General features: G+C 56.6%; 52 protein-coding genes and 3 pseudogenes (2 of these 55 running past the window's edge). 26 read left to right on the top strand and 29 right to left on the bottom strand.

Translation table 11 applies throughout. From position 1 onward, the window contains the following. Both Q3H59_RS08795 and Q3H59_RS08790 read left to right on the top strand, forming a co-directional pair. A protein-coding gene (locus Q3H59_RS08795) for a GMC family oxidoreductase (RefSeq protein ID WP_192411670.1) crosses the window boundary here: on the top strand, window positions 1-385 show its end. It extends 1,217 nt beyond the left edge of the window; the window shows 385 of its 1,602 coding nt (coding positions 1,218-1,602); its start codon lies off the left edge, out of view; its stop codon occupies window positions 383-385. 10 nt (window positions 386-395) lie between these two features. After that, window positions 396-1,709: a cytochrome c gene (locus Q3H59_RS08790; protein WP_309834324.1), complete on the top strand. Its 1,314-nt coding sequence runs from the start codon at window positions 396-398 to the stop codon at window positions 1,707-1,709. Window positions 1,710-1,754: 45 nt separating this feature from the next. On the opposite strand, the gene Q3H59_RS08785 is transcribed toward Q3H59_RS08790, so the two are convergent. From Q3H59_RS08785 to Q3H59_RS08740, 10 genes are all read right to left on the bottom strand, one after another. Next, the gene (locus tag Q3H59_RS08785; RefSeq protein ID WP_192411668.1) at window positions 1,755-2,162 is read right to left on the bottom strand and encodes a flagellar protein FlhE; all 408 of its coding nucleotides are present in this window, start codon (window positions 2,160-2,162) and stop codon (window positions 1,755-1,757) included. After that, window positions 2,162-4,249, bottom strand: a complete 2,088-nt coding sequence (gene flhA, locus Q3H59_RS08780; protein ID WP_008110540.1) for a flagellar biosynthesis protein FlhA — start codon at window positions 4,247-4,249, stop codon at window positions 2,162-2,164. The genes Q3H59_RS08785 and flhA overlap by 1 nt, the downstream gene beginning before the upstream one ends. Next, window positions 4,242-5,393, bottom strand: a complete 1,152-nt coding sequence (gene flhB / locus Q3H59_RS08775) for a flagellar biosynthesis protein FlhB (protein ID WP_101764132.1) — start codon at window positions 5,391-5,393, stop codon at window positions 4,242-4,244. Before flhB ends, flhA begins: the two co-directional genes overlap by 8 nt. An 87-nt stretch (window positions 5,394-5,480) precedes the next feature. Beyond that, complete coding sequence (cobA, locus tag Q3H59_RS08770) at window positions 5,481-6,344, bottom strand: uroporphyrinogen-III C-methyltransferase (RefSeq protein WP_137385963.1); 864 nt, start codon at window positions 6,342-6,344, stop codon at window positions 5,481-5,483. A gap of 11 nt (window positions 6,345-6,355) precedes the next feature. Then, the gene (locus Q3H59_RS08765; RefSeq protein ID WP_101764130.1) at window positions 6,356-8,959 is read right to left on the bottom strand and encodes a nitrate reductase; all 2,604 of its coding nucleotides are present in this window, start codon (window positions 8,957-8,959) and stop codon (window positions 6,356-6,358) included. Then, window positions 8,956-13,023 carry a nitrite reductase large subunit NirB gene (nirB, locus tag Q3H59_RS08760; RefSeq protein WP_309834318.1) on the bottom strand — a complete coding sequence of 1,356 codons (4,068 nt, stop codon included), beginning with the start codon at window positions 13,021-13,023 and terminating at the stop codon, window positions 8,956-8,958. Before nirB ends, Q3H59_RS08765 begins: the two co-directional genes overlap by 4 nt. Window positions 13,024-13,033: 10 nt before the next feature. Then, the gene (locus Q3H59_RS08755; protein WP_101764128.1) at window positions 13,034-13,822 is read right to left on the bottom strand and encodes an ABC transporter ATP-binding protein; all 789 of its coding nucleotides are present in this window, start codon (window positions 13,820-13,822) and stop codon (window positions 13,034-13,036) included. 10 nt (window positions 13,823-13,832) lie between these two features. Further along, complete coding sequence (gene ntrB, locus Q3H59_RS08750) at window positions 13,833-14,705, bottom strand: nitrate ABC transporter permease (protein ID WP_101764127.1); 873 nt, start codon at window positions 14,703-14,705, stop codon at window positions 13,833-13,835. Window positions 14,706-14,712: 7 nt separating this feature from the next. Next, entirely contained in the window at window positions 14,713-15,969 is a 1,257-nt protein-coding gene (locus Q3H59_RS08745; protein ID WP_309836664.1) for a CmpA/NrtA family ABC transporter substrate-binding protein, read from the bottom strand. Between the two features lie 264 nt (window positions 15,970-16,233). After that, window positions 16,234-17,454 carry a nitrate regulatory protein gene (locus Q3H59_RS08740; protein WP_101764125.1) on the bottom strand — a complete coding sequence of 407 codons (1,221 nt, stop codon included), beginning with the start codon at window positions 17,452-17,454 and terminating at the stop codon, window positions 16,234-16,236. 484 nt (window positions 17,455-17,938) lie between these two features. Here Q3H59_RS08740 and Q3H59_RS08735 point away from each other — a divergent pair, with 484 nt between their 5' ends. The 8 genes from Q3H59_RS08735 to Q3H59_RS08700 all read left to right on the top strand — a co-directional run bounded on the left by Q3H59_RS08735 (window position 17,939) and on the right by Q3H59_RS08700 (window position 26,926). Further along, window positions 17,939-18,433: an SH3 domain-containing protein gene (locus Q3H59_RS08735; RefSeq protein ID WP_192234148.1), complete on the top strand. Its 495-nt coding sequence runs from the start codon at window positions 17,939-17,941 to the stop codon at window positions 18,431-18,433. Window positions 18,434-18,517: 84 nt separating this feature from the next. Continuing rightward, window positions 18,518-19,732: a type IVB secretion system protein IcmH/DotU gene (gene icmH / locus Q3H59_RS08730; protein ID WP_101764124.1), complete on the top strand. Its 1,215-nt coding sequence runs from the start codon at window positions 18,518-18,520 to the stop codon at window positions 19,730-19,732. Then, window positions 19,732-21,846, top strand: coding sequence for a type VI secretion system membrane subunit TssM (gene tssM, locus Q3H59_RS08725; protein WP_101764123.1), 2,115 nt, complete (start codon window positions 19,732-19,734; stop codon window positions 21,844-21,846). The genes icmH and tssM overlap by 1 nt, the downstream gene beginning before the upstream one ends. Before the next feature lie 13 nt (window positions 21,847-21,859). Next, on the top strand, window positions 21,860-22,558 hold the full coding sequence (tagF, locus tag Q3H59_RS08720; RefSeq protein WP_110866339.1) for a type VI secretion system-associated protein TagF: 699 nt from the start codon (window positions 21,860-21,862) through the stop codon (window positions 22,556-22,558). Window positions 22,559-22,591: 33 nt separating this feature from the next. Then, window positions 22,592-23,704 (top strand): type VI secretion system-associated FHA domain protein TagH, encoded by a 1,113-nt coding sequence (tagH, locus tag Q3H59_RS08715; protein ID WP_309834313.1) that lies wholly within the window; start codon window positions 22,592-22,594, stop codon window positions 23,702-23,704. Then, entirely contained in the window at window positions 23,701-24,477 is a 777-nt protein-coding gene (locus Q3H59_RS08710) for a PP2C family serine/threonine-protein phosphatase (RefSeq protein WP_137385968.1), read from the top strand. The genes tagH and Q3H59_RS08710 overlap by 4 nt, the downstream gene beginning before the upstream one ends. Window positions 24,478-24,490: 13 nt before the next feature. Then, window positions 24,491-25,441 carry a hypothetical protein gene (locus Q3H59_RS08705; RefSeq protein ID WP_110866342.1) on the top strand — a complete coding sequence of 317 codons (951 nt, stop codon included), beginning with the start codon at window positions 24,491-24,493 and terminating at the stop codon, window positions 25,439-25,441. 66 nt (window positions 25,442-25,507) lie between these two features. Beyond that, a complete protein-coding gene (locus Q3H59_RS08700) occupies window positions 25,508-26,926 on the top strand; it encodes a serine/threonine-protein kinase (RefSeq protein WP_309834310.1) in 1,419 nt (472 codons plus the stop codon). Between the two features lie 6 nt (window positions 26,927-26,932). Here Q3H59_RS08700 and Q3H59_RS08695 read toward each other — a convergent pair whose 3' ends face one another. Both Q3H59_RS08695 and chaB read right to left on the bottom strand, forming a co-directional pair. Continuing rightward, window positions 26,933-27,604 (bottom strand): gamma-glutamylcyclotransferase, encoded by a 672-nt coding sequence (locus tag Q3H59_RS08695; protein ID WP_309834308.1) that lies wholly within the window; start codon window positions 27,602-27,604, stop codon window positions 26,933-26,935. 237 nt (window positions 27,605-27,841) lie between these two features. Then, window positions 27,842-28,073, bottom strand: a pseudogene (chaB, locus tag Q3H59_RS08690) (putative cation transport regulator ChaB). 367 nt (window positions 28,074-28,440) lie between these two features. On the opposite strand from chaB, the gene chaA reads away from it, so the two are divergent. Beyond that, window positions 28,441-29,526 carry a sodium-potassium/proton antiporter ChaA gene (gene chaA, locus Q3H59_RS08685; protein ID WP_101764115.1) on the top strand — a complete coding sequence of 362 codons (1,086 nt, stop codon included), beginning with the start codon at window positions 28,441-28,443 and terminating at the stop codon, window positions 29,524-29,526. A 119-nt stretch (window positions 29,527-29,645) separates the two neighbouring features. Here the strand turns inward: chaA and kdsA are convergent, their stop codons facing one another. From kdsA to hemA, 6 genes are read right to left on the bottom strand one after another with little or no spacing between them, the layout of a single operon-like run. After that, a complete protein-coding gene (gene kdsA, locus Q3H59_RS08680; RefSeq protein WP_101764114.1) occupies window positions 29,646-30,500 on the bottom strand; it encodes a 3-deoxy-8-phosphooctulonate synthase in 855 nt (284 codons plus the stop codon). A gap of 30 nt (window positions 30,501-30,530) precedes the next feature. Continuing rightward, window positions 30,531-31,340, bottom strand: a complete 810-nt coding sequence (sirB1, locus tag Q3H59_RS08675) for an invasion regulator SirB1 (protein WP_110866346.1) — start codon at window positions 31,338-31,340, stop codon at window positions 30,531-30,533. Beyond that, a complete protein-coding gene (locus tag Q3H59_RS08670; protein WP_101764112.1) occupies window positions 31,337-31,735 on the bottom strand; it encodes a SirB2 family protein in 399 nt (132 codons plus the stop codon). Before Q3H59_RS08670 ends, sirB1 begins: the two co-directional genes overlap by 4 nt. A gap of 2 nt (window positions 31,736-31,737) precedes the next feature. Further along, window positions 31,738-32,577, bottom strand: a complete 840-nt coding sequence (gene prmC / locus Q3H59_RS08665; RefSeq protein WP_222233307.1) for a peptide chain release factor N(5)-glutamine methyltransferase — start codon at window positions 32,575-32,577, stop codon at window positions 31,738-31,740. Then, window positions 32,577-33,659, bottom strand: coding sequence for a peptide chain release factor 1 (prfA, locus tag Q3H59_RS08660; RefSeq protein WP_101764110.1), 1,083 nt, complete (start codon window positions 33,657-33,659; stop codon window positions 32,577-32,579). The genes prmC and prfA overlap by 1 nt, the downstream gene beginning before the upstream one ends. A 41-nt stretch (window positions 33,660-33,700) precedes the next feature. After that, window positions 33,701-34,957, bottom strand: a complete 1,257-nt coding sequence (gene hemA, locus Q3H59_RS08655; RefSeq protein ID WP_061718543.1) for a glutamyl-tRNA reductase — start codon at window positions 34,955-34,957, stop codon at window positions 33,701-33,703. A gap of 216 nt (window positions 34,958-35,173) precedes the next feature. On the opposite strand from hemA, the gene lolB reads away from it, so the two are divergent. The 4 genes and pseudogenes from lolB (at window position 35,174) to Q3H59_RS08635 (ending at window position 39,139) form a co-directional block, all read left to right on the top strand. Beyond that, complete coding sequence (gene lolB / locus Q3H59_RS08650; RefSeq protein WP_137386885.1) at window positions 35,174-35,797, top strand: lipoprotein insertase outer membrane protein LolB; 624 nt, start codon at window positions 35,174-35,176, stop codon at window positions 35,795-35,797. After that, complete coding sequence (gene ispE / locus Q3H59_RS08645) at window positions 35,794-36,663, top strand: 4-(cytidine 5'-diphospho)-2-C-methyl-D-erythritol kinase (protein ID WP_137385973.1); 870 nt, start codon at window positions 35,794-35,796, stop codon at window positions 36,661-36,663. The genes lolB and ispE overlap by 4 nt, the downstream gene beginning before the upstream one ends. Window positions 36,664-36,787: 124 nt before the next feature. Then, window positions 36,788-37,736: pseudogene (gene prs / locus Q3H59_RS08640) on the top strand (ribose-phosphate diphosphokinase). A gap of 227 nt (window positions 37,737-37,963) precedes the next feature. After that, window positions 37,964-39,139: a GGDEF domain-containing protein gene (locus Q3H59_RS08635; protein WP_309834302.1), complete on the top strand. Its 1,176-nt coding sequence runs from the start codon at window positions 37,964-37,966 to the stop codon at window positions 39,137-39,139. Here Q3H59_RS08635 and ychH read toward each other — a convergent pair. Then, complete coding sequence (ychH, locus tag Q3H59_RS08630) at window positions 39,136-39,411, bottom strand: stress-induced protein YchH (RefSeq protein ID WP_061723496.1); 276 nt, start codon at window positions 39,409-39,411, stop codon at window positions 39,136-39,138. The two genes, Q3H59_RS08635 and ychH, sit on opposite strands and share 4 nt — an antisense overlap. A 257-nt stretch (window positions 39,412-39,668) precedes the next feature. Here ychH and pth point away from each other — a divergent pair, with 257 nt between their 5' ends. Together pth and ychF are read left to right on the top strand one after the other, a co-directional pair. Then, window positions 39,669-40,256 carry an aminoacyl-tRNA hydrolase gene (pth, locus tag Q3H59_RS08625; RefSeq protein ID WP_008107639.1) on the top strand — a complete coding sequence of 196 codons (588 nt, stop codon included), beginning with the start codon at window positions 39,669-39,671 and terminating at the stop codon, window positions 40,254-40,256. Between the two features lie 111 nt (window positions 40,257-40,367). After that, window positions 40,368-41,459, top strand: coding sequence for a redox-regulated ATPase YchF (gene ychF, locus Q3H59_RS08620; RefSeq protein ID WP_008107633.1), 1,092 nt, complete (start codon window positions 40,368-40,370; stop codon window positions 41,457-41,459). 69 nt (window positions 41,460-41,528) lie between these two features. On the opposite strand, the gene Q3H59_RS08615 is transcribed toward ychF, so the two are convergent. Then, on the bottom strand, window positions 41,529-42,764 hold the full coding sequence (locus tag Q3H59_RS08615; RefSeq protein WP_309834296.1) for an MFS transporter: 1,236 nt from the start codon (window positions 42,762-42,764) through the stop codon (window positions 41,529-41,531). A 62-nt stretch (window positions 42,765-42,826) separates the two neighbouring features. Continuing rightward, complete coding sequence (locus Q3H59_RS08610) at window positions 42,827-43,780, bottom strand: sugar phosphate isomerase/epimerase (protein ID WP_101764104.1); 954 nt, start codon at window positions 43,778-43,780, stop codon at window positions 42,827-42,829. 324 nt (window positions 43,781-44,104) lie between these two features. Between Q3H59_RS08610 and Q3H59_RS08605 the strand changes: the two genes are divergently transcribed. Both Q3H59_RS08605 and Q3H59_RS08600 read left to right on the top strand, forming a co-directional pair. After that, window positions 44,105-44,986: an SIS domain-containing protein gene (locus Q3H59_RS08605; RefSeq protein WP_137385979.1), complete on the top strand. Its 882-nt coding sequence runs from the start codon at window positions 44,105-44,107 to the stop codon at window positions 44,984-44,986. A gap of 11 nt (window positions 44,987-44,997) precedes the next feature. Further along, on the top strand, window positions 44,998-45,945 hold the full coding sequence (locus Q3H59_RS08600; RefSeq protein ID WP_309836660.1) for a ribokinase: 948 nt from the start codon (window positions 44,998-45,000) through the stop codon (window positions 45,943-45,945). A 61-nt stretch (window positions 45,946-46,006) separates the two neighbouring features. Here Q3H59_RS08600 and Q3H59_RS08595 read toward each other — a convergent pair whose 3' ends face one another. From Q3H59_RS08595 to Q3H59_RS08585, 3 genes are read right to left on the bottom strand one after another with little or no spacing between them, the layout of a single operon-like run. Further along, entirely contained in the window at window positions 46,007-46,987 is a 981-nt protein-coding gene (locus Q3H59_RS08595) for a LacI family DNA-binding transcriptional regulator (RefSeq protein WP_110866355.1), read from the bottom strand. Between the two features lie 57 nt (window positions 46,988-47,044). Next, window positions 47,045-48,118, bottom strand: a complete 1,074-nt coding sequence (locus Q3H59_RS08590; protein ID WP_309834293.1) for a sugar phosphate isomerase/epimerase family protein — start codon at window positions 48,116-48,118, stop codon at window positions 47,045-47,047. A 16-nt stretch (window positions 48,119-48,134) separates the two neighbouring features. Beyond that, window positions 48,135-49,373, bottom strand: a complete 1,239-nt coding sequence (locus Q3H59_RS08585; RefSeq protein ID WP_277973708.1) for an MFS transporter — start codon at window positions 49,371-49,373, stop codon at window positions 48,135-48,137. 214 nt (window positions 49,374-49,587) lie between these two features. Between Q3H59_RS08585 and Q3H59_RS08580 the strand changes: the two genes are divergently transcribed. Continuing rightward, window positions 49,588-49,974, top strand: a complete 387-nt coding sequence (locus Q3H59_RS08580; RefSeq protein WP_167391207.1) for a cupin domain-containing protein — start codon at window positions 49,588-49,590, stop codon at window positions 49,972-49,974. On the opposite strand, the gene Q3H59_RS08575 is transcribed toward Q3H59_RS08580, so the two are convergent. After that, the gene (locus tag Q3H59_RS08575) at window positions 49,971-50,645 is read right to left on the bottom strand and encodes a GntR family transcriptional regulator (protein WP_137385984.1); all 675 of its coding nucleotides are present in this window, start codon (window positions 50,643-50,645) and stop codon (window positions 49,971-49,973) included. The genes Q3H59_RS08580 and Q3H59_RS08575 overlap by 4 nt on opposite strands. A gap of 115 nt (window positions 50,646-50,760) precedes the next feature. Here Q3H59_RS08575 and Q3H59_RS08570 point away from each other — a divergent pair, with 115 nt between their 5' ends. Genes Q3H59_RS08570 through Q3H59_RS08555 form a run of 4 tightly spaced genes read left to right on the top strand, consistent with a single transcriptional unit; the run spans window position 50,761 to window position 54,737 of the window. After that, window positions 50,761-51,441, top strand: a complete 681-nt coding sequence (locus Q3H59_RS08570; protein WP_277973709.1) for a DUF2848 domain-containing protein — start codon at window positions 50,761-50,763, stop codon at window positions 51,439-51,441. An 8-nt stretch (window positions 51,442-51,449) separates the two neighbouring features. Continuing rightward, the gene (locus Q3H59_RS08565) at window positions 51,450-52,793 is read left to right on the top strand and encodes an amidase (RefSeq protein WP_309834290.1); all 1,344 of its coding nucleotides are present in this window, start codon (window positions 51,450-51,452) and stop codon (window positions 52,791-52,793) included. Window positions 52,794-52,795: 2 nt separating this feature from the next. After that, window positions 52,796-53,431, top strand: a complete 636-nt coding sequence (locus tag Q3H59_RS08560; RefSeq protein WP_309834288.1) for a DUF4286 family protein — start codon at window positions 52,796-52,798, stop codon at window positions 53,429-53,431. Further along, on the top strand, window positions 53,424-54,737 hold the full coding sequence (locus Q3H59_RS08555) for an MFS transporter (protein WP_137385988.1): 1,314 nt from the start codon (window positions 53,424-53,426) through the stop codon (window positions 54,735-54,737). The genes Q3H59_RS08560 and Q3H59_RS08555 overlap by 8 nt, the downstream gene beginning before the upstream one ends. A gap of 74 nt (window positions 54,738-54,811) precedes the next feature. On the opposite strand, the gene Q3H59_RS08550 is transcribed toward Q3H59_RS08555, so the two are convergent. Both Q3H59_RS08550 and Q3H59_RS08545 read right to left on the bottom strand, forming a co-directional pair. After that, window positions 54,812-55,015, bottom strand: a complete 204-nt coding sequence (locus Q3H59_RS08550) for a hypothetical protein (RefSeq protein WP_101764092.1) — start codon at window positions 55,013-55,015, stop codon at window positions 54,812-54,814. Between the two features lie 61 nt (window positions 55,016-55,076). Beyond that, window positions 55,077-55,694: a TetR/AcrR family transcriptional regulator gene (locus Q3H59_RS08545; protein ID WP_137385989.1), complete on the bottom strand. Its 618-nt coding sequence runs from the start codon at window positions 55,692-55,694 to the stop codon at window positions 55,077-55,079. A 307-nt stretch (window positions 55,695-56,001) separates the two neighbouring features. On the opposite strand from Q3H59_RS08545, the gene Q3H59_RS08540 reads away from it, so the two are divergent. After that, window positions 56,002-56,211: a CsbD family protein gene (locus Q3H59_RS08540; protein WP_007892931.1), complete on the top strand. Its 210-nt coding sequence runs from the start codon at window positions 56,002-56,004 to the stop codon at window positions 56,209-56,211. A 43-nt stretch (window positions 56,212-56,254) separates the two neighbouring features. Here the strand turns inward: Q3H59_RS08540 and Q3H59_RS08535 are convergent, their stop codons facing one another. Both Q3H59_RS08535 and Q3H59_RS08530 read right to left on the bottom strand, forming a co-directional pair. Further along, window positions 56,255-56,533, bottom strand: a complete 279-nt coding sequence (locus Q3H59_RS08535; RefSeq protein ID WP_101764090.1) for a hypothetical protein — start codon at window positions 56,531-56,533, stop codon at window positions 56,255-56,257. Between the two features lie 222 nt (window positions 56,534-56,755). Next, window positions 56,756-56,872: pseudogene (locus Q3H59_RS08530) on the bottom strand (Bcr/CflA family drug resistance efflux transporter); the annotation flags it as partial. A gap of 244 nt (window positions 56,873-57,116) precedes the next feature. Between Q3H59_RS08530 and Q3H59_RS08525 the strand changes: the two are divergent. Continuing rightward, window positions 57,117-57,671, top strand: partial view of a GlxA family transcriptional regulator gene (locus Q3H59_RS08525; protein ID WP_277973712.1) — the 5' portion only. 426 nt of this gene lie beyond the right edge of the window; only the first 555 of its 981 coding nucleotides appear in the window; it begins with the start codon at window positions 57,117-57,119; the stop codon falls past the right edge of the window.

Genomic DNA, 57,671 nt, shown 5'->3' with positions numbered 1-57,671 from the left:
GAACCGCGTCACGCTGAGCAAAACCGAGAAGGATGCCTGGGGCATTCCCCGCCTCGAGGTTTACTACCGCTTCCCGGAATATGTGCATCGCGGCTATGACCAGTCGATGATCGACTTCCAGCGCATGGTGAAAGAGATGGGCGGCACCGAGGCGGTCTACAGCAAACGCGGCGTCTACGACAATAACCAGCACATCACCGGCACCATGATCATGGGCAGCAATCCACAGGATTCGGTGGTGGATGGTCACTGTCGCACCCACGATCACCCAAACCTGTTTATCGCCGGCACCGGCATTATGCCGTCGGCCTCGACGGTCAACTCAACGCTAACCGGAACCGCGCTGGCGCTGCGTATGGCCGATAGCGTTCTGGCAAGCTTGTAAGGAGCACCCGATGAAACCTGTATTGATTCAGGCCGCTATCGCGGTGGTCCTGATGCAGTGCGCCGTGGCGCAGGCGGCAGACAATGCCGCTCAGATTAAGCGCGGCGAATATCTGGCGCGCGCCGGTGACTGTACCGCCTGTCATACCGCCACCAACGGCCCGCTGTTTGGCGGCGGCTTTGCGGTCAGTACGCCTTTCGGCCAGATCTGGGGCAGCAATATCTCCTCTGATAAGCAGTACGGTATCGGCAGCTGGAGTGACGATCAGTTCGTTGCTGCGGTGCGCGACGGCATTGGCAAAAATGGCGAGCAGCTCTATCCGGCGATGCCGTATGACTCCTTTACCAAAATGAAGCGCGATGATGTGCTGGCAATCAAAGCCTATCTCATGTCGATGCCGCCGGTGCATCAGGCTTCACCGCAAACCGACCTGCCGTTCCCATTCAACCAACGCTGGGGCATGCGCTTCTGGAAGTGGTTTAACTTCGATAAAGGCGAATTGCAGAATGATACGCAGCAGAGCGCGCAGTGGAATAACGGCCGCTATCTGGTTGAAGCGCTGGCGCACTGCGGCACCTGCCATACGCCGCGTAATCTGACCATGGGCATGGACAACGATAAAGCATTGGCTGGCGGCGATCTCGGCGGCTGGATGGCGTACAACATCACACCCGATAAGCAGGCAGGCATCGGTGACTGGAGCCAGCAGCAGCTGGTGACCTACCTGAAAACCGGCTTTGTCGCCAACAAAGCCAGCGCCTCCGGACCGATGGCCGAAGCGATTGAGCACAGCCTGCAATATCTGCCCGAGAGTGATCTGCAGGACATCGCCACCTATCTGCGCAGCGTTAAGCCGCAGCCGGACGCGCAGCAAACCCGTGCGCGCGACAGCTGGGGACAACCTTCCACCGCGCTGATTGCACTGCGCGGTGCCGATGAGGCGACCCGCCATGCTCAGCCCGGTGCGGTGCTGTTTGCCGGTAACTGTGCCAGCTGTCACGGCGCGGAAGGTGCTGGATCGGGCAGCGGTTTCCATGCCTATCCATCGCTGTTCCACCACACCAGCACCGGCGCGGCAGATGCGCTGAACGTGGTATCGGTGGTCCTCAACGGTGTGCATCGCCATATGCGCGAAGGCGAAGTCTTTATGCCGCCTTTTGCGCCTGAGCTGAGTGACCAGCAGGTGGCGGATGTCAGTAACTTTGTTACCCAGCAGTTTGGTAATCCGGCGGCGGCCAAAGTGGATGCGAAGCAGGTAAAAGGGTTAAGAGAGGATGCAAAACTGGCTTCACCCCCGATTTACGGTCAGGGAGATAAGCCTTAATTACTGCACTCGGCGGCGCAGGGCGCGTCGCCGAGGTAGCACGCGTTACTGATAATTCACCGTCACTTCACTGCTCACCACGCGTAAGCCGGGCGGCAAAGCGCCCTTCCCCTGGAAGCCAAATGCCAGATGCAGCGTCTCTTCCGCCGCCACGTTGGCTAAGCCGCGCGTACTGCCGCTGGCGCCTTCAATCTCGACACAACGATCGCCCGCACACAAGCGCACCACCAAACCCGAGGGCGCAGGACGGCTGAGCTGATAACGCCAGTACACCAGCGAAATATTGCCCGGCGCGCTGGAAGGAGCACGCAGCGCAGGCGTCATCAGCCAGTTACCGCGCACGCCAAGGCTTGGGCCGCTGGCGTTGGCTGTCCAGGCACCGCTGGACGCATCAACAGCCAGCGGCAGCGCCATCAACGGCATCAGCATTACTGCCCAGCACCAGCGACGCATTACTTGCCTCCAATGGTGGCGGTCATGCGGATTTGACGGTTGTCGGTCAGCTCCATATTCGACAGCACAATCAGCTGCGGCAGATTGCGCCGCAGGAAGCGTGCCAGCAACGCACGCAGCGGATGATTGACCAGCAGCACCGGCGGCGCGCCTGCCATCTCTTGCTGCTGCAGTGCGCCTTGCGCCTGCACCAGTAAGCGATCTGCCAGACCTGGCTCGAGTCCACCGCCACCTTGCAGCGCCTGCAGCAGCAGGCGTTCCAGCGTGGCATCGAGGCCGATCACCTGCACTTCGCCGTTGCCCGGGAACCACTGTTGGGTAATTGCCCGTCCCAGCGCCACACGCACAACGCTGGTGAGCTCTTGCGGATCGTTCTGCACCGGCGCATGTTCCGCCAATGTTTCAATAATGGTGCGCATATCGCGAATCGAGACGCGCTCGGTCAGCAGGTTTTGCAGCACTTTGTGCAGCGTCGTCAGCGTGATGACGCCCGGCACCAGATCTTCGGTCAGCTTCGGCATCTCTTGCGTGACGCGATCCAACAGCTGCTGCGCTTCCTGACGGCCAAACAGCTCGCTGGCGTATTGGCCAATCAGGTGATTGAGGTGCGTCGCCACCACGGTGCTGGCTTCCACCACGGTAAAGCCCTGAATCTGCGCCTGCTCTTTCAGGGCGCTGTCGATCCAGATCGCCGCCAGTCCAAAGGCCGGATCGACGGTTGGCTCGCCCGGCAGCGAACCAGCGGCGGTGCCGGGGTTGATCGCCATCCAGCGGCCCGGGTAAGCATCGCCACTGCCAATTTCTACGCCTTTCATCAGGATGCGGTAACGCGCGGGTGGCAGTTCCATGTTGTCACGAATATGCACCACCGGCGGCAGGAAGCCCACCTCTTGTGCCACCTTCTTACGAATACTGCGGATACGCCCCAAAAGTTCGCCGTTTTGCAGGTGATCGACCATCGGAATCAGGCGATAACCCACTTCCATACCGAGCGAATCTTCCAGCTGCACATCGGTCCACGACGCTTCCACCGTGGCCGGCGTTTCCTGGGTTTTCACCAGGCTTGAGGCTTCGGTTGGTTTCTTCGGCTGCATTTCGCGACCGCGTAACCACCAGGCAAGTCCTAATAGCGCAGCGGTAAACAGCAGGAACACCAGGTTTGGCATGCCCGGCACCAGGCCGAGCAAACCAATCACGCCGCCGCTCAGCATCAGCACGCGCGGGTTCTTGAATAGCTGCGTTACCATCTGCTCGCCGACGTCCTGATCGGTGCCCACGCGCGTTACGATGACACCTGCGGCGGTGGAGATCACCAGCGCTGGAATCTGTGCTACCAGGCCGTCACCGATGGTCAACAGCGTGTAGGTTTCACCGGCGTGACCGAGATCCATGCCGTGCTGCACCACGCCGACCAACAGGCCGCCGATGATGTTGATCACCATGATCAGGATGCCGGCGATGGCGTCACCACGAACGAACTTACTCGCACCGTCCATTGAGCCGTAGAAATCGGCTTCCTGCGTCACTTCGGTACGGCGTTGCTTGGCTTCCTGTTCGCCAATCAAGCCGGCGTTGAGGTCAGCATCAATCGCCATCTGCTTACCGGGCATCCCATCCAGCACAAAACGCGCGCCGACTTCGGCAATACGTCCCGCACCCTTGGTGATAACCATGAAGTTGATGATAACGAGGATGATGAACACCACGATACCGATGGCGAAGTTACCGCCAACGAGGAAGTGACCGAAGGCTTCCACCACGCGTCCGGCCGCATCGGCGCCGGTGTGGCCCTCCAGCAGAATGATACGGGTTGACGCAACGTTCAGCGCCAGACGCAGCAGCGTCGAGAACAGCAGAATGGTCGGGAAGGCGGCGAACTCCAGCGTGCGCTGGGTGAACATCGCCACCAGCAGCACCATGATCGACAGCGCAATGTTAAAGGTGAACAGCAGGTCAAGAATGAATGCGGGTAACGGCAGCACCATCATCGACAAGATCAACATGATCAGTACCGGGCCCGCCAGCACCTGCCATTGCGTGTCTTTAAAGTTGCCCGGTAAACGCAGCTTCTCGGCTAAATTAGCCATCGTTAGTGTTCTCTCCTGCAAAGTCCATGTCTGCCGGAACCGGCAGGTTTTTTGGTTTGTTTGGAATCAGGCCGCCTTCGCGCTTCCAGCGTCGCAGCTGCCAAACCCAGGCCAGCACTTCCGCTACCGCGCCATACAGCGCGCCGGGGATGAACTGACCAATTTCGGTGTGTCGATACAACGCACGCGCCAGCGGCGGTGCTTCAAGAATCGGGATGCGGTGCTCTTTGGCGAGCTCACGAATCTTCAGGGCGATATCGCCCGCGCCTTTTGCCACCACTTTGGGCGCGCTCATCTTGCCTTCCTGATACTTCAGCGCCACCGAGTAGTGCGTCGGGTTAGTGACGATAACGTCGGCTTTCGGTACATCGGCCATCATGCGACGGCGTGCCGCCGCGCGCATCGCCTGGCGAATACGCCCTTTAACGTGCGGGTCGCCTTCGTTCTGTTTGTGTTCGTCGCGGATCTCCTGGCGCGTCATCTTCAGCTTTTTGAAGTAGCTGTAGAGCTGCCAGAACACATCAAAACCCACCATCGGGAACAGGCCCAGCATGATCAGCCCACAGCAGGCGGCGATCATCGACAAACCATGATGTAGCGCGTTGATCGGCGATTCGCTCATCAAACGCAGCATCTCTTCCCAATGGCTCCAGATGTACCAGCCAGCCACCAGCCCAACCAGCACCGCTTTCATGATCGATTTCACCAGCTCTGCAGCGGTTTGGCCGGAGAACATGCGGCCAATACCGGTGAGCGGGTTGAGCTTTTTGAGATCGAACTTAATGGATTTGCCGCTGAAGTTAAGGCCGCCCAGCGCCATCGGCCCGGCAATCGCCACCACCACTAAGCCGCCCATCAGCGGCAGCAGCGCGATCACCGCCTGCTTAATCAGGCTGCCGATATGACCAATGATCACTTTGTCATCGTTTACCATGCCGTGATCAAAACGAAATCCGGTGGCGACCATGCTGGCCAGACGCTCCGCCATGCTGTTGCCGCCGACCCACAGGATCAGCAATCCAATCAACAGCATCATCACTGAAGTCAGCTCGCGCGAACGCGGAATCTGCCCCTCCTCACGCGCTTTTTCAAGTCGGTGGGGCGTGGGCGATTCTGTTTTGTCCTCGTTACTCTCTTCAGCCACGACTTACCTCAGCTGGCAGGAATTCTGAGCATAGAATGCCAAAACCCTGACAGGCTAAAGCGCGGATTAAAGGGGGGAAATGTGAGCTTATTTAGCCATAAGTGAAATTGCGGGCTGATTGGTCGCCATAAATGGCGCCGCTACATTGCTCGAATGTGCATTAATCCTGACCGGTTGGCGATAAAAGTGCACCACGTCACCCACCAACAATAACGCCGGCGATTGGGCTTGTTGCACCTCAACAGTGTGTGCCAGCTCAGCCAGCGTAGTGATCATCACCCGCTGATCGGCACGCGTGCCATTCTCAATGATTGCCACCGGCGTCTGCGCGTTGCGGCCCTGCGCCTGCAGCTGTGCGCTGATGCTGGCGCTCCACTTCAGCCCCATATAAAACACCAGCGTCTGGTTATTGGCGGCGAGGCTGGCATCATCCAGCTGCGGTTCACCGCTTTTGCCGTGACCGGTAATTAACCGCAGCGACTGTGCGCAATCACGGTGCGTTAGCGGAATGCCGCTGGCTGCCGCGCATCCGGCGGCGGCGGTAATACCCGGCACGATCTGGCAGGCTATTCCCGCCTGTTGCAGATAGAGCATCTCTTCACCGCCGCGCCCGAAAATAAAGGGATCGCCGCCTTTGAGCCGCACCACTTGCCGCCCGCTGCGGGCTAAATCCACCAGCAGCTGATTAGTTTGCGCCTGCTTTAACCCGTGGCTGCCGGGCTTCTTGCCGACATCAATCGCCAGCGTCTCCGGCGGCACTTCCGCCATGATCGCCTCGCTCACCAACCGGTCATACACCACAACGTCGGCGCTGTTGATCAGCCTCCATGCTTTTAAGGTGAGCAGTTCTACGTCTCCCGGCCCAGCCCCAACCAGCCAGACGCCACCTTGCGCGTGTTCGCCGTCACGCGGATTAAACAGCTTGTCGAGGGATTCACTGGCTTGCGTCATGATGTTTTCCGTTACTGCGCCACGCGCAGAGATGAGAGCAGTTGTTTGAGCTCCGGGATACAGGAGCCACAGTTGGTGCCGCATTTCAACACCGCGCCGAGCGCTGCCGGGGAATCACAGCCCTCAGCGATGGCCCGGCGAATCGCCACTTCACCGACGCCAAAGCAGCTGCAAAGGGTACGTCCGTGGCTGCCGCCCTGCGCCGGTCGCCCGCCCAACAGCGCATGTCGCTGCTGCGGCAAATCGGGCGGCTGGCTGAAGGCCCGCGCGATAAATGGGTGATCGATGTCTGGTAGCCAGGGCGCGGCATAAAAGGCGCATGCCAACTTGCCCTCGCGCCAGCCAAGCCAGTGCAATTGCTGTCCCGCCTGCGCCTGCTGCCATTGCAATGCGGACATGCCCGGCAGTTGCATCAGCCATTCGCCAGCATGAGCGCTGCCCGCCAGCACATAGCGCTGCACGCCGGGCTGTGGGGCTCGCGACCAGTAGAGTAGTGCAGGCGGCGTGATGATGTCCGGCAGCCACAGCCAGCCTTGCCACGCTGGACGCAGTAGTTGCAAGCGCACCGCCGTTTGTTTTAACGCTGGCTGAGCGGAATCGGGACAACAGCTGGCCGCGACTAATCCATCGACGTTGGCCTGCCCGCTGAACTGTCTTGTCCAGTGCATCGGCACAAAGATTTGCCCACGCTGCAGGCCGCTGTCGAGGGTGACGCGTCCACTGCACCAGCCCAGCGCCGACTGCACGCGCGTCACATCGCCGTGGCTCAAGCCGTACGCCGCCGCATCCAGCGGATTTAGCGCGACAAAGGGTTCATCGTAATGCTGCATCAGTCGCGGCACGTTGCCGGTGCGCGTCATGGTGTGCCACTGATCTCGGATGCGGCCGGTATTCATCAGCAGCGGATAATCAGTGGTCATGAGGGTTTTAACCGGTATCGCGGGCGGCAGCAGACGCGCTTTTCCATCGGCATGGTAAAAGCGGCGATCGGCAAACAGCCGCGCGGTGCCGTTGGGTGACGCGGCAGTGATCGGCCACTGCACCGGGGCTAACTGGTCATATTGCTCACGCGTGATGGTTGCCAGCGCGCTGATATCAAAGGCGCGCGTGCCGCGATTCTCAAAACCAGACAGCGCGGCATGCTCGGCGAAAATCTCGCCTGGATGCTGCCAGGCAAAGGCCGCGCCAAAACCGAGTCGCTGCGCCACCTGCGCCAGCAGCCACCAATCCGCTTTGGCCTCACCGGCTGGCGCAATAAAACTGCGCTGGCGTGAGATACGCCGCTCCGAATTGGTCACGGTGCCGTTTTTCTCGCCCCATGCCTGCGCCGGCAGTAGCACATCAGCAAATTGTGCCGTGTCGCTGTGGGCGCTGACTTCCGACACCACCACCAGCTCGCATTTCGCCAGCGCGTGTGCCACGCGGTTACCTTCCGGCATCGAAACGGCAGGATTGGTACCCATGATCCACACTGCCTTGACGTCGCCGCGTTCGATGGCATTGAACAGATAAACTGCCGTCAGTCCCGGCTGCTGCGCAACACGATCGCTCCCCCAAAAGCGCGCAACACGATCAACCTCTGCTGCGCTAAAGCCCATGTGCGCCGCCAGCTGATTGGCTAAGCCGCCCACTTCACGGCCGCCCATGGCGTTGGGCTGTCCGGTCAGCGAAAACGGTCCGCAGCCCGCACGGCCGATTTTGCCGCTGAGCAGATGCGCATTGAGGATGGCGTTGTTGTTATCGCTGCCGGTTTGTGACTGATTGATGCCCATGCACCACAGCGTCAGCACGCGCGGCTGCGCTGCGAACAGCTGCCAAAATGCCACAATGTCATGCTCACTCAGCTGGCAGGCAGCGGCGACCGTCGCCACATCCCACGCCTCACAGGCGGCTAAGGTCGCTTCCACATTGGCCAGATGCGGCAACATACTGGCATCGATACCCGCATGGTGCGCCAGCCAGTTCAGCAGCCCGGCAAACAGCGCGCTATCAGATCCCGGTTGCAGCGCCAGATGAACATCAGCAAGGTCACAGCTGGCAGTACGACGCGGATCGATCACCACCAGCTGCATCTCAGGGCGTTCGGCTTTGGCCTGCACCAGCCGCTGCCACGCCACTGGATGCGCCCATGCCGCGTTGGAGCCGACTAACACCACAACATCGGCTTGTTCAAGATCGTCATAGCAGCACGGCACCGCATCGGCACCGAAAGCGCGTTTGTAACCCACCACCGCCGAAGCCATACACAGCCGTGAATTGGTATCGATGTTGGCAGAGCCAATAAAGCCCTTCATCAGCTTATTGGCGGTGTAATAATCCTCCGTTAGCAGTTGACCGGAGCCGTAAAAGGCCACCGCCTGCGGGCCATGTTGATCGATGATGCGCCGGAAACCCGCCGCCACATGGTCCAGTGCGGCATCGATACTGACGCGCTGACCATCAATCTGCGGCCAGAGCAAACGACCGTCATGCATCAGGGTCTCGCCCAGCGCTGAACCTTTGACGCACAGCCGACCGAAATTAGCCGGATGCTGGCGGTCGCCGCTCACCGGCGCATCGAGGGCTTTCACCTCCACGCCACAGCCCACGCCGCAGTACGGACAGGTGGTTTTCATGAGGCCGCCGCCAGCGCAATAATCGGCTGATGCCCGAGCCACACTTTGCCGCCCTCCACGCGCACCGGCCAGCAGCGCAGCTGATGCTCGGCGTTATCGAGACTTTGTCCGTCGCGCAGCCGCACGCGCTGCTTGTAGAGCGGTGATATCACCACCGGCTCGCCCGCTACGTCGCCGAGAATGCCACGCGACAGCACGCTGGCTTGCGTGCCGGGCTCAATATCTTCCAGCGCATAAATCGCCTCGCCCAAGCGGAACAAGGCCACACGCTGACCGCCTAACCGCGCACCCATGCCCGCAGACGGCGGGATAGCGTCGACAAGGCAAATGGCACTCCAGGGTTCTGCCGGCAACGTGGTAACGGGAATGCTGTCCGCCGTCGCGGGCTGACGCTGACCGCGCACCTGCACATAGTTGAGCGTCTCGTCAGGCTGCTCGCTGTTGACGGTGGCGGTAAACAAGGCGCGACGCGAAGGATCCTGCAGCGTGCTGTGCCATTCGCACTGATAGCGCTCCACCACGCGCTGCATCTCCTGCTCCAGTTGCACGGCTATACCGAGTGAATCTTCGATCACCACCTGACGCAGGTAGTCGAGTCCGCCTTCCATGTTATCCATCCACACGCTGGTGCGCTGCAGACGATCGGCGGTGCGCACATAGAACATCAAGATGCGGTCAACGTAGCGCAGCAGCGTTTCATCATCGAGATCGCTGGCGAACAAATCGGCATGACGCGGTTTCATCCCGCCGTTGCCGCAGACATACAGGTTCCAGCCTTTTTCCGTGGCGATTACGCCAATGTCCTTGCTCTGCGCTTCAGCGCATTCACGCGTGCAGCCGGAAACCGCCATTTTAATTTTGTGCGGGGCGCGCAGCCCTTTGTAGCGATTCTCTAATGCGATGGCGAAGGCGGTAGAATCCTGCACGCCGTAACGGCACCAAGTTGACCCCACGCAGGATTTTACCGTGCGCAGCGATTTGCCATAAGCGTGACCGGTTTCAAAACCCGCCGCGATTAAGTGTTCCCAGATATCCGGTAACTGATCGAGCCGCGCACCGAACAGATCGATGCGCTGACCGCCGGTGATTTTGGTGTAGAGATCGTAACGAGCGGCTACTTCACCAATCGCAATTAGCCCTTGCGGCGTAATTTCACCGGCTGGCACACGCGGTACCACCGAATAGGTGCCATCTTTCTGGATGTTGGCGAAGTAGCGATCGTTGGTATCCTGCAGCGGCAGATGTTCGGGCTTCAGTAAGTAGTCATTCCAGCATGATGCCAGCAATGATCCCACCAGCGGCTTGCACACTTCACAGCCCTGTCCGCGTCCGTTGAGCTGCAATAGCTGCTCAAAGGTGGTGATGTTGCCGACGCGGATCAGGTGATACAGCTCTTGACGCGAGTAGGCAAAGTGTTCACAGATATCCTTCTTCACTTCCACGCCCTGACTGGCGAGCTGGAACTCCATCACCTGTTTGACTAATGCGCTACACCCACCGCAGCCGGTTGCCGCTTTGGTGCAGCTTTTGATCGCCGCCATGTCACCGCAGCCGCCCTGCACTGCCCCGCAAATGTCCGCCTTGCTGACGTTATGGCACGAGCAGATTTGCGCGCTGTCTGGCAACGCCGCGACACCCAGCGCTTTAGCCGGCGCACCCGCTAACTGGGGCAAAATCAGGCTTTCCGGCTCTTCTGGTAACGGTAACTGATTCAGCATCATCTGCAGCAGGCTGGCGTAATCTGCGCTGTCGCCCACCAGCACGCCGCCAAGCAGCGTTTTGCGATCTTTGCACACCACCAGTTTTTTGTAGATGCCCTTTGGATTATCGATCCACTGATAACTTTGGCTGTCAGCGGTGCGCCCGTGCGCATCGCCAAATGACGCCACTTCCACGCCGAGCAGTTTCAGTTTCGTGCTCATGTCGGCACCGCTGAACGCCAGTTCTTCCTGCGCCAGCTGCGCCGCCAGTACGCGCGCCATTTGATATCCCGGCGCAACCAAACCGAAAATTTGCCCTTGCCACAGCGCGCATTCACCAATCGCATAGACATCTGCGGCGCTGGTGGCGCAAGCGTCGTTGATCAGAATGCCGCCGCGTTCACCCAGTTGCAGACCGGCGGCGCGCGCCAGTGCATCACGCGGACGAATACCCGCTGAAAATACCAGCAGGTCCGTTGCCAGCAGGCTGCCATCGGCAAAACGCAGCTGCAGGCTGCCATCCGGCAGACTCTCAATCGCTTCAGTTTGCTTGCTGGTATGAACTTGAACGCCCAGCGCGCTGATTTTGCCGCGCAGCATCTGCGCGCCGCCGTCATCCAATTGCACCGCCATCAGACGCGGCGCGAACTCCACCACATGGGTTTCCAGACCGAGCTGTTTCAATGCGTTGGCGGCTTCCAGTCCGAGCAGCCCGCCTCCAATCACCACCCCGCGCGTCGCATTACGGGCACAGTCAGCAATCGCATCCAGATCGGCCAGTGTGCGGTATACAAAACAACGCGCGTGATCGTGGCCGGGAACCGGCGGTACAAACGGCACCGAGCCGGTCGCCAGCACCAGTTTATCCCAGGTCAATTCCGCGCCGCTGGCATCACGCAGGCTGCGTTTTGCACTGTCAATTGCCACCACTTCACAACCGCTGCGCAGTTCGATGCCGTGTTGCTGAAAGAAGTTATCGCAGACCAGTGACAAATCGTCCGCGCTTTTACCGTTGAAGTATTCGGTAAGATGCACGCGATCGTAGGCCATCTGCGGCTCATCGCCGTATACCACGATGTGATAGTGCTGATGCAGTTCACGACTCACCAGCTGTTCGAGAAAATGGTGGCTGACCATGCCATGTCCAACCACGGCGAGAAGAGGTTTGCTCATCATCTGGCTTCCTGCAGCGCTTGGCTGCGTTGTGTTGTCGTCAAGACCGAACAGTGCGTTAATGCCCACCTGCGCGGCCTGTTGAAGTTGTGGTAGCAGCGTGCCTGCCGCCTGGCTGTCGCCAAACAGCAGCACGCCGCGCAGTGCGCCATTGCGCAAAAACAGTCGGCGATAGTGCTGGTGCAGCGGGTCAAAGCTGCTGATGGCGTCGCCTTCGCTGATATCGCCCGCACTGAACATCTCAATGCCGCTGACTTTCAGCCGCGTACCGTTTTCCTGATAGTGAAAGTCGGCCACGGGTTCACCCGCCAGTTGTGCTGCCAGCACGGCGGCCTGCGTCAGACAAGGCGCAATCAAGCCAAAGGTTTCGCCGCTGATTTCGCAGCACTCACCCAGCGCATACACATGCGGAAGCGCGGTTTGCAGTTGACGGTTAACCAGAATGCCGCGCTGGCAAGGCACGCCCGCCGCCTGCGCCAGCGCGATCTCCGGCAGCACGCCGATGGCGATCACCACCTGTTCCGCTGCGATAACCGCCCCATCGCCGAGCGTGACGCTTTCGGCGTCAATGGCCTGCAAAGTGACGCCGAGCCGACAGCGAATACCGCGCTGTGCCAGATGCTGCTGCAACAGCGCACCCGCTTTGGCATCCAGCTGGCGATCAAGCAGCCACGGACGATGATGCAGCAGCGTGACGTCACGTCCACGCTGACGCAGCGCCGCTGCGGCTTCCACGCCAATCAATCCGCCGCCCAGCACCACCACCGGACCTTGCTGCGCGAGCATGGCCTCCACGTCTCGCACCGTGCGGAAACCCTGCACCTGTGGGCGATGGATGCCGGGCAGATCCGGCATGCGCGGCCTCGAACCGCAGGCGAACACCAGCTTGTCCCAGTGCAGGGTGCGCTGGTCGGTTAGTACTGTGCGCGTAGGGATATCCACCTGCAGCGCCTCTTCCCCCATCAGCAACTGCACCTGATGTGCCGCATACCATGCGGGTTCGTGGATCACCGTGTCAGCGAAGGCTTTTTCGCCCGCCAGCACCGGCGACAGCAGCACCCGGTTGTAATTGCCGTGCGGCTCACGGCCAATCACCGTGATGGCGTAGCGACCCGGTGCACGTTGCAGCAAGATTTCCACCATGCGCATCGCCGCCATGCCGTTCCCGATCACTACCAGTCGCTGCAACATGGTTGTCCCCTTACGCCACAGCCGTTTGCTTTTCATACAGGAAATGCAGAATCCGCTGACGCAGCTGGTGATAGCGCGGCTCGTCGGCTAACGCTACCCGTGAACGTGGACGCGGCAGGTCGATGTTGAGAATGTCACCGACCTGCGCGGCGGGGCCGTTGGTCATCATCAACACGCGATCTGACAGCAACACCGCCTCATCGACATCGTGCGTAATCAGCACAATGGTGGTATTGAGCTCCTGCTGGATGCGCATCACGCTGTCTTGCAGATGAGCGCGCGTTAGCGCATCCAGCGCACCGAACGGTTCATCCAGCAGCAGCACACGCGGCTGCATGGCCAGCGCACGCGCAATCCCGACACGCTGCTTCATGCCGCCGGAGATCTCCGACGGACGCTTATGCAGCGCGTGACTCATCTGCACGCGATTGAGGTTGTGTTCGATCCACTCGCTCATCTCTCTTTTGCTCATTTTTCCTTTGAACACTTGCTGCACCGCCAGCTCCACGTTTTGGTAGGCGGTCAGCCACGGCAGCAACGAATGGTTCTGGAACACCACCGCACGCTCCGGACCGGGACCGCTGATTTCGCGGTTGTCACACAGCAACACGCCGCTACTCGGCTGCGTCAGCCCGGCTATCAAATTGAGAAGCGTGGACTTTCCGCAGCCGGAGTGACCAATCAGGCTGAGGGTTTCACCTTCGTGGATATCAAAACTGACGTTATCGAGGGCGAGGAACTCACCGCCTGCGGTATTGAAGCGCTGGCTGACCTGCTGTACGCGAATAATTGGATTCATCATCGGCTCCTTATTTTTCCCAGCTAAAGCGGCGTGCCAGTAACATCAGCGCCTGTTCGAGCAGTAAACCGACCACGCCAATCACCACGATGGCAATCAGGATGTTTTCCACATTGAGGTTGTTCCACTCGTTCCAAATCCAGAAACCGATACCGAGCCCACCGGTTAGCATTTCCGCAGCGACAATCACCAGCCATGCGATGCCCATCGATAAACGCATACCGGTTAACACTGCAGGCAGCACCGCCGGGAACAGAATGCGGCGCATCACTGTCCACTCATTGAGCCGCAGCACGCGCGCCACATTGAGATAATCCTGCGGAATTCGCTGTACGCCTTCGGCGGTGTTGATCACCATCGGCCAGATGGAGCAGATGAAAATGGTCCAGCTTGATGCCGGTTCAGCGCGCTGGAACAGCAGCAGGCCAATCGGCAACCAGGCAAGTGGACTGACCGGACGCAGCAACGCGATGATCGGGTTGAGCATGTGCGCGATAAAGGTAAAACGGCCAATCAGGAATCCGGCGGGAACGCCCACCAGCGCCGCCAGACCAAAGCCGATTGCCACCCGCTGCAGCGAGGCGACCACGTTCCAGCCGATGCCCTGATCGTTGGGCCCGTTGTTGTAAAACGGATCGGCAAACAGCGTGACGGCGGCTTGCCAGGTGGCATATGGCGTGGGGAAGCCTTTACTGGACATTGAAGCCAGTTGCCAGACAAACAGCAGCAGAATCAGGCCGCAACTGGCGGGGATTAGCCGCTGCAGCAGGGGACGGAGCCAGCGTTGACCCCGACGCGGTGCGGGCGTTACCTTGAGTGCAATCACCTGCGCCGGTGGCGCGGCGATCGGCGCGGTATTGAGCGAGCGTGCTTCAGATTTCATCATGACCTCACTTAACGGCGTTTAAGGCAAAACTGTCGGCATAAGCGGCGGGATTGCTGCCGTCCCATACTTTGCCGTCGAACAGTGTGCTGCTGCGCATCTCGCCGGCTGGGACGCTAATGCCGCCCACCGCGCTGGCGGCCTGTTTGTAGATATCAATACGGTTGATCTGACGCGCCACTGCTGCATAATCAGGCGCGGTTTGCACCATGCCCCAGCGCTTCATCTGCGTCAGGAACCACATGCCGTCGGAAATCCACGGGAAGCTCACTTCACCGTCGCGGAAGAAGCGCATACCGTGCGCGTCCTGCCAGCGCTGACCGAGGCCATTTTCGTACTGACCGAGCATGCGCCCTTCCAGCGTTTCCACTTTGGTGTTGATCCACGCGCGTCCGGCCAGCACCTGCGCGGTCTCTTTGCGGTTAGCGTCGGAGGCATCGATCCAGCGCGCGGCTTCCAGCACTGCGGCGGTCAGCGCACGGGCGGTATTGGGGTTCTCTTGCACCCAGGCGGCGCGCGTGGCGAGAATTTTTTCCGGATGATCCGGCCAAATTTGCTGTGTGGTGGTGGCGGTAAAACCGATGTTGTCGCTGATAGCACGCTGGTTCCACGGCTCGCCAACGCAGAAGCCACTCATGTTGCCCATCTTCATGTTCATCACCATTTGCGGTGGCGGGACCACCACGGTGCGCACATCCTCAAACGGGTCGATACCGGCGTTGGCCAGCCAGTAATAGAGCCACATGGCGTGTGTACTGGTTGGGAAGGTATGCGCGAAGGTAAAGCTGCCTTTGGCTTGGCTGGCGATTAATTTTTGCAGGCTGGCCGCATCAGTAACTTTCTGATCTTTAAGCTGATTCGCCAGGGTGATGGCCTGCCCGTTGTTGTTGAGCGTCATCAGGTTAGCCATCTCATGCTGAGGCCCGGCAATGCCCAACTGCAGACCATAAATCATGCCGTACAACGCGTGCGCGGCATCCAATTCGCCAGCGGTGAGCTTGTCGCGCACCGCCGCCCAGCTGGCTTCTTTACTCGGTTGCAGCGTCAGACCGTATTTTTTATCGAAGCCTTTTACTGACGCCATCACCACCGGCGCGCAGTCGGTGAGCGGAATAAAGCCGACGCGAATGTTGCTCTTTTCGGGCGCATCGGAACCGGCAGCCCATACCGCATTGCGTAATCCCGGCAGTAGATAGCTGCCACCGACCGCCGCGCTACCCAGGAGAAATTGACGTCGTGACAATGTGAACCGCGTTTTGCTCATCATGCGCATCCTGAAAAAAAGAATAAAAAAAGGCGTCCTCCCGCATGTCGCAAAAACATGGGGCCGGACGCCTTTATCCAAAGCACTCGCTTCACCGCCGTTGGCGAAACAAATGCGCAATGTCTGTAAGGTATTGCAAAGCCTGTGCCAAAAATATCAGGCCGTTTTATCAAGGCTGGCGCTATAAATGCGCTGATGATGCGTCGTTTTTGCACTGCGCTGACGCACTCTACGCACAGGGTTTGTGCAGCTACCTCCTTCGAGTTATGCCTTGAGCGTGGCGGCAACCGCCAGCACCGCCAGGGCTATTTCCAGCACCCGTTTGTTCTGGTTCATGGCGCTCTTACGCAGCGCCTGCCACGCATCCTGCTCGCTGAAACCGTGCTGCTGCATCAACCAGCTTTTCGCCTGATCGATAATTTTGCGTTCATCCAGTGACGCGCGCATCGAGGCGAGTTCATCGGCCTGCGTCTGCAGACGCTGCGACTGCTCACGGATCAACGCCAGCACCGAACGCCCGAGCTGGGGCGCGAGGCCATTGCTGTCCAGCGTGGTTTCAACGCCTGACAGCCAGCTGGCACCCGCGATATAAAGCGAGAAACTGGCCTCTTCTCCGATGGCTATCGGCGGAGATTCACTGTGCTGGGCAGCCGCAATCGCACACTGACAGCGATTCATCAGCGTGGCGCACAGCGTATCTTCAATCTGTTTCATCTGATCGAGACGCGAACTGAGCAGACTAAACCACTGCAACACGCCATTTTCACCGCACTGTGCGCCGGTGCAGGCGATGCGTCTTAGCCGCTCAATTTGGCTGCCGGCATCGGCTATCGCCTGCCAGCGTTGTAGATTTTCCGCATCAGAAAATTGGCTGAAAGTCGCAAAGCTTTGCTCCTGCGCAGCGATCAACACCTGAATGCGCTGCCGTTGCGTCTCGGTAAATTCACCGGCAGCGAATCCCGCCGAACCGGTGGCGCGCTCCTGTCCGGCCAGCTCTTTGCCTTGCATAAAGCTAAATAGCGCGATTAACGCACGCGAGATGTCCGGCTCACTGGCGGTATCCGCCGCTTCAAATACCAGATTGAGTAAGGTGCAGATGATGTGATTAAACGCATCCATCGCCTGCGCCTGCGTCACGGTGCGGCTGTGTACTTGCTGACGCAGCGCCGGCAGACTGTCCAGCGCCTGAAGCGCAGTCGCGATCAGCATGCAAAATCGGCTATAGCCGGGCTGCGCCTCTGCTTCCGGCAGCACCGCCATTGCACGCTGTTCGCGCAGTTCTACCTCCGCAGCGCGCTGTGCTAGCTCTTCACCAAACAGTCGACCAGCCGAGCACAGCCAGATATTGCTGGCTCCACGTTCACGCTGCAGCACATGGATCAATTCACTGATGGCGGTAATCTGTTCGCCGGTCCGCAGCAACCGTTGCAGGCTCGCAATCTCGCTGGCGCGGCTAGCACGTAGATAGTTCAAAGCCCGATTCATTGCTTTCTCCAGCGGTTTAGCGGTGTAAACAGAGGGTCAAGCAAAAGCCATGCCGTGCTGCGTTCAAACGTGGCAGAATTGGGCCCGGAAATTCCGAAATTGAGAAAATTGTTTCGCAAGGCAATCTTTTTTGCTTCATACAAATAGATTAATCTTATTTACCATTTTCGTTTGGTACTAACAGCGACCAAATGCCGTTGCGCTGCCTCGCATCGTTAACTGCAGCGAATAAATTAACTCAGCTTATCTATCACCGTGACTATGTGTTTTATATCATCGGCCTGCGCTGCTTTTTCGCCCGCTAGCACGGGATTTCTCATGGTGCAATGGTTTGAATTCTCAAAAGTCTTAGGTAGACTTAGTTCAGCACTATCTTTCTGTAATCTGTCTGTTTTTTTGATGGCTTTCTCGCTGCTTAATCTGCCTGCCTTAACGGCCCGTGCCGCAGATTACTCTGCAGCTAATCTGATGGAATTTGAGGATCATGGTGAATAAGAGTCTCGTGCTTGTGTTGCTGGCGGTATTAAGTCTGGCTGCTTGCAAAGCGCCACCGCCACCCGTTACAGATGACACGCTGGTAACCAGTGAAGTGAATGGCGTCCAACTGGTCCATCGTCATGCGGTGGCAGCACCTGGCGAATTCACGCCGGTCAATGAGAGTTATCGCGCGTTGTATGCTGCCTCGGTAATGACCACGCCTGATTATGGTGGCAAAGTAGTGCGCTATCTTGATAACGCCAAACCGTTTGAAGTGCTCGGCCGTGTTGAACACAGCTGGCTGGCAGTGGCTGATGAGCCTAACGGCCAGTTAATTGGCTATATTCCGCCGAAAGCGGGCGTGGAGAGCAGCCGTTACGACGCGACCATTCGAAGCGATCGTCCGCGCCCCCGCCGCAACAGCAAACAGGTTTGTGTGGCCGTTGGCGGCGCCAGCAAGGCTTGTCGCACTAACGATACCGCGACCTGGATTTTAGACTGATAATGCAATCCGGCGCACAATGCCCGCAGAAGCGTTTGCTCTGCGGGCTGTGATTTTCGCCCTTGCCTGGATAACCAAGATTTAATGACTCAGGATTCCCTTGCTCGCGATGGCATTGTCGCGGGCAATGATAACCTTTTGCTTAATGCCGCAGCACCCATCCTGAATGCCGTGGTACGTATACGGCAGGCCGCGACACATGACGATCCTGCCGGATTGCGCCAGTTACTGATCGAAGAGATCCGCCAATTCGAACAACGCTGTAAACAAGCGGGCTTACCTTTTGAGATGATTATCGGCGCGCGCTACTGCCTGTGTAGCGTACTGGATGAAGCCGCAGCGCAAACGCCGTGGGGCACGCGCGGCGTGTGGTCCGGCAACGGCATGCTGGTCACCTTTCACAATGAAAGCTGGGGCGGAGAGAAAGTTTTCCAGCTGTTGTCGCGCGTATCGCAAAGCCCGCAGCAGCATCTGTGGCTGCTGGAACTGATCCACTATTGCCTGCTGCTTGGTTATGAAGGCCGTTATCGCGGCAGTGACAGCGGCCGCGCGCAGTGTGAAGCCATCCGCAAACGCCTGGCACAACTCATTACGGAACATCGCCCGGCGAGCGCCAATCCGGCGGTGCCGCTGGTGGAAGTGCATCCGCTGGTCAGCACCCTGACGCGTCCGATGGTGCCGCTTTGGGCCTGCGTTACCTTGGCCACGCTGGTGGCGAGCCTGATTTACAGCGGACTGAACTGGCGACTCGGCAATGCCGCCGAACCGCTGCTGCGCACCATCTATCAAACCCCGCTGCCACAAATCACGCCAGGACGTCGCCCTACTTCCCCTCAAGCGCTGCTTGATCTCCATCAACGTCTGAATGATGTGATTGCCGCCGGACAGCTGGAAGTGAGCGACGGCGCGTTCGGCAGCAAAGTGATCATCCCCGCTGACAAACTGTTCTCCAGCGACGGCACGGTGGTGAATCAGGTGGGACGGGCGCTGCTGGCGCATGTCGCCAGTGCAATGAAAACCGTTAAAGGCACGGTTTTGGTGTCGGTGTATACCGATAACAGCCCGGTCGATGGCCGTTTCGCCTCCAGCTACGAATTCTCCTCTGCGCGCGCACGCGCCATCATGCAGCTGCTTAATCCGCAGCTCGCGGAGGGTCACAGCGTGAAAGCGGAAGGTCGCGGCGACAGCAATCCGCTGCTGCCGAACGACAGTAATGAAAACCGCGCCCGCAATCGTCGGGTGGAAATCACCCTGTTTGTGACACCGGAAACCCTCGGCAATCATCAGGGAGGCCAATGATGCGCGCATCACTGCAACATCTGTTAACCCATCGCCTGCTGTGGAGCCTGATTGGCGTCACGGCATTGAGCTGCGTGCTGTGGATGCTCGGACCGCTGTGGAGCTGGGGCGATACGCGCCCGCTCGAGCCAGTATTGCCGCGCCAGTTAGCGGTGGGTCTGCTCTATCTGCTCTGGCTGCTGTTCCAGTTTATTCCTGCACTGTGGCGCGGCTGGTTTAATAGCAAGTTGCTCAACCGTCTGCAGCAGATGAGCCAGGAAGAGTTATCCGATCGTCAGGCCACCGAAACCCTGCTGGCGCAGCGCTTCAGTGAAGCAGCGCTGCGTTTAAAGCGCACCCAGTTTGGTCGTCGTCATCAGCAGAGCTGGCTGGCACGTTTTCAAAGTCACTACCTTTATCAGCTGCCGTGGTACGTAATGATTGGCGCGCCGGGCGCCGGTAAAACTACCGCGCTACTCAACGCAGGCCTGCAATTCCCGCTCACTGACAGCCTCGGCAAAGCGGCTATTCGCGGCGTGGGCGGCACGCGCCACTGCGATTGGTGGTTCACTGACAGCGCGGTGCTGATCGATACCGCCGGACGTTACGCGTTGCAGGAGAGCCAACGCGCGCGCGATGGCGCGGAGTGGCACAGTTTCATCAATCTGCTAAAGCGCTATCGCACCCGTCAGCCGATCAACGGCGTGATCATGACCATCAGCGTCTCCGATCTGCTGACCGATTCTGCCGAAGCGCGCCATGCGCAGGCCAGCGCGCTACGTGAACGCATGGCGGAGCTGCATCAGCACACCGGCATTCACTTCCCGGTGTATGTGATGGTGACCAAAACCGACCTGCTGAAAGGGTTTATGAGTTTTTACGGCACGCTCAGCAAGCCGCAGCGCGATGCGATTTGGGGCTTCACTTTCCCGTGGGAACCGGGCAAACCGCATAAAGACGACTGGCACCGCAGCTTCAGCCAGCAATATCAGCACTTAGAGCAGCGTTTACAGCAGCAGTTGGCCGACGTCATGGCTGGCGAGCGCGATCTCACCCAGCGCGCCGACAGCTTCCTGTTCCCGCAAGAGTTCAGTTCGTTGCGTCCGCTGCTGAATGAGTATCTCGATGTGGTGTTTTCCAGCCATCAGGAGCCGATCGCCTGGTCGGCGCGCGGCCTGTTCTTCACCAGCGGCACGCAGGAAGGTTTACCGTTTGACCGCATCATGGGCGAGCTGAACCGCAAGCTGCAGCTGCCGCATACCGGCGAAAGCAGCCTCGCGGCGTGGAATAGCGTCGATCGCAGCAGTCCGATCCCCGGCAACAAAGGACAGAGTTTCTTTATCCGCGATTTGCTGAGCGATTTAGTGTTCCGCGAAAGCGGCCTGGCGGGCAGCAATCGCCATTGGGAATACCGCAACCGCCTGTTCCACTGGATCGGTTATGGCGTGCTGACCGGCGCGCTGCTGCTGCTCTCCTGTTTGTGGCTCACCAGCTATATTCAGAATCAGCGTTATCTGGACCAGGTTGCCGAACGCCTCGCGCCGATCACCACCCAGAGTCAGCAGGTGATCCATCAGCCCGCCGATAATATTTTTGATCTGCTACCCTTCTTAAATAACCTGGTGAAACTGCCGCTCTCCGAGCGTTTTTCCCTCGACAATCCACCGCTTACCATGCGCGTTGGTCTGTATCGCGGCAACCAGGTCAGCGATGCGGCGTGGGCGCTTTATCAAAATGCGCTTAAGTCTTTACTGCTGCCGCGCGTGGCGCAGCAGATCACCAATTTGCTGCGTGACGATCCCGGCACCGATAACGAGTACAGTCGCAATGCGCTGCGGGCCTATCAGATGCTCTATCAGCCGCGCAATTATGACGGCGAGTTTCTGCGTGGCTGGCTGATGCAAAACCTGCAGCGCACGCTGCCGGATGATGTCAGCGCGCGCGATTTGCAGCAGCTCGACTGGCATCTGAGCCAGCTGCTGGATCAGCAAATTCAGTCTTCGCCGTATGCGCGTGACAATGCGTTGATGATGCGCAAGCTTGCGGAGAATCTGAAAAATGCCGGTGACAGCAGCAACACGCTGGCGATTGCACCGCACGTTGTTTCGCAGCGATTGACCAGACACAGTGAGTAATGGTGAGGTAATCATGCCGACACACACTGCGCCGGGCTGGTACGGCAAGTTACCGGCCACCGGCGATTTTTTGCGCCAGCGTCTGAGCGAAAATACCGTGACGCCGTGGAGCCACTGGTTTCAGCAAGGATTACTGCACTGGCATCAGCAAGCCGATGCCAGCACCGCACAGTTTTTACGTGCGCCGGTGTGGAATTTTGTGTTACCGCTTTCGCCGCTGCGTCAGCAGGTGCAGATGGGCTGCCTGCTGCCGTCTTGCGATCGCGTGGGCCGCAGCTGGCCGCTCCTGGCGCTGCGCAGCTTCCCGCTGAGCCACTGGCACAGCGCGCAGCTGGCGATGTCCGGTGACTGGTTCCAGGAACTGGGCGCGCTGCTGCTGCACGCGGTGCGCGATCGACTCAATCCCGATGCGCTGGAGCAGCAGATGCAGCGCCTGTCACCGCTGCTGGTGCCGGATACGCAGCGCAGCGACATCATGGATGTGATTGGTTTTGATGATTTACCCTGCACGCTGAGCTGGCGTGAAGTGGCTGACAGATTCGATCCGCAGCAGCACATGAGCTACTGGTGGAGTAATCGCAGTGACGGTTTTAGCCATGCCACCCATAAACACAGTGGCCCGCTGACTGCGCAACTTTTTTCATTATTGTTTAACCCGGCGTCTGGTGCACAGCCGGGCCGCAACGGCCTCTATCCACCGATGTTTGAATAGGCCGTGGCGTTTGCCTTGTTAACGGGATGACTCATGCAATTTACCATTGTGCAGTGCAATACGGATGTGCCCGCCAAGACGGTAGCCTTTAAACCGCCCGGCGGCACCATCGGCCGCAGTCAGGATAACGATCTGGTGCTGCCTGACGAATCGCGCGCCATATCGCGTCTGCAGGCGCTGGTGCATCTTTCGCCGGAGGGCGAGTGCCGCCTGACCAATCAGGGCAGCGTCACGTCGGTGGTATTGAACGGCGTCGCGTTGCAACGCGGCTCGCAAGTGGCGTTGCAGGATGGCGACACGCTGCAAATCGGTGAGTATGGGCTCGAAGTACGCGATCCTAACAACCTGAAAGCCCGCCAGGACGATCCGCTGGCGTTCTTTGCCGACAGCAGCGACGACCCGCTCGGTATGATGCAGGAGTCGGAGGTGATTCCCGAGCCGGTTGCGCGTCAGGAGCGCCGCAACGATCCGCGTCTGGCGATTGATCCGCAAAGCGATGCGCCGACGCTGCCCGCCACGTTGCCGGGCGCCTCTCAGGACAAACTGATTGCCGCGCTGCTGGAAGGGATGGGGCTGAACAACGGCCATCAGACCACCATCACCGAAGAGCAGATGCGCGTAACCGGTCGCATGCTGAGCCTGTTTTCGCAAGGTACCGTCGCCCTGCTCTCCTCGCGCTCGATCCTCAAGCGCGGCGTGAAAGCCGACATGACGATGATCCTCAATGAGGCGAATAACCCGTTCAAGATTCTGCCGTCCGGTAAAACCGTATTGATGCAGATGTATCAAAGCCAGATGCCGGGCTTTATGCCGCCGGAACCGGCGGTGCGCGATGCGCTGGTGGATTTGCAGGCGCATCAGCTCGGCATGATTGCCGGTATCCGCGCCATTATTGCCGCCATGCTGCAATCATTTAACCCGCAGCGCTTAGAAGAAGAAGCACGCAAAGATGGCGTGCTGCCCAAAATGGCGTTCAGCACCGGACGCAAAGCGGCGCTGTGGGATTACTTCTCACGCCACTATCAACGTACCGCTGGCGAAATTGAGGATGACTTCCATACGCTGTTCGGCGAAGCCTTCCTGCATGCCTATGATATGGAAGTGAATCAATACAAAGATTCTCAAACGCGGACCGAAGACGCATGAAGATGATGTTTGCCAGCCGCTGCCAGCAAGGCATGCGCGACGAAAATCAGGATCGTACCGGCGCCGAGCTGGACGATCATAAAGCCTGTTTTCTGGTGTGTGACGGCGTCGCCGGTTTGCCTGGCGGTGATATCGCCGCGCAGCTGGTGCGCGATACGCTGCTAACGCAGCTGCAGCACAGCGCGACGTTCACCCCTGAAAGCACGCGCGCCGCCATTGAACACTGCCAGCAGGTGCTGATTGAGGCACAGGGAAACAATCCGAATTTTTCACGTATGAGCACCACGCTCGCCGCGCTGTTTATCGACCGCGAAAAACAGCGCGCATGGTGGGCGCACGCTGGCGACAGCCGGGTTTATCACTTCCGTCATGGGGTGCTAAATCAGGTGACGCGTGACCACAGTCTGGCCCAGCAGTTACGCGAGGCGGGCTATGAAAATACCGGCATTAACAGTAATTTACTCTATAATGCGCTCGGTGTTGAGCCTGCCCGTCCGGCCACTTTTAGCGAGGTGATTACGCTGGCCGATGGCGATGCGTTTCTGGTTTGCAGCGATGGATTCTGGCTCAATCTCACCACCCACGAAATGGAACTGGCCCTGCGCATGGTGAATGCCTGCGAAGAGTGGCTGACTTTGATGGAACAAGCCGTTAACCGCAGTGTTAAAAGCGACAATCTCAGCGCTCTGGCCGTCTGGATTGGCGAACCGCAGGAAGCGACGCTGCTTTATTCCCAGGCTGATGCGGCACGTTTTCTGCCGTCACGTTATTGATCCAAGGATGCTTATGAAAGTGTGGTTGACGGGCTTCGCAACCCTGTTGCTGGCCGTGAATGCGCAGGCAGAAGATTATCGCGTGGTGTATTCCCCGAGCCTGTCATTAGAAGTCTACATTGATGACGTGGCGAGCAAAGCGCCCAACGACTGGTGCAAAGAGACGCTGCCGCTGCGCATCGTCTCGGGCAAAAGCACCGACTCCAGCATCCTGACCAGCTTCCTGCCGCGCGTCGGTACACTGCTGGCGAATCAGTGCGGCCTGCTGGATGAACTGCCATGGCAGATGACCAATAAAGAGGGCAGCGTGCTGGCTAACGGCAGCGCAGCCAAATTACAGAACTGGCGCCCGATCGTGCTGAACGATGCCACCGCCAGCGCCACCACCAGCAACGCCGCGCCGCTCGATTTGTCACGCCCGGCGGATAGCACGCCGCTGCAGCACTTTGCCTTGCCGGGCGGCTGCCATTTCCGTACCTGGTGGGATGACAAAGGCGAATCGCTGTTTATCCCGGATAACCCGAATCAGCACTGCTCCACCGAAGGCTGGCTGGAAGGCCCGAGCGAAATGACGCTGATGAGCGCTGGCAAAACCCATAATCTGGCGCTGAACTTCTATCAGGGCTACCCGATTGCAGATTTGAAAATGAGCGGTCCGCCGCTGGAAGTGGTCTCGGTGAATAACCAGCGCATGATTGTTACGCGTCCGGATGCCGATGATAGCTGGTTAGTGCTGCCGTTTGATGCACAACAGCATGTGTGGCGTTTTAGCGGCACACTTCTGGTCAAGATGGACAAAACCGCCGATCAGGGCAGCGATGTGCTGAAAAAGCGGGTTGAGACGTTACGCGGCGTTTGGTCGCCGCAATTTATGCCACAGCAAAAAGTGACTGTGTTACTGATTGACACCCTGCATGCGGATCTCGCCGATCCGGCGATTGGTGCCTGGCGTAACATTAATTAATTAGCGGTCGTTGCCTGCCGTCATCGTGATGACGGGGCGCTACAGGACGTGTTCAGAGAGTTCACTATGTCGGCAAACGAAAACCATACACCTAACGCCCTCCCTGCGGGCTACCGGTTTAATGAATTTGAAATCAAGGAAGTGATTGGCGGCGGCGGCTTCGGCATTGTTTATCGTGCCTGGGATCATCAGCTGGAACGCACCATCGCGATCAAAGAGTACATGCCCGTCTCGTTGGCGGTGCGTGCGGCAGATATGTCGCTGGAACTGCGCGGAGAGCGTTTCCATAAGCTGTTTACCGCCGGTCGTAATAGCTTTATTCAGGAGGCGCGCCTGCTGGCACGCTTCAATCATCCCGGCTTGCTGCACGTGCTGCGCTTCTGGGAAGAGAACGGCACCGCCTACATGGGCACGCTCTATTACAGCGGCATGACGCTGAAAGAGTGGCAGATCACCAGTCCGGAGAGCATTGACGAGAGCTGGATCCGTCGTCTGCTACCGCCGCTGTTTGGCGCCATTGATACTATCCACGCCGCCGGTTATCTGCATCGCGATATCTCGCTGGATAACATCCAGATTCAGGAAAACCAGCTGCCGGTGCTGCTTGATTTTGGCTCGGCGCGCAAAGAGATCGGCAACCTCTCGGATGAAACCGAGATCATGCTGAAGCCCGGCTTTGCGCCGATTGAGCAGTACAGCGAAGAAGGCGAAATAGAGCAAGGTCCGTGGACCGATATCTATGCGCTAGGCGCAGTGCTGCACAACCTGATCACCGGCCATGCACCGCCGGTGAGCGTGGTGCGCTGCATTGAGGATAACTATCAGCCGCTGGTGGAGCGCAAGCCGGAAGGCTATTCGCTGCCGCTGCTGCACGCTATTGACTGCGCGTTAGCCATGAAGCCAGCAGATCGTCCGCAAAGCATTGATGCCTTTGCCAGCTTGATCGATCTGCCGGTCAGCGATGTCGAAGCGCTCTCCACCACTATTCCGCTCGTGGCTGAGCCGGTTGTGCCGGTGGAGCCGAGTGTTGCAACGCCGGAACCGCAAGTGTTGGCCGTCAATCATGCCGCTGCCGCCGTTGAACCTTTGACGCCGCGCAACGTGCGTCGTTTGTCGCCAGGTTTAGTGGTGGCCGCTGCGATTGCGGTGCTGGCGGTTGTGGTGGTGGTTTGGAAAGCGAATCATCACAGCGAAGCACCGCCGGTTGCCGCCAGCACCGCGCCCGCTGCGCCTGCTGCTGCCGCAGGCAACAGTGTAGCGAGCAGCGCACCGACGGTGGCGACGGTTTATCTGCGTTTGCAGGCGGGTGAGAATGTGATGCTGAATGGCGAAGCCCGCGATGTGAAGCCCTCCTCCAGCGGATTCGCTTCACTCAATCTGGCGGCGGGGAACTATCGCATTGAGGTGCGTAACGGCAACCAGGTGCATAGCCAATCGCTGACCATCGATAAGCCGGGAACCTGGCTGATTAATCCAGCGCAGTAATCCGTATCAGCGCGCTGCCGAATGACTCTGCAGCGCTCTGACATCTGCAGCCAGGCGCGTCAACGCCGCTTCCTGCATGCCACGTTTGCCTAGCTCCTGCTCCAGCGCGTAGAGATACTGGGCGTTGGTGCCAAGCGGACCGCTGGCCTGGGCAATCAACGGCGCGATGGTGCTGCGGCAGGAATCGGTTTCATACAGCGGATGACGCGGATCCATGATAAACACCAGCGCGGTAACGTTGCGTCCATCCTCCAGCTCCAGTTCACACCAGGTTGGCAGATAGCAGCCAGTAATCATTTCACGCTTCCACAGCAGCTCCAGCTCATCATACAAACGCGATTCCGGTAAACGGAACGCCAGTCCGCTGGTGGAACCGCCCTCTTTCAGCGCCAGCATACGGCCAGGCGCGGTTACGGTGCCGCGACCGGCAATCAGACGCAGGCAAAACGCACGGTGCCAGCCCTCTAAACGACCCGGCGCCACTTCGGCCGCTTCAAAAATGGGATTCCACATCAGCGAGCCGTAGCCAAAAATCCACACCGGGCTTTGGTCAGGACGACAGGCCAGCGTCGCGGACAGCGATGCCGCACGCTTTTCACAGCTCCAGAACAACGCTTCATCAATATCGCCAAACGATGTTTTACAATCTGCTTTTAACAAAAATTCCCGCGTTAACACTGTGGTCTCCTCTACTACGCTGACATCTTGCCGGTGTGGTTCCTCAAAACTGATGTCTACAGGCGACGCTCATTGCATCGTCTTAAGAGAAGACATTAATTCATTTTTAACAAAACATTCAAGATTGACCCCGATCACAAAAGGGAAATTCTGTGTAAATAGCATCGGCTGCCTGGTGAGGAACTTGAATGGCGAAGGGAAAAGTGCGAGGCGGGCCGCACCGGCCCGCAAGACAAACTAGTTTTTAGGGTGCCACTTGTCATCGTCACCTTTTGAGTACTCATGCTTGACTGCTGCCCAGGCGACTTTGTGTGCCACCTCTTCGCGCGACTCATCGCCACGCGCGGTCGTCGGGATCTTTGTATTGGTCCCAGGCGCTGTTAAAGGCCTTTTGATAGATGGTTTGCGCGTGAGCCGGCAGGACATGACGCACGCTGTCTGGCAGCTCTTTGTTTGATGAATAAGGCATATTTCCTCCTGTTTCATACCCAAGGTTTAAGTCTGGATCATCTGGGTCAAAACGCAAACCGGTACTTTCACTGGCAGATGGCGTAAAACAGGTTTAAACCCTCATAAACTTCACCCTATACGACGATTAACCAGACCAATCTCATCTTTAATTGGTTGAGTGACTCATGCAACATAATGAATACAGGCGTTAATCCAGCTATAACACACTCTTTTGCCGTGTTATGCATAATAAACGCTTTTGGTAAAATCGCGTAAAGTCACAGCAGCACAGCTGATGAAAAGTTACACTGCGTTACGTCAGAAAACTCATTATATTTATCAGGCAATGATTGCCTGCTTTGTACTTTTTCCGGAGAGGATGGTAAATGCCTGGACATGAGAAAACCCGCCATACCGAGTACTCACTGATTTTCCCCGTTGCTGCGCTGGCGGTGCTGAGCTTCTTCGGCAACCAGACAGCGCTTCTGCCGGTTATCGGCATCAACCTGTTGGCATTAGTTGCCATTCTGTTTAGCGCCTTCAGCGTCGTGCGTCACGCCGACGTGCTGGCACACCGTTTAGGCGAACCTTATGGCTCGCTGATTCTCAGTCTTTCCGTCGTCATACTTGAAGTGAGTCTGATCTCCGCGCTGATGGCCACCGGTGATGCCGCGCCCGCGCTAATGCGCGACACGCTCTACTCGATCATCATGATTGTGACCGCCGGTTTAGTCGGCTTTGCCCTGCTGCTGGGCGGACGCAAGTTTGCCACGCAGTACGTTAATCTGGCGGGCGTAAAACAGTACATGATCGCCATTTTCCCGCTGGCGATTCTGGTGCTGGTGTTCCCCAATGCGTTACCTGGCGGTAACTTCACGACCACGCAGGCGCTGATCATCGCGGCGATTTCTGCGGCCATGTACGGCGTGTTCCTGCTGATTCAAACCAAAACCCACCAAAGCCTGTTCGTTTATGAGCATGAAGATGATGGCGACGATCCGCACCACGGTAAGCCTTCTGCGCACAGCTCGTTGTGGCACACCGCATGGCTGATCGTGCATCTGATTGCGGTGATTAGCGTGACCAAGATGAACGCCAATCCCCTGGAGAGTCTGCTGACAGAACTGAACGCCCCGGCGCAGTTCACCGGCTTCCTGGTGGCGCTGTTGATCCTGTCGCCGGAAGGTTTAGGTGCAATCAAAGCGGTACTGATGAATCAGGTGCAGCGCGCAATGAATCTGTTCTTCGGTTCGGTGCTGGCGACCATTTCGTTGACGGTGCCTGCAGTGACCATCATCGCTACCCTGACCGACCAGCAATTGGTGTTCGGCCTTGAGCCACCGCAGATGGTGATCATGAGCGCCGTGCTGATCCTGTGTCACATCTCGTTCTCAACGGGCCGCACCAACGTGTTGAACGGTGCCGCGCATCTGGCGCTGTTTGCCGGGTATTTGTTGACGATTATGCTGTGAGACTAGCGGTCGGCATAAATGCCAACCATACGGAAATCGTGCATGTTGTAGGATCGCCATTAATGGCGACCAGCCAATAAAAAAGGCGCCATCGGCGCCTTTTTCACATTTGAAAACAATCAGTTGCTGGTATCCAGCTCTGGGAAGCTCTTCACCAGATCGTCGATGGCTTTCATCTGCACCAGGAAGGGTTCCAGCTTATCCAGCGGCAGCGCGGATGGACCGTCGCATTTGGCGCTGTTTGGCTCTGGGTGCGCTTCGATGAACAGGCCAGCAATGCCAACCGCCATGCCGGCACGCGCCAGCTCGGCGACCTGCGCACGACGACCGCCTGACGCAGCGCCGAACGGATCGCGCGTTTGCAGCGCGTGGGTAACGTCGAAGATCACTGGGCTATTTTGGGTGACGTTCTTCATCACGTTGAAGCCGAGCATATCGACAACCAGGTTGTCATAGCCGAAGTTGCTGCCGCGATCGCACAGGATAACCTGATCGTTGCCGCCTTCGACGAATTTGTCGTAGATGTTACCCATCTGGCCTGGGCTAACAAACTGGGGCTTCTTGACGTTGATTACCGCGCCGGTTTTCGCCATCGCTTCCACCAAATCGGTCTGACGCGCGAGGAAGGCCGGCAGCTGAATCACATCAACCACGTCAGCCACAGGCTGCGCCTGCGATGCTTCATGCACATCGGTGATGATTTTCACGCCGAAAGCCTGCTTCAGCTCCTGGAAAATCTTCATGCCCTCTTCCAGGCCAGGACCACGATAAGATTTGATTGAAGAGCGGTTCGCTTTATCAAAAGAGGCTTTGAATACGTAAGGGATCCCGAGTTTGTCGGTGACCTCAACGTAGTGTTCGCAGATGCGCATGGCGAGATCGCGCGATTCCAGCACGTTCATGCCGCCGAAGAGAACGAATGGCAGATCGTTTGCGACCTTGATATCGCCGATATTCACTACTTTCTGTGTCATGCCCTTTCCTTTCCTTTTATCGGGTAACGCTTAGTGCAGCGTTACCTGTTTCTGTTCAATTGCGTGAATCTGCACTTTAATCATCTCGCTGACCGGATCTTCAGGACACTGTTCAACGAAATAGGTCAAATCATTCAGCGCGATGTGTTCACACTCTAATTGCGCGTAGATCAAACCACGGTCGCGAATCTCGTAAGGATCGTCAGGATCGATCTGCAGCAGCACTTTGCTGACGTTCAGCGCCAGCTCCATCTGCTTCTCTTCCATCAGCGCGGATTTCAAGGTGTCGAGCATCTTGCGCATCACGTTGATGGTCTTGGCTTCGTCGAGATCGTCGTTATACAGCTTGGCGGTTGGGCTGATGTTGCCTTTCAGCCACACTTCCAGCGTATGCGTATCCAGCGTTTCGCCGTTGAACGGGTTGATCAGCCACATTTCGCCATCTAACCAGTCGGCACGCAGAATCAGCTGTGTCGGGAAAATCACCGGCATCAGCGGCAATTCCAGCTCATCGGCGATGTGCAGCAGGATCACGCCCAGCGACACCGCCGTGCCCTGACGGCTCTTCAAGACTTTGTCGATCCACAGCGCGTCGGAGAGATTATAGACGCCGCTGGCGCCGCCAAATCCCCACTGACGATAGAACAGCTCCAGCAGCTTACCCAGCTGCAAATCGGCGTCCTGTTCGCTGCTGACGTACTCACGGGCTTCATCTACCAGCGCCGCCAACTGTTGTTGCACAGAAGGCGCGGAAAAATCATTGCGTATGGCGCATGTGGCGCCAATCACCGCTTCACTCAACGGTGTTTTACTGTAATCGAGTTGCTCTGGCGAGGTCATACAATCCCCAATAACGGCATTTTGGTCATCGCCAGCTTAATCACAAACAGCAACGCTACGATTGCAATCAGGAAGGCGATCCAACGTGTCCCCATTTTACGTGGGCGACGGCTCAATGCCACGGAACCTAAGGCGATGTAGATAATAACCGCTAACAGCTTCTCCGTCAGCCAGCTTCCTTGCGGTGTGAACGGATAAAAATGCGTAATCATCACCAGCAGCGCACCGCTTAACAGCAAAAAGGTGTCGTTAACGTGCGGCGCAATGCGCACCCAGCGGCGTTGCAGCATCGCTGAGCCGGTGGTTTGCCAGTAGAAGCGCAGCAAAAACAGACAAATCGTCAGCGCAACGGTCAGCAAGTGAAAATGTTTAATCAGGGGATACCAGCTCGCCATCGTTATTCCTTATTAAAAAATTGTCCTAGTGTGACGCGCGGATTACCGCCGTAATCGTCAACGGTGCTCACCGCCTGATAACCGTGCTGCGTCATGATGGCGCGCACGGCTGCACCTTGCTGCCAGCCATGTTCCAGCAGCAGCCAGCCGCCAGCGTGCAGCCAGTGCGGTGCGGTGTGAATGATAAAACGTAAATCGGCCAAACCCTGATCGTCCGCCACCAACGCGCTGCGCGGTTCAAAGCGCACGTCGCCCTGCTGCAGATGTTCATCGGCGGCATCAATATAGGGCGGATTGCTGACAATCAGATCAAAACGTTGGGCGGGAAGATCGTTAAACCAGTTGCTGAGGATGAAGCGGGCGTTATCAATGTGCAGACGCTGCGCATTGTCCTGCGCCAGTTCCACCGCCGCCGCGATGCGATCGCAGCCGATAACCTGGCAGCCTGGCCGTTCGCTGGCCAGCGCCAGCGCAATCGCGCCGGTGCCAGTGCCTAAATCCAACAGAGACGTCGCGGCGGCCGGCAGATGTGCCAGCGCTTGCTCCACCAGCACTTCGGTGTCCGGACGCGGGATCAGCGTGGCATCACTGACGCGCAACGGCAGCGACCAGAATTCACGCTCGCCGACCAGATGCGCAATCGGCTCGCCGTTGACGCGGCGCGCCAGCAGCGCATTCAGTTGTTCCAACTGCTGCGCGTCCAGTTCCGCATCGTCAAAGGCAATCAGCCAACTGCGCGCTTTGCCCGTCACAAAACCCAGCAATATTTCCGCATCGCGCTTCGGGCTGTCGCCGCCACAGAGCGCTACCACAGCCTGCTGTAGCCAGCGACGGATGATCATTAGTCCTGTCCAGCCAGCGCGGCCAGCTGATCGGCTTGATACTCCTGCACAATCGGCTCAATCAGCGCATCCAGCTTGCCTTCCATCACCTCATCGAGACGGTAAACCGTGAGGTTGATGCGGTGATCGGTGACGCGGCCCTGCGGGAAGTTGTAGGTGCGGTTACGATCCGAACGGTCGCCGCTGCCGAGCAGGTTACGACGCGTCGAAGCTTCAGCGGCATTACGCTTTGCCGTTTCCGCCGCGTGAATACGCGCACCCAACACCGCCAAGGCTTTGGCTTTGTTTTTGTGCTGTGAACGTTCGTCCTGACACTCCACCACAATGCCAGTTGGCAAGTGGGTGATACGAATCGCGGAATCGGTGGTGTTAACGTGCTGACCACCGGCACCGGAAGAACGGAAGGTGTCGATTTTCAAATCGCCGGCGTTGATTTCCGGCATTTCCGCTTCGGGCAGTTCCGGCATGACCGCAACGGTACAAGCCGAGGTGTGAATACGGCCCTGCGATTCGGTTTCTGGCACGCGCTGTACGCGATGGCCGCCCGATTCAAACTTAAAGCGGCCATACGCGCCATCGCCGATGATGCGGGCGATCACTTCTTTATAGCCGCCGTGCTCACCTTCGTTGGCGCTGATGATCTCAACCTGCCAGCGACGCGCTTCGGCGTAACGGCTGTACATACGGAACAGATCGCCGGCAAAAATCGCCGCTTCATCACCGCCGGTACCGGCGCGCACTTCGACAAAGCACGAACGTTCATCGTCGGGATCTTTCGGCAGCAGCAGCACTTGCAGCTGTTGTTCCAGCGCTTCACGCTTCTCGCGTGACAGCTTTAATTCTTCCTGCGCCATCTCGCGCATTTCCGGGTCTTCCAGCATCATTTCGGCAGTTTCAACGTCTTCCTGCACCTGCTGCCATTCGCGGAAACAACGGGTGACGTCGCTAAGCTGGGCATATTCGCGTGATAACGCACGGAAACGATCCTGATCGGCAATCACGCCGGCATCGCCCAGCAACGCTTCCACTTCCTCGTGGCGTTCCTGCAGCGCTTCCAGCTTGGCAACAATAGAGCTCTTCATGTAATAGCGGGTATCCCAGTGATAGGTCGTGACTGACCAGATTACTCTAAACCGAGGCTGTCACGTAAGATCTGCAGGCGTTCGCTGTCGCCGTCGCGCGCGGCCTGCTGCAGTGATTTGGTTGGTGCATGAATTAATCGGTTGGTCAGCTTGTGTGCCAGTTCCTGCAGCACTTTTTCGGCATCAGCGCCCTGCTGCAGCGCGGCCAGCGCGCGTTCCTGTAACTCGGCGCGCACCTGATCGGCCTGCGAACGGTATTCACGGATGGTCTCAACCGCGCTTTGCGCGCGCAGCCAGGCCATAAATTCGCCGCTCTCCTGCACCACAATGCTTTCAGCCTGCACGGCGGCGGCTTTGCGCTGCGCCATGTTCTGCTCGATGATCGCTTGCAGATCATCAACGCTGTAGAGATAGGCGTTCGCCAGCTTGCCCACTTCCGGCTCGACATCGCGCGGTACGGCGATATCCACCAGCAGCATCGGCTGATTGCGACGCGCTTTCAGCGCGCGCTCCACCATCCCTTTACCGATAATCGGCAGCGGGCTGGCGGTGGAAGAGATAATGATGTCGGCATCGGCCAGACGGGTTTCGATATCGCCGAGGCCAATCACTTCTGCCCCCACTTCATCGGCCAGCAGCTGAGCGCGTTCGCGGGTGCGGTTGGCGATCATCAGCTTCTTGACGGAGTGTTCGCGCAGATGACGCGCCACTAACTCGATGGTTTCACCGGCGCCGACCAGCAGCACGTTAACGGTGCTGAGCGATTCAAAAATTTGACGCGCCAGTGAACAGGCAGCGAAGGCGACCGATACGGCGCTGGCGCCAATCTCGGTTTCGGTGCGCACACGCTTGGCCACCGAGAAGGTTTTCTGGAACATGCGCTCCAGTTCACTGCTCAGCGCGTGGTCGCGTGACGAATCAACAAAAGCTTTTTTAACCTGACCTAAAATCTGTGGTTCACCCAACACCAGTGAATCCAGCCCACTGGCCACGCGCATCAGATGGCTGACCGCCGCGTTGTCCTGATGCCAGTAGAGGCTGTTGCGCACATCCTCTTCACGCAGATCGTGATAGTCACACAGCCAACGCACCAGCTTCTCCTGCAGGTCGGCTTGCTGCTCTACACTGAGGTAGAGTTCTGTACGGTTGCAGGTCGAAAGGACCACACCGCTCTGCACCATCGGCTGGGACAGCAGGCTATTCAGCGCCAGTTCCAGCGTGTCTGGTGTAAACGCAACGCGTTCGCGTAGCGCAACAGGTGCAGTTTTGTGGTTGATTCCGAGTGCAAGCAGCGTCATGTGATTCGGGTTGGGATATCCCAAGTGTTGTCAGGGTTTTGTGCAGCGCATTCTACAAGATGCCACAGGTCAAGAAAAGCCATACAAAGCCTATGACAGTAATAAGATTAAACTGATCGTGCGCAATTATTGCCATAACAGCATTGACGGCTTACATGCGGATGGTTAGCGTTACCGGTTACGAAGTAAAAACGTGTCTGAGGAGATGACCACGTGATGCATTTGCCCCCGCGCAAGTTACTGCGCCTTTTACCCCTTGCCAGCGTGTTACTGGCTGCATGTACCATTAACAAACCACAAGGTCCGGGCCCAAGCACCACATCACCGCAATGGCAGCAGCATCAGCAAGCCGTGGCGAAAATCAGCCAGTATCAGACGCGCGGTGCGTTCGCTTACCTGTCGGATAAGCAAAAAGTGTATGCACGCTTTAACTGGCAGCAAACCGCTGCGGATCGCTATCGCCTGCTGCTGACCAATCCGCTTGGCAGCACCGAATTGCAGTTGGATGCGCAAGGTTCCGTGGTGCAGATCGTGGATAACAAAGGCAAGCGCTACGTGAGTAACGATGCCGAGAAGATGATTTCACAGCTTACCGGCATGGATATCCCGCTCGCCAATCTGCGTCAGTGGATGATGGGCTTGCCGGGCGATGCCAGCGATTATCAGCTGAATAACCATTACCAGCTGCAAAGCCTTAACTACAGCCGCAACGGTCAGCAGTGGAAAGTGAACATTTCTGATTACGACAGCAAAGTGAATCCGCCGCTGCCAGCGAATCTGGAGCTGTCTGAAGGCGGTCAGCGCATCAAATTACGCATGGATAGCTGGACCACCCAATGATCACCACGTGGCCCGCGCCGGCAAAACTGAATCTGTTCCTGTATATCACTGGCCGTCGTGCTGACGGCTACCACAATCTGCAAACGCTGTTTCAGTTCCTCGATTACGGTGACACGCTGGAAATCACACCGGACAGCAGCGGCAAGATAACGCTGCTGACGCCGCTGACTGGCGTGCCGGATGACGAGAACCTGATTGTGCGTGCTGCGCAGGCGTTAAAAACCGTTGCCGCTGCGCGTGGCACCTTGCCCGCGCAGGCCGGTGCCAGCATCGCGCTGGAGAAGGTTTTGCCGATGGGCGGCGGGCTTGGCGGCGGCTCTTCAGATGCGGCAACGGTGTTAGTGGCGCTGAATCATCTGTGGCAAACCGGATTAAGCGTTACCGAGCTGTCGACGATTGGCATCAAACTGGGCGCGGATGTGCCAGTGTTTATTGGAGGTCACGCGGCCTTTGCAGAAGGCGTGGGCGAACTATTGCAGCCGGCTGAACCGGCAGAAAAATGGTATCTGGTGGCGCATCCAGGCGTGAGCATCGCGACGCCTGATCTGTTCCGCGATCCCGAACTGACGCGCGATTCACCAATCCGCACATTAGATGAACTGTTACAGCGTCCTTTTCACAATGATTGTGAGGCTGTGGCAAGAAAACGTTTTCGTAAGGTTGATGAGCTGCTTTCCTGGCTGCTAGAATACGCGCCGTCGCGCCTGACTGGGACCGGAGCTTGTGTGTTTGCTGAATTTGACACCGAATCCGACGCACGTCAGGTGCTGGAGCTTGCCCCGAAATGGATTTGCGGATTTGTGGCGCGCGGGCTTAACCTCTCGCCGTTGCAGCGCACACTTTCTGGGCTAAAAGCGTCTACGTGACAGTGTCACCCGTTCCAGACACTGCATGTTGCGCATTAACACACCCGTATGAACATGCTCTTTGGTATTCGCCGGTTACTCTAGAGCCGTTCATTCTCTGGACGCCAAGCCTGAGGTTCTTCTCGTGCCTGATATGAAGCTATTTGCTGGTAACGCCACCCCGGAACTAGCACAACGTATTGCCAACCGCCTTTACACTAGCCTCGGAGACGCCGCTGTTGGCCGTTTCAGTGATGGTGAAGTAAGTGTACAGATTAACGAAAATGTACGCGGTGGTGATATTTTTCATCATCCAGTCCACCTGTGCCCCCACCAACGATAATCTGATGGAGCTGGTTGTGATGGTCGACGCCTTGCGTCGGGCTTCTGCTGGTCGTATTACTGCTGTCATTCCTTACTTTGGCTATGCGCGTCAGGACCGCCGTGTGCGTTCTGCTCGTGTACCGATCACTGCCAAAGTGGTTGCCGATTTCCTTTCTAGCGTGGGCGTTGACCGTGTTCTAACCGTTGACCTGCATGCTGAACAGATTCAGGGCTTCTTTGATGTCCCGGTGGATAACGTCTTCGGCAGCCCAATCCTGCTGGAAGATATGCTGCAAATTGGCCTGGAAAATCCTATTGTAGTTTCCCCAGACATCGGTGGCGTAGTGCGTGCGCGCGCCATCGCCAAACTGCTCAACGATACCGATATGGCTATCATCGACAAACGCCGCCCGCGCGCGAACGTTTCGCAGGTGATGCACATTATTGGTGACGTTGCGGGTCGTGACTGTGTACTGGTCGACGATATGATCGACACCGGCGGTACGCTGTGCAAAGCGGCTGAAGCGTTGAAAGAGCGCGGCGCGAAACGTGTTTTCGCTTACGCTACTCACCCAATCTTCTCCGGCAATGCGGTGGAAAACCTGCGTAAGTCGGTGATTGACCAGGTGATTGTCTGCGATACCATTCCGCTGTCTGAAGAGATGAAATCTCTGCCAAACGTGCGTACTCTGACGCTGTCTGGCATGTTGGCCGAAGCGATTCGTCGTATCAGCAACGAAGAATCAATCTCCGCGATGTTTGAGCATTAATTCATCGCGTGAAACCGGGCCTCGTGCCCGGTTTTTCTTTGCACCCTGCCCTCAATCTGACTCACCGATTAAGCCACTTTCGCCATTGATATTTGCGCGATAAATTTCGTTAAATCTCGCTATTCTCGCTGCCATCCACTCTTTTCTGGTGACTCGCATTGCCGCCCTTTAGCGGTCCAATGTTTAATGCTATTTTCTTCCCACTTTTTCCCCGAGCTCCGACCACTATGACTCTCGACCTCTACACGCTGTTTGTTTGCGAGCTCTTTGTGCTGGGGTTTTTGAGTATCATTTTGATTTTTGCCTGGGTCGGTGCGCAGTACGATCGCGTATTGGGCTGCACCACGCTGGCGCTGGTTTTAACCCTGGCGGCGGTGTTCCTTAGCAGCTTACGCAGTGCGGGATTCCATTTTTTACCGGTCGCGGTCGGCAACGTCATGCTGTTGCTGGCTTATGGCAATCTGCTCAATGCCTTCCGCATCTTCTGCGGAAAAGCAATTGGCCTCAGCTGGTTAGGCGGCGGTTTGTTGTGGGCGATTTTGTGCCTGTTCCCCGCGTTTTATCACAGCCAGCCGAAGCGCGTGCTGGTGGTTTGCCTGCTGTGCATCATCTATACCGGCGCGCTAATCCGCTTGCTGTGGCGCGTGCGCGCGTCGTTGACCGTCACCTTTTGGCCGGCGCAAATCCTGCTATGGATCCATTTGCTGTTTCACGTGGCGCGTATCTTTCTGGACGATGCGGTGGCGACGCCGGTGCGCGGTGCGATTGGCGGTTCCAGCTTCTCGGTGTATGTGATTCTTGAATCGATCCTGTTTGTTATTGGCCTGAGTTTCACCATTCTGGCGATGGTCAACGAACGCACGCAAATCGCCCACAAGCTAGCATCAATGCACGATCCGCTCACCAGCGTGTGGAATCGCCGCGCGCTGTTCGAGCAGGCCGATAAAATGATATTGCGCAGCGCGCGACAGTCACAACACTTTGTCTATAGCGCGGTGCTGTTCGATCTGGACCATTTTAAAAGCATCAATGACCGTTTCGGCCATCAACAAGGCGATCAAGTATTAATCGATTTTTGTCAGGTGGTGCAGGCGTTGATGCCGGAGAGTGGACATTTTGCCCGTTTGGGTGGCGAGGAGTTTGCTGCGATCATTCCCGGCGATGCCGAGCAGGCGCAGCGGGTATGTGAACGTATCCGTTTGGCGACACAGCTGTCGCAACCTAACGACGTGCGTTATACCGTCAGCATCGGTTATGCCACCGCGCTGCAGCCTGGCGAACCCTTCCCGCTGTTGCTGGCGCTGGCCGATGAAGCGTTGTACCGCGCAAAAGCCAGCGGCCGTAACCGCATCGAACGTTATCTCGCGCAGTTACAGCCGCTGCAGCAAACCGTACTCACTTAATGTGATGAGTGATTGCGACGGCAACGCTTATCGCCGTAATGACGTAACCAGTAATAACGATCTTCCACGCGCTCACGTCCGCTGACGCGCGCGCCCACCAGCCACAGTAAAGCGCCAACGAAGATGCTGAACATCGCACCGTGCGCAAGGAATTGCGGCAGGTTGAGTGAAGGAAGCTGGTTGATAATGGAATAGCCGACGCCTAATACCATCGTCAGTAAACCCAAACACATCAAACCGTTACCTACAAAGCGGCAATTTTGACGTTTCATGATCCACCTCCATCCTTTTAAAAGCAAAACAGCACGTATGGTTAACTAGCCATAAGCTTAGGCAATACCTGCCGCTTAAGTTGCGTACAGGATCACATATCCTTCACAACCTTTGACAAATCTTTACCGCCAGCGCCTTGATTTCGATAGAAAATGATTAGTCACGTAGAGACATTATCTGTGGCGCGTGGCCTTTGTCATCCGTGCCACCAGGCAGTAAACTATCGCCCTTTCCGCAGCAAGACAGGATAAACATTGTGAGCAGCATTAAACTGATTGTGGGGCTGGCCAATCCCGGCGCTGAATACGCCGCAACCCGCCATAACGCTGGCGCCTGGTATGTCGATTTACTGGCGAGCCGCAACAATCAGTCCTTAAAAGACGAGCCAAAGTTTTATGGCTATACCGCGCGCCTGTCGCTGGCGGGAGAAGATGTGCGCCTGCTGGTGCCCACCACTTTTATGAATCTCAGCGGCAAAGCGGTGGCGGCGATGGCGACTTTTTATCGCATTGCGCCAGAAGAGATTTTGGTAGCGCACGATGAGCTGGATTTACCGCCGGGCGTGGCGAAATTCAAGCAAGGTGGCGGCCACGGCGGCCATAACGGCCTGAAAGACATCATCAGCAAGCTGGGCAACAACAATAATTTTCACCGTTTACGCGTGGGTATTGGTCATCCTGGCGACCGCAATAAAGTGACCGGTTTCGTGCTGGGTAAGCCGCCAGCCAGCGAACAAAAGCTGATTGATGATGCCGTAGACGAAGCGGTGCGCTGCACCGAACTGTGGCTGAAAGAAGACAAGATTAAGGCGATGAACCGCCTGCACGCGTTCAAGGCGGGCTAAGGCCAATTCCCGCGCCGCAGAAGGCAATTCTGTGTATAATGCGCGAAATTTTTTGAATCTGTCGGCGCTATTGAACAGCGCTGCGCACTCAGTGAGAAAGGTAATCAGACCATGGGATTTAAATGCGGTATTGTGGGCCTGCCGAACGTCGGTAAATCCACCCTGTTCAACGCGCTGACTAAAGCGGGTATCGAAGCAGCCAACTTTCCGTTCTGCACCATCGAGCCAAACACCGGTGTGGTGCCAATGCCCGATCTGCGCCTCGATCAGCTGAGCGAGATTGTTAAGCCGCAGCGCGTCGTGCCCACCACCATGGAGTTCGTCGATATCGCCGGTCTGGTGAAAGGCGCGTCCAAGGGTGAAGGCTTGGGCAACCAGTTCCTGACTAACATCCGTGAAACCGAAGCCATCGGTCACGTGGTGCGCTGCTTTGAAAACGACAACATCATCCACGTTGCCGGTAAAGTTAACCCGGCAGAAGATATTGACGTGATCAACACCGAGCTGGCGCTGTCGGATCTCGACACCTGCGAACGTGCGATTCAGCGTTGCCAGAAGAAAGCCAAAGGCGGCGACAAAGATGCCAAAGCCGAGCTGGCTGCGCTGGAGAAGTGCCTGCCGCATCTGTCAGAAGCGGGCATGCTGCGCGCACTGAATCTGGATGCTGACGAGAAAGCGGCCATCCGCTACCTCAGCTTCCTGACGCTGAAGCCAACCATGTACATCGCTAACGTCAACGAAGACGGTTTCGAAAACAATCCGTACCTCGATCAGGTGCGTGCGATTGCCGAAGCCGAAGGTTCGGTGGTGGTGCCAGTGTGTGCTGCCGTTGAATCTGATATCGCTGAGCTGGAAGATGACGAACGCGACGAGTTCATGGCTGAACTGGGTCTGGAAGAGCCGGGCCTGAACCGCGTGATCCGCGCCGGTTATGCGCTGCTCAACCTGCAAACCTACTTCACCGCAGGCGTGAAAGAAGTGCGTGCATGGACCATTCCTGTTGGCGCCACCGCGCCACAGGCGGCGGGTAAAATCCACACTGACTTCGAGAAAGGCTTTATCCGCGCTCAGACCATCGCGTTTGAAGATTTCGTTGCCTTCAAAGGCGAACAAGGTGCGAAAGAAGCCGGTAAAATGCGCTCAGAAGGTAAAGAGTACATTGTAAAAGATGGCGATGTGATGAACTTCTTGTTCAACGTCTAATCTCTTAATCGCAATAAAAAGCCCAGTTAATTAACTGGGCTTTTTTTTATAACCAAAATCTCACGTCTTTCAGGCCGCTTTGTCCGTCATCGCCACCCGCGCATCCAGCTCTTCAGGCGTTTTCAGGAATGGCGTCAATACGCCGCTCAGAACATAAAGCCCGGCATAAATACCCAACACCCCGCCCGCACCCAGCGATGAGTAGAACAGCGCGGTGATGGCAGGTGCGATAAATGCGCCCAAACCTGCGCCCAGATTCAGCACCGACATGGCCGCGCCTTTGCTGTCCGGGGCCAGCAACGGGAACAGCGCCGACAGCGGCACATAACCGGCCATGGTAATACCGCACAGGCACAGCACGAATGCCATCACATAGAAGTTATGGCCCAGCAGCTGCGGCACGGCCCAGACCAAAATCAGCACCGCGGCATAACCAAAGCCACCGACCCACATGATGGTGGTTCGCCAGCCAAACTTATCGCCGAAAAAGCCAAAGAACAGGTTGGCGAAAATCGCCACCAGGAACACCGCCGACCACATATGCAGCCATTCGGTTTTGCTGTAGCCGAAACTGATCAGATAGAGCGGCAGGAAGGTCGCCAGACCATATTGGGCGATGCCGTTGACCGATTTCACCACCAATCCCATCGCAATCACCGGACGCTGCAAAATGGTGATGCCTTTAATTAACTCCGCCGCGCTGAAGGGATGAATTTCAGATGCCGGAACCACGTCGCGGTTCACCCAAATGCCTAACACGGAGCCGACGACCACAAATACCATGCCGACCCACAGCACATGAATTTCGCCCATCACCGGCAATGCCAGCGAGGAGAAGAACGGACCGATGACGCTCAAACCCAGCGAGAAGGTAAACCAGAACCAACCCACTGCGGTAGAACGGCGCTCCACCGGCGTGCTGTAGTTAATCCAGATGAGAAACGAATAGGCAAACAGCGGATAACCGATGCCGCGAATGGCATAAAACGGCAGCATCCAGGCCATGTGCATGGTCTTGAGGCCAACGCCGATAAACCCGATACTGCCGATAACAAAGGTGATCAACCCATACAGCATCACTTTGCGCGGGCCGAGGGTTTGCACCAGTACGCCGGTCACCCAGGCCGCCAGCGTCACGGTGACACCGTATGCGGTGATCAGATAAGAGGCTTGCGCGACAGACAGCCCTTTATCCACCAGCCAGATGGCAATCCACGCTTGTTCTACACCATCGCCGATCATGAATATCGCGAGGCCGATATAGCCCCAAAGCAAGTTTTTAGGCAAACCTATTTTGTCGAACATAGTTTCCCCCGTGTCAGACACTGACTGGTGGTAGTTAATAGAGGTAAGTTTTGATTTTGTTTTTATTCAGCGATGATTTTCATCAGCATGCCCTGCACTTTCAGCGCATCCTGGCTTTTAATCAGCTGATCGATTTCATCAATGCTCAGGCGATCAATAAAGCTGGAGAGCGCTTTATACATGCGAATGTTTTGCGCGCATTCGGCAACCGGATCTTCACGGCTTGGGAAGGTATCGAAATAGATCAGGCCGCTGAAGTTAACGCGTTTTGCGTAATAGATGTATTCCAGCGTCTGCATCAGGTGCACGGAACCCAGCATCAATCCATCATCAAAATGGCCATAACCATCATTCAGGTGGAAGCCCACCAGACGGTTTTTGCGTGCCGACTGGAACAGTGAGAAAGCGGGATTCTCTTTCTTCATGATCATGTGACAGAAATCGAGGGTAATACCGAGATTGTCGGAGCCTACATCATCAATCAGCATCAGCGTTGAAGAGACATCACCAATAAAGGAGAAGGTGCGCGGTTCATACGGCTTATATTCAAAACTGAATTGCATATCCGCGTGTGCCTGGGTCACGGTCTGTAGTGCGCTGACCAGCCACTCATAGGCGCGGAAGTAATCCTGCTGGAATGGATAATCGTAACCATCATAGCCAAACCACAGCGTGACGGTATTGCCGCCGAGGTATTTGCACATCTCTGCGGCTTCGAGGGTAATTTCGATCGCTTTTTTACGCAGTGCGGCATCAGGATTGGTGAATTCACCCTCGATGAACTCTTTGTTATAACGCAGAGCGATGCCGCCCACCTGCAAATTGTTATCAGCGATGGTCTGTTTAATCAGCGCTTTATCCTGACCAATAAAGTGCTCCGGATAATTCAGCTCAATATGCGTCAAGCCCGCAACGCTACCCATACGCGTAATAAGATCGCAAGTATCCATGTTGTTCTTCGCCGCAAACAGATCGGCTCTGGAGCGAAATGAATTTATACGTGATGAGAATTTCATTTTTTACATTACCTTTAATGTGATTTCCATGTTCTTATAAATGAGAATATTCATCAGGTAAATGCGATCAGCTAAATACTACCGCTAATAAAATAAACGGTAGATTTATAATAGTAAAAGTTTTACTTCGAGTAAAATCATTGAAATACAATAGCTTAAACAGATATTTTACTGTTAATAAAATAACATTCGCAATAAGGATAGTTTTATTTTACTAACAGTAAAATGCACCAGTAAAACGTTTTACAGCATGTGATCCAGTTAACACTTTTCCCCTAACTGGCATGCTAGCTTAGCGACAACGTTTTTTATTGAGCGCTCAACATGCATAACCGACTTAAAGGCAATGAAATATTCCTGCTGGCTCGCACCCTTGCGCCTGAGCTGGGAAAAAAGGAACGTTCAATTGCACGTTTTATTGACGACAATCCGCAGTCTTTATCTAAAATGTGCATCACTGATATTGCGAATTATCTGAATGTTAGCGTCTCGAGCATTACTAAAGTATCGAAGAAACTCGGTTTTACCGGTTTTCACGATCTGAAAATCAATATCGCCCGGCAAGTCAGCACGCAGGAAGATATCATCGATATTCCGGTAATCCCGGATTCAGAAAAATATGTCGAGCAGGTGATTGAAAGCACCTTTTTAAATTCGGTGCTGGCACTGCAGGATTCCCTGAGCGTGATTAACAGTGCCGTGATAAAAGCAGTGGCGTATCTGTTTATTAATAAACCAGAAAGCGCACGCATAGTTATTGCCGGGTGCGGTGGTTCAGGTTCTATCTGTGATGACTTCAATCATAAGCTGCTGAAGATCGGCATCTTCTCGTCGGTGTTTAGTGACAGCCACAAGCAGCTGATGACCGCCTCATTGATGCAACCCGGCGATATCCTGCTGGCGATTTCTCACTCCGGCCAAACCACGGACATTATTCAGATGGTAAAAGCGGCGAATGAGAACGGCGCAGAAACCATCTGCCTGACCAATTATCCCAACAGCCCACTGAGTTTAATTGCCCGGCACTCGATTATCTCGTCGGTTAAAAACAATCCAATTACCGGAGAGAACGCCACCACGCGCATTGTGCATCTGAATATTCTGGATGCCATCTTTACCCTTATCGCCAGCAAGACCAGCGAAAAAAGTCAGACCAGTTTACACAACACCAGAAATGCGGTTGCGTCCAAGCGCACCGCCAATTAAGGGCCGAAATGATGAAACATAATATTGTTGTTATTGGCAGTCTTAACTACGACATTCTTGTCCAGCAGGATCGCCTGCCGGAAATTGGGGAGACGTTTACCGGCAACGAATTAATGTTGATGCCGGGCGGTAAAGGGGCAAACCAGGCGGTTCAGTGCGCCAAGCTGGGGCTGAACGTCAATATGGTGGGCTGTGTGGGCAATGATATTTATGGCAGCGAACTCATAAAATCGCTGAATGAAAACGGGGTATCGGTAGATAACATTAGCCAGCGCGGAAAAACCTCCGGCATTGGCATCGTGCAGATTCTGGAATCCGGCGATTATTGCAGCACCATTATTAAGGGCGCAAACTACCTGATTAGCGAACCCGATATTCACGATGGATTATTTAGCGATCGGCCTCTGTTAATCCTGCAGTCGGAAATTCCCGATCGTGTGGTTGAACGAGCCATCAGCGTGGCACGCCGTCATGATTGCCAGATTTTGCTCAACAACGCGCCGGCGCGCGAAATCTCTCCGCAGGCGCTGAGTCAGGTCGATTTACTGGTGGTGAATGAGACCGAAGCCAGCTTTATGAGTAAAACCGCTGTCACTTCGGTTAAAGAGGCGATGGCCTGTGCGGCAGCGCTACAGCAGAAGGTGAATGGCCGGGTGATTATCACGCTGGGCGAGAAAGGCGCGGTGTTATCCGGTGATGCCGGTGCCAGACATTATCCTGCCGTGTTCTGTCCGGATGTGGTGGATACCACCGGCGCAGGGGATTCCTTTATTGGCGGCATCGCCTATTGCCTGGTGAACAACATCGATTTGGAAGAAGCGATTCCTTTCGCGGCTGAAATCAGTTCCTGCTCAATCCAGAAATATGGTGGTCAGAGTTCTTTCCCGATGCTGCCTGATGTGGCGCACGCGCTGACGCAAAATCGCCAGCACCTGTTTGGCCGAAAAATACGGACCTGAAGCTCTGAACGGCACCTTTACAACATCAGACCATATACTTCGCAGCCTTCGTAAACGCCGATTAAGTACTGGCGCGCACCACAAAGTGCCAGTCCATCATAATGCGTTGAGCCGGCGAATCAGGTTGATCGATCTTATTCAGCAGCAAGGTAAACGCCTTGCGCCCCATAGCGCGCGACGGCTGCGCCAGCGTGCTCAGCGGCGGCGTGACCATTTCGGCGAGGTCGGATCCATCAAATCCCGTCACCGCTATATCCTGCGGCACGCGCAGCCCGGCGGCATGAATGGCTGACAGCGCGCCCGCCGCTAAGGTATCCGACACGGCAAACACGGCATCTGGACGCTCGGGCGCTGCCAGCAAGGCCTCCATCGCCTGTTTACCGGCATTAAAACTCAGCTCGGTGGCGTACGTGATGGCCTGCCAGCTGCGCGCTTCATGGATAAGTTGCTGCTGATAACCCGCTTGCCGCAGCTGCGCATATTTATAGCTGAGATCGTGGTTGATTAAGGCAATACGCTGTCGTCCCCTGCCCGCCAGAAACGCCACGACGTGCTTTGATGCCTGCACATCATCAATGCCCACGCAGGAGACATCACCGGCATCGGCGTATTCCGCGCATTGCACCCACGGCGTTTCGCCAATCAGCTGCGCCAGTTCTGGCAACTTACTGAACGCATCCATAGTGATAATGCCATCCACCATTTTCCCGGCCAGCAATTGCAAACTGGAGCGGGAGCGCTCGATATCTGAGCCAGAATTGCACAACAGAATGCGATAACTGTTTTTCTCCGCCTGCTCCTCAATGCCTTTTACCAACTCGGCACAAAAGGGATTGGAGATATCCGACACCATCACGAGAATCATTGAGCTACGTGCAGTTCGCAACTGACGCGCTAATAAATTTGGCTGGTAATTACTCGCTTTAATAGCGTGCAGGACTTTCTCACGATTCAGCGCTTTTACCGTATCGCTGTTATTCAGTACTCGTGAAACTGTCGCCACAGAAACGCCCGCTAAGCGGGCGATTTTTTGGATGGACATGCTTGCAACTCTTGCTCAGTCAGATACTACGGAGGCTAGCATAATTTCGCGCCCGCCTTAATCATGCGACTTTGCCGCATTTAACCCCAACTGGGCGCGGATGCTGGCCGCCTGCTGCGGTTGTGCGGCAAAGTCATCAAATGCCCGTTCGGCCACCGGAATGATGTGGCGACGAATGAAGTCGGCGCCCTCGCGCGCGCCGGTTTCCGCCTCTTTCAGGCAACACTCCCACTCCAGCACCGCCCACCCGGCATAATCGTACTGCGCCAGCTTGCTGAAAATGGCCGGGAAATCGATCTGTCCGTCGCCGGGTGAGCGGAAGCGACCAGCACGATCTATCCAGCGCTGATAACCGCCATACACGCCGCTGCGTCCGTTCGGCAGATATTCGGCATCTTTAACGTGAAAGGCCTTAATGCGCTGATGGTAGATATCGATGAACTGCAGATAATCGATATGCTGCAAGTGCAAGTGGCTGGGATCGAACAAGATGTTGCAGCGCGGGTGATTGTTCACCAACGCCAGGAAGCGTTCAAACGTCACGCCATCATGCAAATCCTCACCGGGATGGATCTCGTAGCAGACATCAATGCCGTAGCGATCAAACTCGTCCAGCACCGGCAGCCAGCGCCGCGCCAGTTCTGAGAAAGCTTCACTCAATAGCTGAGGATTGTGTGGCGGCCACGGATAGAGATATGGCCAAGCCAGCGAACCGGAGAACGTCGCGTGGGCCTGCAATCCCAGGTTGGCTGACGCGGCCGCTGCCAGCTTCACCGTCTGAATCGCCCACGCGGTGCGCTTTTCTTTGTCGCCGTGCAAGGCGGCGGGGGCAAAGCCGTTGAAGGCGCGATCGTGCGCCGGATGGACGGCAATCAGCTGGCCTTCCAGGTGCGTCGATAATTCACTGATCTGCAAGCCGTAGTTGGCCAGCAAACCCGTCACTTCATCGCAATAGGTTTGACTGGTTGCGGCGCGCGGCAGATCAAAAATTAGCGGGTGATTACAAGGCATCTGCAGCGCCTTGTAACCGAGCGCAGAGGCCCATTGCGCCAACCCTGCCAGCGAATTAAATGGTGGCTGTTGCCCAATAAACTGCGCGAGAAAAATTCCCGGTCCTTTTAACGTTTTCACCTACACCTCCCGTCAATCAAACCGCTTCATCCCGGTATTTAAAGGTGAAGAGGAAAAGAACGGCGATCGCCGCCGCGGCAATCGCGGGGATCCACCAGAATGTTGCCCAGTTTTGCGCCGTGCCCTGTCCGGCAATCAGGCGGTTATACAGCGCGCCCGAGATCTGCGAACCCAGCAGCATGCCAATACCGTAGGTGAACATCACCACCATGCTCTGCGCCTGCCCTTTCACTTTCTCGCCGGCGATGCGGTCGGTGTAGATAAAGCCCACCACAAAGAAGAAGTCATAACAGACACCGTGCAGCAGAATGCCCATGTAGATCAGTGCGCGGCTTTCATCGTTCATGCCCATGGCAAACAGCGCGTAGCGCACAAACCACGCCACCATGCCGACCAGCAACATGTATTTGACGCCAAGGCGGCGGAACAGCAGCGGGATCACCAGCATGAAGACGATTTCCGACATCTGACCAAATGACATCGCGGTACTGACGTTACTCACGCCCGCATCCGCCAGCCAGGACGCGGTGTAGGCGTAATAGGTGCCGAGCGGGATGGAGATCAAGGTGGCGCAGAGAGCAAAGACGAAGAAGTGACGGATTTTCAGCAGCGCAAAGGCATCCGCGCAGAACAGATCGCGCACTTTTAGCGGCATGCCTTTCGCCGGTGCAGGCGTATGCGGCAGCGTGAGACTGTAAATTGCCAACGCCACCGAGCAGATTGCGGCCAGGGTGAAAATCGCGGTACTGGAGGCGATGCCGGTAACACCAATAAAGATGCCCGCCACAATCCAGCCAATGGTGCCGAACACCCGCACCACCGGAAAACTTTTGTCACTGCTGGCCAGGCTGTGAAAGGCAATGTTGTTAGAGAGCGCCAGCGTCGGCATAAAACACAGCGTATAGCCAAACAGCAAGCCAATCAGCAGCGCGCCGTTTTCGGCCACCAGCGCGCCCGGGACAAACCATAAAATCACCGCGCCCGCCAGGTTCATCACCGCCATGACTTTCTGTGAAGGGAAGAAGCGGTCAACCAACATGCCCAGCACAAACGGCGACAGTATTGAGGCGATCGGCCCTGCTGAGAAAGCATCACCAATCAGCAATGACATGTTGTGCTGCGTCATCACCAGCCCGAGCGTTACGGACCAGCTTCCCCAAATGAAAAACTGCATGAACATCATCAATGACAAGCGGGGAATCAGCAGACGCTGCTGCCTCACCGCAATCTCAGAACCTGTAGTTGTCGAAACCATGCTGACCTCGCGCCAAAAAGAAATCGATTACATTCCACAGAGAGAAACAAAGTAATCGATTACTTTGAGCAGTTCCTGGTGACCGATCACAATTCTTTTACAAGTGACCCGAGCATCACCGAGCGGCTTAGGCTGACAGTGATTGCACGCGCAGCCTTGCTGATTTGCACTATCCTGTGCGGGAGAGATTTTAATGACGATTCAGAGGAATGGGATGAGCGCCGATAACGAACATGAAAACAGTGCAGAAACGCTACTGCAAAGCGGGCAAGCCTGGAATGGCCAGCATATTGAACACTATCCAGCCGGTAAGCCCGAGATCACGGTGATGAAGATGACCATTCCTGCACATTCCGAGCTGCCGTGGCATACGCATCCTATGCCGAATACCGCGTATATTTTATCGGGATCGCTGACTATCGAAGACAAAGCCAGCGGCGAGACTAAAACGTTTAACGCTGGCGAAGCCTTTAATGAATCCATCGACATTGCCCATCGTGGTTTCACCACGGATCAGCGTGCCGAGCTGATTATTTTCTACGCCGGGGTTGAGGGCATGGAACTCTCTATTCCGCTGCCGGGTGAAGAAGCCGAATATTAATTATTCAGCAGCGCCTGTTTAAACGAATAGATATGCACCCGCGCCGCCTCTTCCGCTAGCTCGGCATTTCCCTGCTCCAGCGCCGCAATGATCGCTTCGTGTTCGGCGATGACTTCGTTCATGTGCGCAGCGCTGGAAAGCGTGGTGGCCCAGAAGCGCTGCGCCTGCGCGTGGATAATGCTGAGAATATCGGCCAGCCGACCGTTGGCGGCGATGTCCGCCAGTACCTGATGAAATTCGCGGTCCAGCAGCATCATCTGTTCGCGATCGCGTGAGGCGCTGGCATTGGCAATGCGCTGATTCATCTCCCGCAGATAGACGATCTGCGCCGCATTGACCCGCTGCGAAGCCAGCCGCAAGCACAGCGCCTCATTCACCAGACGCACCTCAATTAACTCCAGCGCATCATCAATTGACAGCGGCGACACCATCACGCCCTTGCGCGGGATAATCTGCAACAGCCCTTCCGTCTCCAGCCGATGCACCGCCTGATTCACCGGCGTTCTGCCCATCTCAAGATCATCCATCACCTGCGCGATATTGAGATAGTCGCCCGGTTTGTAGCGCAGCGTGATCAGCCGGTGCTTGAACGCCAGATAGGCGCGCTCGTTAAGCGAAATGCTTTTCGGGGTCGTCGGCGAGCTCACATTTTCAGCCATCACATTACTCATCACGCAAATCCTTATTAGGTAACTGAGACATATTACACAAAAACCTGGCATGAAAATGGCTAGATTGAAATGACAGTGAAATTTCACACGCATTTCTCACCTGGAGATCGATCCCATGCAATTACGGTTTACAACAGATTACGCCGATGCGGCAGTACTGGATGTTGAGATTAATCAACTTGTTATCGCGGGCTGGGTAGGACGCGATCAGGAAGCGGTGCTGCACCATATCAGGGAGCTGGAAGCGCTGGGCGTGCCCGCTCCTGGTGCAGTGCCGCTGTTTTATCGTGTCGCAACCAATCAATTAACTCAGGAAACGCAGCTGGAAGTGGTCGGCGATCAGACGTCCGGTGAAGCTGAACCCTTCGTGTTTTTCCATCGCGGCGAATATTGGGTTTCGCTGATTTCTGATCATACCGATCGTCATCTGGAAACGTTCAGCGTGGCGCTATCGAAACAGGCGTGCATCAAACCGGTGGCCGGTCACGCGTGGCGCATGACGGACGTCAAAGCGCACTGGGATCAGCTGGAGCTGCGCGCCTGGATCAACGTCAACGGTGATTGGGTGACTTATCAGCAAGGCGCCCTCTCCTCGCTGCTGACGCCACTTGATCTGCTAAGCCGCTATTTTGCCGCGGGCCAGGTTGAGGAAGGTTTCGCCATGTCGTGCGGCACGCTCAGCGCCATCGGCGGGATCCGTCCTTCCAGTGAATTCCGTATGGCGCTGCACGATCCGGTGCTGAACCGCACGCTGGAACACACTTACATCACGGGCTCGCTGCCGGTTATCGCCTGAGGTTCTCTATGACAACGTTATGGCAAGCGAGCCAGCAGCTGCTCGCCGGGCAAATCAGCCCTGAAACCCCGACCCAGCATGCACTGAGTGCAATTGCAGCGGAAAGCGGAGAAGGCAAACGCGTCTTCACCAAGGTGTATACCGCTGCTGCGCGCCAGCAGGCCGAACAAGCCGGCGCGCGCTGGCAGCAGCAACAGCCACGCAGCGCGATTGATGGTCTGCCCATCAGCATTAAAGATCTGTTTGATGTCGCCGGAGAAGTCACTACCGCCGGTTCCCGCTTGCTCAGCAACACCAGCCCAGCCACGGCGAACGCCAGCATGGTGGATCGGCTGCAGCAGGCTGGTGCCGTCATCGTTGGCAAAACCAATATGAGCGAGTTCGCCTTCACCGGCCTCGGCGTCAATCCGCATTACGGCACACCCGCCAATCCGTGGCAGCGCGCGCAGCAGCGCATTCCGGGCGGTTCCTCTTCCGGTGCAGCGGTGGCGGTGAGCGACGGCATGTGCCTGGCGGCGGTTGGCACCGATACCGGCGGTTCGGTGCGCATTCCGGCGGCGCTATGCGGCTTAACCGGCTTCAAACCGAGCGCCAGCCGCATAGATCAACGCGGAACGCTGCCGCTGGCGGCATCGCTCGACAGCATCGGTGTGATCGCTCACGACGTGCGCAGCTGCTGGTTGCTCGATAGCGTGATCGCCGATCGGCCCCTCACAATCGATGAGCGGAATCTGTCAGAAGCGCATTTCGTTATCCCGCAGACGCGCGTGCTGGCTGGCCTTGACGAACACGTCAGCGCCGCCTGGCTGCATGCGCTTGATGTGCTGTGCGCGCAGGGCGTGAAAATCACCGAGCTGCCGCTGCCAGAGCTGGCAGAACTGGACTCCATTAACGCGCGTGGCGGCATTACCGCGTGGGAAGCCTGGCAATGGCATCAGCATTACGCCCAATCCCAGCCAGAAGCCTACGATCCGCAGGTTCTGACGCGCATTAATCGCGGCAGCTTACTGAACGAAGAGGATGCCGCCGAACTTTACCAACTGCGCGCCGACTGGAAACAGCGCGTCGAGCAGGCGGTTGCGCCCTTCGACGGCATCCTGATGCCGACGGTGCCGTTGATCGCGCCGACGCTGACTGAGCTCGACGATCCCGCGCGCTACATGCAAGTCAACCTGCTGATGCTGCGCAACACCAGCGTGATCAACATGCTGGATGGCTGTTCGATTTCTCTGCCTTGTCATCAGCCCGGCGCTGCGCCGGTTGGCCTGATGCTCTCTTCCACCCATGGCAACGATGCTGCATTACTCAGCTGGGCTGCCGCGATTGAAACCACCCTGAAACGGAGTAGCTGATCATGACTCAACCCCACGGCATGCTGTTTGTCGCCACCCATATCGATGCTGCAGATGAAGCGGATTTCAACCAATGGTACGACCACGAACACGTTGAAGAGCGCGTGGCCATTAGCGGCTTTCTTAGCGGCACGCGTTATCAGGCGGTGGATGCCGAACGCAAATACCTCGGCCTGTATGAAACCGCATCGCTGGAAGCCTTTACCAGCGCCGATTATCACGCCGCCTTCACGCGCCAGACCGAATGGTCGGTGAAGAACCTTAACAAAATGGTCAATCCGATGCGCCGCGTCTGCGCCATCTCGCATCAGCATGGACAAGGCACCGGTAGCCATCTGGCGGTGCTGACCTTAAAAGCGGGTACAGATGTTGCATCTCTGGGCAGCTGGCAAAGCAGCGTGCAGCAAACGCCAGGCTATATCGCCTCACGTTTGCTGACGCCTGACACCACGCTGAGCTCGCCGCTGCCACGGGAAACCAGCGCAACGCGACCAATGCATCCGATGCTGCTGCTGACCTGCCGCGACGCCCAGGTGTGTAAAACCCTCGCCGCCGATGCCGCGCAGGCACTCAACGCGGACGTAGAGCTCTACTCCCTCAGCTGGCAGTTAACCCAACAGGAGATGGCTCATGGCTAATACCGATTCAACGTTGCCGCACGCGTCAGGCGCGCGCGCCAGCCACAGCAAAACCGGTCGCCTCGCGGCGGCCAGCTCCATCGGTACCGCGCTGGAGTGGTATGACTTCACGGTCTACAACATCATGGCGGCGCTGGTGTTTAACCACGTGTTTTTCCCCAGCTTTGATCCGCTGGTCGGAACCATTCTGGCGTTTTCCACCTATGCGGTCGGCTACATTTCCCGTCCGGTTGGCGGCTTTATCTTTGGTCATCTCGGCGATGTCGCCGGGCGTAAAGCGGTATTGATCACCACCCTGGTGATTATGGGCGTTACCACCGCACTGATGGGCCTGCTGCCGGGCTATGCGGTGTGGGGCATCTGGAGTCCGGTGCTGTTGGTGGCCTTACGCTTTATTCAGGGTATTGCATTAGGCGGCGAATGGGCCGGTGCAGTGTTGCTGTCGATGGAGCATGGCGATGCCGACAAACGTGGCCGTAACGCCTCGTTTGCGCAGGTAGGTCCCTCGTGCGGTACCTTGATTGGCACCGGATTTATCACGCTGGTAACGGTAGCGTTGAGCGGCGAGCAGTTTCAGGAGTGGGGATGGCGCATTCCATTCCTGCTGAGTCTGCTGCTGGTGATGTTTGGCTTATGGCTGCGTCGCGGCGTAGAAGAGACGCCAACCTTTGTCGCGATGCAGCAGGCGGAGAAAACCACGCATACGCCGCTGAAAGAGGTGTTTGTTCGCTATCCACGTGAGCTACTGATCGCTGGCGGTTCACGTATCGGCTCCGACGTGTTGTATGCGTTGGTGGTGGTGTTCACCCTTACCTACGTCACCACCGTGCTGCAACTGCCGCGTCCGCTGGCGCTAATGGCCACCATGCTCGGCGCGATTGGCAATGCGATTACGGTGCCGATGTTTGGTGCGCTCTCCGACAAGCTCGGCCGTCGTCCGGTCTACATTGCCGGTGCGCTGCTGGCAATCGTTTGGTCGTTTGTGTTCTTTGTGCTGCTGGATAGCTCACAGCCGGTGCTGATTGTGCTGGCGGTCATTGGCGGCTTGCTGATTCATGCGGTGATGTACGGACCGCAGGCGGCGTTTGTCACCGAACAGTTCCCCAGCCACGTGCGCTACGCCGGATCGTCACTGGCTTACACGCTGGCGGGTATCATTGGCGGTGGCTTTGCGCCCCTGATCATTACGACCTTGTATAAAGAGATGGGCAGCACGCTGTGGGTATCGCTGTATGTCAGCCTGGCGTTGCTGATCACGCTGTTTGCGCTGTGGAAGGCGAAAGAGACCGCGCATCGCCCGCTTTAATCAGAGAGGTGTTTGGCGAGGGATTGCCAGACTTCAGCAGAGGAGAACAACAAGGCGCGGCACGCGCGACCCTATTAATGCAGTTTTTTCGCCAGGATACGAATGGCTTTCTCGCAGGCGACTTTAGTTTTGCTGTCGGTGGAGCGCAAACTTAGGCGATACAACGCGCCTATGAGTTCCTGAACGGTAAGCGCTTCATCAGGACGCAGGATACGTGTCACTACCCTGCCCACCAATGCGCGAATCTCTTCCGTAATATCTGAATCTTCGTCTTTCACTTGCCCTCCGTCTTTACGCTTCGCTTATTTAGGAAGTATCCGACTCCTAATTAGACAAATTTTAGTCCAGCAGCTTCATAACTAACTTGATGGTCTCTGGTTCATCTTTTACATCGGTGATCTTGCCCACAACGCGCATGCCAAAGGCGATGCAGAGGATCAATCCCGCGGCGGTGTCCACATCCAGATTGGGCGTCACTGAGCCATCTTCCTGGCCCAGTTTGAGCAGCGAGGCGAGGAAGTTTTTATTACGAATGACCGCTTCACTCACCAGTTGCGAAAGATCGTCATCCAGCACCTGCAGCTCCACCGCGCTGCCCACCACTAAACAGCCGGTGCGACCTTCCACCGCCCGCGCGGAATCGAGGTAAAACTGCAGCAGCTCGCCGAGCTTCTCACGGCCGCTGGTGAACTGTGCCAGACGCTGGCGCAGATCGGCATTGCGCACCGAAAGATAGCGTTCAAACACCAGCAGAAACAAGCTGCGCTTATCTTTAAAAGCCTTGTAGATGCTGCCCGCTGTCAACCCCATCGCTTCGCCCAGATCGTTAAGTGAAGCCGCATGAAACCCCTTCTGACGAAAAACAATCATGGCTTTGTCCAGAGCCTGTTCGATGTCGAACTCTCTTGGGCGGCCACGTTCTCTGCTTTTCATGTCGGTGGGTTGCGTTTTACTCATACGGATGGCATCAGGGAATGCGGGTTTCCAAAAGTTGACGGAAATGTCTTATCGACGATTACTATATCGCAACCCACCCTTGCCTGTATAGCCGGGAAAAAATAATGCCTTACAGAGCAAAGAGTTAGTGAATCACTTTGGCTATTAACGGTTTTTTTTCTCCACGCTGGCTCACACAATCGCAAATTTATGAGTCAGCTCACAGCTCAGGCAAGCAAAGCGCAAATCCTGTGCCAGGATTAATTCACCCGCTGGCATCAGGCCAGCGAACGGCAGCACACAGTCACCACGAAATAGGGAGATCAACATGAACGAAGATCGTATTAGCGGCAACTGGAAGCAGTTCAAAGGGAAAGTGAAGGAAAAATGGGGCGACCTGACCGATGATGACATGACCGTGGTTGAAGGAAAACGCGATCAGCTGGTCGGCAAAATCCAGGAACGCTACGGTTATGAAAAAGACCGTGCGGAAAAAGAAGTTAAAGAGTGGGAAGATTCGAATAAGTACCGCTGGTAACGCCGCGCCGTTATGCCGGACAACTTTGTCCGGCATACAGCGATCAGTGCTGCGTTGAGTCATCCGCCGAAACGTTTTTCGCTCTAAAGCTCATCACGTTCTCTTCCGATTGTTCAACCTTGTCGGCTGTGCTGCTGTTCGTCACCAGCTCTAAAGCCAGTCTGGCGATCCGTACCTCTTCCGCCGTCACACCCGCATGTATCATCTTCTCTAATTGCGCGAGCAGCGTGGTACGCGAAACCGGCGCATCCTGGTTAAATAATTCCATCACCGCATCACCAATCGCGATGTCGCATAACTGTTTGTCATTACTGTTTTTCATGGGCTCTCTGTAATCGTCTCAACCAACCCTGGCCGGGGGATCCTGACGTGGCTGAGCATACCCACTGAGAAAAAAACGTCAAATACAAAAAAATGTCGATGCAATCGAAAATGCTTCGACATACAACGCTTGCGGCAGCTGAACGTCACGCCGCAAACGTTAGTCTGGCTTAGCCGCTAACCCGCTCCTGCAGAGCAGCAGGATAACGTTCAACAATCACTCTGTAAGTTCCGCATCGCCGTGCAGCTCGCGCGCCATGATCGGCATGGCGGGCAGATAGATATCCGTGGAAAACGAAGTGATCACCATTAACCCACTCAGAATGAGGATAAACGGCAAACCACTCGACTTGACGGTAAAGGATTACGTACGCATTGAGGCGTGATCCATGTTGAATTCCAGCGAGATCGAATTCATCCATGTTAGCGGATGTGATTGTGAAGATAATGGCGTGAAATGACGTTGCGCCAGGGAGGAAAATCATTAATCAAAGTTGCCGCATATCGTGATCTGCTATGCCTGGAAATAATCCAGATGCCATGAGACACTCTGGCTTATCCTGTCAAAATATCTATTTCACGCCATGAAAACCTTTCTGATTATTGTGCCCGACGGCGGCATGCTGTTTGAAGCGGCGGGTATCGCCGATATCCTGATGCGCGCCAATCAGCATCTGCCGGTTGGCGCCGATCAGCAGCGCTATCGCGTTAGCCTCGCCACCACCCAATCGCATCAGGTGATCCACGGCCAATCCGGCCTCAATCTATTAGCCGATCTCAAGCTGGCCGATCTCGATCCGCGCACTGCGTGGGACACCATCATGATCACCGGGCGCGGCGACAGCGCGGAAGAAGGCAATATGGTGGTCGATTTCATCAAGCTGGCGGCTCCGCAGGCGCGGCGCGTGGTTTCGGTATGTGGCGGAGCGATGCTGCTGGCGGAATCCGGCTTGCTGGCAGGTCGCCGCGCCACCACGCACTGGCGCTTGCTCGATACCTTGCAATCGCGCTATCCAGAGATTCAGGTGGAAGGCGGCCCGCTGTTTATTCAGGACGGACCGATCTGGACCTCCGGCGGCGTCAGCTCGGGCTTTGACCTGACATTAGCGCTGGTGGAAGAGGATTTCGGCTATAGCGTG

It is taken from the genome of Pantoea sp. SORGH_AS_0659 (assembly GCF_031453915.1).
GTDB classification, from domain to species: domain Bacteria; phylum Pseudomonadota; class Gammaproteobacteria; order Enterobacterales; family Enterobacteriaceae; genus Pantoea; species Pantoea leporis.
This window is presented reverse-complemented; position numbering and strand designations above follow the sequence as displayed.

Coding starts and splice junctions, on each gene's coding strand:
- Q3H59_RS08635 (WP_309834302.1), top strand. CDS start 37,964: ATGACTCTCGACCTCTACACGCTGTTTGTTTGCGAGCTCTTTGTGCTG.
- Q3H59_RS08735 (WP_192234148.1), top strand. CDS start 17,939: ATGGTGAATAAGAGTCTCGTGCTTGTGTTGCTGGCGGTATTAAGTCTG.
- Q3H59_RS08615 (WP_309834296.1), bottom strand. CDS start 42,764: ATGTTCGACAAAATAGGTTTGCCTAAAAACTTGCTTTGGGGCTATATC.
- tagF (WP_110866339.1), top strand. CDS start 21,860: ATGCCGACACACACTGCGCCGGGCTGGTACGGCAAGTTACCGGCCACC.
- hemA (WP_061718543.1), bottom strand. CDS start 34,957: ATGACGCTGCTTGCACTCGGAATCAACCACAAAACTGCACCTGTTGCG.
- ychH (WP_061723496.1), bottom strand. CDS start 39,411: ATGAAACGTCAAAATTGCCGCTTTGTAGGTAACGGTTTGATGTGTTTG.
- Q3H59_RS08595 (WP_110866355.1), bottom strand. CDS start 46,987: ATGTCCATCCAAAAAATCGCCCGCTTAGCGGGCGTTTCTGTGGCGACA.
- Q3H59_RS08745 (WP_309836664.1), bottom strand. CDS start 15,969: ATGAGCAAAACGCGGTTCACATTGTCACGACGTCAATTTCTCCTGGGT.
- Q3H59_RS08560 (WP_309834288.1), top strand. CDS start 52,796: ATGACTCAACCCCACGGCATGCTGTTTGTCGCCACCCATATCGATGCT.
- Q3H59_RS08755 (WP_101764128.1), bottom strand. CDS start 13,822: ATGAATCCAATTATTCGCGTACAGCAGGTCAGCCAGCGCTTCAATACC.
- ntrB (WP_101764127.1), bottom strand. CDS start 14,705: ATGAAATCTGAAGCACGCTCGCTCAATACCGCGCCGATCGCCGCGCCA.
- prmC (WP_222233307.1), bottom strand. CDS start 32,577: ATGATCATCCGTCGCTGGCTACAGCAGGCTGTGGTAGCGCTCTGTGGC.
- Q3H59_RS08605 (WP_137385979.1), top strand. CDS start 44,105: ATGCATAACCGACTTAAAGGCAATGAAATATTCCTGCTGGCTCGCACC.
- Q3H59_RS08585 (WP_277973708.1), bottom strand. CDS start 49,373: ATGGTTTCGACAACTACAGGTTCTGAGATTGCGGTGAGGCAGCAGCGT.
- flhA (WP_008110540.1), bottom strand. CDS start 4,249: ATGGCTAATTTAGCCGAGAAGCTGCGTTTACCGGGCAACTTTAAAGAC.
- Q3H59_RS08555 (WP_137385988.1), top strand. CDS start 53,424: ATGGCTAATACCGATTCAACGTTGCCGCACGCGTCAGGCGCGCGCGCC.
- Q3H59_RS08710 (WP_137385968.1), top strand. CDS start 23,701: ATGAAGATGATGTTTGCCAGCCGCTGCCAGCAAGGCATGCGCGACGAA.
- icmH (WP_101764124.1), top strand. CDS start 18,518: ATGACTCAGGATTCCCTTGCTCGCGATGGCATTGTCGCGGGCAATGAT.
- ispE (WP_137385973.1), top strand. CDS start 35,794: ATGATCACCACGTGGCCCGCGCCGGCAAAACTGAATCTGTTCCTGTAT.
- Q3H59_RS08535 (WP_101764090.1), bottom strand. CDS start 56,533: ATGAAAAACAGTAATGACAAACAGTTATGCGACATCGCGATTGGTGAT.
- Q3H59_RS08580 (WP_167391207.1), top strand. CDS start 49,588: ATGAGCGCCGATAACGAACATGAAAACAGTGCAGAAACGCTACTGCAA.
- tssM (WP_101764123.1), top strand. CDS start 19,732: ATGCGCGCATCACTGCAACATCTGTTAACCCATCGCCTGCTGTGGAGC.
- Q3H59_RS08790 (WP_309834324.1), top strand. CDS start 396: ATGAAACCTGTATTGATTCAGGCCGCTATCGCGGTGGTCCTGATGCAG.
- ychF (WP_008107633.1), top strand. CDS start 40,368: ATGGGATTTAAATGCGGTATTGTGGGCCTGCCGAACGTCGGTAAATCC.
- Q3H59_RS08540 (WP_007892931.1), top strand. CDS start 56,002: ATGAACGAAGATCGTATTAGCGGCAACTGGAAGCAGTTCAAAGGGAAA.
- Q3H59_RS08610 (WP_101764104.1), bottom strand. CDS start 43,780: ATGAAATTCTCATCACGTATAAATTCATTTCGCTCCAGAGCCGATCTG.
- cobA (WP_137385963.1), bottom strand. CDS start 6,344: ATGACGCAAGCCAGTGAATCCCTCGACAAGCTGTTTAATCCGCGTGAC.
- Q3H59_RS08565 (WP_309834290.1), top strand. CDS start 51,450: ATGACAACGTTATGGCAAGCGAGCCAGCAGCTGCTCGCCGGGCAAATC.
- Q3H59_RS08600 (WP_309836660.1), top strand. CDS start 44,998: ATGAAACATAATATTGTTGTTATTGGCAGTCTTAACTACGACATTCTT.
- nirB (WP_309834318.1), bottom strand. CDS start 13,023: ATGTTGCAGCGACTGGTAGTGATCGGGAACGGCATGGCGGCGATGCGC.
- tagH (WP_309834313.1), top strand. CDS start 22,592: ATGCAATTTACCATTGTGCAGTGCAATACGGATGTGCCCGCCAAGACG.
- Q3H59_RS08705 (WP_110866342.1), top strand. CDS start 24,491: ATGAAAGTGTGGTTGACGGGCTTCGCAACCCTGTTGCTGGCCGTGAAT.
- lolB (WP_137386885.1), top strand. CDS start 35,174: ATGCATTTGCCCCCGCGCAAGTTACTGCGCCTTTTACCCCTTGCCAGC.
- Q3H59_RS08700 (WP_309834310.1), top strand. CDS start 25,508: ATGTCGGCAAACGAAAACCATACACCTAACGCCCTCCCTGCGGGCTAC.
- Q3H59_RS08575 (WP_137385984.1), bottom strand. CDS start 50,645: ATGAGTAATGTGATGGCTGAAAATGTGAGCTCGCCGACGACCCCGAAA.
- Q3H59_RS08570 (WP_277973709.1), top strand. CDS start 50,761: ATGCAATTACGGTTTACAACAGATTACGCCGATGCGGCAGTACTGGAT.
- Q3H59_RS08740 (WP_101764125.1), bottom strand. CDS start 17,454: ATGAATCGGGCTTTGAACTATCTACGTGCTAGCCGCGCCAGCGAGATT.
- kdsA (WP_101764114.1), bottom strand. CDS start 30,500: ATGACACAGAAAGTAGTGAATATCGGCGATATCAAGGTCGCAAACGAT.
- chaA (WP_101764115.1), top strand. CDS start 28,441: ATGCCTGGACATGAGAAAACCCGCCATACCGAGTACTCACTGATTTTC.
- prfA (WP_101764110.1), bottom strand. CDS start 33,659: ATGAAGAGCTCTATTGTTGCCAAGCTGGAAGCGCTGCAGGAACGCCAC.
- Q3H59_RS08545 (WP_137385989.1), bottom strand. CDS start 55,694: ATGAGTAAAACGCAACCCACCGACATGAAAAGCAGAGAACGTGGCCGC.
- sirB1 (WP_110866346.1), bottom strand. CDS start 31,340: ATGACCTCGCCAGAGCAACTCGATTACAGTAAAACACCGTTGAGTGAA.
- Q3H59_RS08670 (WP_101764112.1), bottom strand. CDS start 31,735: ATGGCGAGCTGGTATCCCCTGATTAAACATTTTCACTTGCTGACCGTT.
- Q3H59_RS08785 (WP_192411668.1), bottom strand. CDS start 2,162: ATGCGTCGCTGGTGCTGGGCAGTAATGCTGATGCCGTTGATGGCGCTG.
- Q3H59_RS08765 (WP_101764130.1), bottom strand. CDS start 8,959: ATGAAAACCACCTGTCCGTACTGCGGCGTGGGCTGTGGCGTGGAGGTG.